Below are 56,623 nucleotides of genomic sequence, written 5' to 3' on the forward strand. Positions count from 1 at the left end.
CCCCCGGATACACAACAGGGGAGATCGTCGGCGGCGTCGGATGTGTATAGGAGACAGGTACCGCCCCAGGGCGGACGGGCCATCCGGAGATGATGACCCGATGAGGATCGTATTCGCAGGCACCCCGCAGTTCGCGGTGCCTTCCCTGCGCGTCGCCGCTCAACGCGGCGAGGTGGTGGCCGTCTATACCCAGCCGGACCGGCCCGCCGGGCGCGGCCGCGGGCTGCAGGCCTCGCCGGTCAAGCTGGAGGCGGTCGGCCGCGGCATCCCGGTGTTCCAGCCGGAAAGCCTGCGCGACCCTGCCGCCCAGGAACAGCTGCGCGCGCTGCAGCCGGACCTCATGGTGGTGGTGGCCTACGGCCTGATCCTGCCCAAGGCCGTGCTCGCCATCCCCACCCACGGCTGCTGGAACGTGCATGCCTCCCTGCTGCCGCGCTGGCGCGGCGCGGCGCCGATCCAGCGCGCGATCCAGGCCGGCGACGCCGAGACCGGCGTGTGCCTGATGCAGATGGAGGCGGGCCTGGACACCGGCCCGGTGCTGCTGGAGCAGCGCACGCCGATCGGCGAGGCCGAGACCGGCGGCCAGCTGCACGACCGCCTGGCCGAGCTGGGCGCGCAGGTGCTGGCCGACGGCCTGGGCCTGCTGCGCGCCGGCATCCGCCCGGTGCCGCGTCCGCAGCCGGCCGAGGGCGTGACCTACGCGCACAAGCTGGACAAGGCCGAGGCGCGGCTGGACTGGAACCGTCCGGCTGCCGAACTGGCCCGCACCGTGCGCGCCTTCAATCCGTGGCCGGTGGCCGAGGCCCGGGTCGCAGGCGAGCGCCTGCGCATCCATGGCGCCATCGCCGTGGACCAGGCCCATGGCGCCGTCCCCGGCACCCTGCTGGGCGCCAGCCGCGACGGCATCGACATCGCCTGCGGCGAGGGCGTGCTGCGCCTGCGTACCGTGCAGCGCGAGGGCGGTCGGGCGATCACCGCCGCGTCCCGTCCTGCCCGCCCCATGGCCCCGGGCGTCGAGGTGCGGGTGCACGCCGCGCGCGTGCTCGACGCGGTGGTGCACCGCGGCCGCTCGCTGAAATCCGAACTCGCGCCGGTGCTGCCGCGCCTGCCCGATCCGCGCGATCGCGCCCTGCTGGAGGCAGTGGTGTTCGCCGCCCTGCGCGGCCGCCACCGCTACGAGGCTGCGCTGCGCGGCTGGCTGGCCAGGCCGCCGGGTCCGGCCGACGGCCCCCTGGTCGCGCTGCTGCTGGCCGGCTGCGCCCAGCTGGACGCGCTGCAGCTGCCGGCGCACGCCGCCCTGGATGCCACGGTCGAGGCCGCGCGTGCGCTGGGCCGGCCGCACCAGGCCGGGCTGGTCAACGCATTGCTGCGCCGGGCCCAGCGCGAGGGGTTCCCGGTGGCCGATCCGGCGGACGCCTGGCCGCAGTGGCTGCGGCGCAAGGTCGAGGCCGCCTGGCCGGAGCACGCGGCCGCCCTGTTCGAGGCCAGTGCCCATCCCGCGCCCTTGTGGCTGCGGGTCAATCGGCGCCTGGTCGGCGGCGACGATTACCGCGCGCGACTGGAGGAGGCGGGCATCGCGGCCGCGGTCGATCCGCGCCTGGCCGATGGCCTGCGCGTGGACGCGCCGGTGCCGGTGGCGGCGCTGCCCGGTTTCGAGGAAGGCCTGGTGGCGGTGCAGGACGGTTCGGCGCAGCAGGCGGCCGATGCCCTGGCGCCGGAACCGGGCGCGCGCGTGCTCGATGCCTGCGCCGCCCCGGGCGGCAAGGCCGCGCACCTGCTGGAGCGCGATCCGACCCTGGAACTGCTGGCGCTGGACGTGGACCCGCGCCGGCTGGCGCGGGTCGAGGACACCCTGCGCCGTGGCGGCCTGCTCGGCGAGCGCGTGCAGCTGCGCCCGGTCGACGCCACTACCCCCGCGCTGTGGTGGGACGGCTTCACCTTCGACGCGATCCTGCTGGACGCGCCGTGCTCGGCCACCGGCGTGGTCCGGCGCCAGCCGGACATCCTGCTGCACCGCCGGCCCGAGGACATCGAGTCCCTGGTCGCCGCGCAGGCACGCCTGCTCGACGCGGCCTGGCCCATGCTGCGCCCGGGCGGCGTGCTGCTGTACGCCACCTGCTCGATCCTGCCGGAGGAGAACGCCGGCCAGGTCGAGGCCTTCCTCGCGCGCACCCCCGACGCGGCCGCGGTGCCGCTGCCGGAGTCCTTCGGCCATGCCTCCGGTCCCGGCCGGCAGCGGCTGACCGGCGAGGACGGCATGGACGGTTTCTTCTACGCGCGCCTGCGGAAATCCGAGTGACCTGATCCACGAGCCCAGCCATGGCGATACGGGACCTGCGCAAGCACGACTACTGGTTGTTCTGGACCCTGGCCGTGCTGGTGCTGGGCGCCGGGCTGGGCCTGCGCGATCCGTGGCCGGCGGACGAGCCGCGCTTCGCCCTGGTGGCCAGGCAGATGGTGGAGAGCGGCAACTGGCTGTTCCCGCACCGCGGCACCGAGCTGTATTCGGACAAGCCGCCGATGCTGATGTGGCTGCAGGCGGCGTTCTTCACGGTGACCGCCAACTGGCGCATCGCATTCCTGCTGCCGTCCTTCCTGGCCGCGCTGGGCACGCTGTGGTGCGTGCAGGACCTGGCCGGCCGGCTGTGGACGCGACGCGTGGGCCTGTATGCCTCCTGGGCGCTGCTGTTCGCGTTCCAGTTCACCTGGCAGTCGAAGAAGGCGCAGATCGATCCGCTGGTGACCTTCTTCATCACCCTGGCCAACTACGGCCTGCTGCGCCACCTGCTGCTGGGGCCGTCCTGGCGCTGGTGGACGCTGGGCTGGGCGGCCGCCGGGCTGGGTACGATCACCAAGGGCGTGGGCGCGCTGGCCCTGCTGATGGTGCTGCCGGCGGCGATCGCCTCGCTGCGTGGCTGGCCCGGCGTGCGCCTGCACGTGCGCGACTGGCGCTTCTGGCTGGGCCCGCTGGCGTTCCTGGCCGCGGTGGGGGCGTGGCTGGTGCCGGTGGTCGCCGTGGCCCTCTCCCAGGGCCTGCCGGAATACCGCGAATACCTGGACGACATCCTGTTCCGGCAGACGGCCAAGCGTTACTCGCAGTCCTGGGACCATCACCAGCCACCCTGGTACCACCTCGGCGTGATGGCGACGATGTGGATCCCGCCGGTGCTGGCGCTGCCATGGGCGATCCCGGCCTGGCGCCGGCGGCTGCGCCGGCTGGATCCGCGCTACCTGCTGCCGCTGGCCTGGTGGCTGCTGATCGTCGTGTTCTTCTCCATTCCCGACGGCAAGCGCGACGTCTACGTGATGCCGGCCCTGCCGATGATGTGCCTGGCCCTGGCGCCGCTGCTGCCGGGCCTGCTGCGCCGGCGGCTGGCGCGTCCGCTGCTGCTGGGCCTGGCCGCCGTGCTGGTGCTGGTCTTCCTTGCCGGCGGCGCCTCGCTGCTGTCCGGGGCCGGCTCGCTGGACGAACGCCTGAGTGAGCAGCGCGGGCTCGACCCGCATGCGGTCGTGGCCGGTGGCTGGATGCTGCTGGCGATCGGCGCATGGGGGCTGGCGTGCCTGCTCGTCTTCCGCCATCGCGTCGCGGCAGCGCTGTTTGGCACCCTGGCCGGCGTGTGGACCCTGTACGGCCTGGTCGGCTACCCGCTGCTGAACGACGCCAGCTCGGCCCGCGGGGTGATGCGCGAGGCGGGCCGCCGCATCGGGCCGGACGCCGAGCTTGGCCTGGTGGCCTGGAAGGAGCAGAACCTGCTGATGGCCGATCGCCCCGCGACGACCTTCGGCTTCAGGCGCCGGTGGGAGGAGCAGCTCCAGCTTGCCGTCGCCTGGCAGGGGCAGGCGACGGATCGTTGGCTCCTGGTCCAGGAAGCCGCGCTGGAACGCTGCTTGCATCCGGACCGGATAGAGCTGGCCGGTATCTCCAACCGCCGCCGCTGGTGGCTGGTGCCGCCGGGCGCGGTCGACGAGCCGTGCGAGGCGACCGAGGAAGAAAGGGCCCGCGCGGCGGCGGAGCAGGGGCGGGACCGGGATGACTAGCCCCGACCACCGCTCCCCGGCTCAGTAAGCATTCCGCGTGCAACGACGAACATGGACGACCGACAGGCATGATGCCGGGGAAGAGGCGGTGAGCGATACCGGACAAGCTGAAGGGCCACGGCTGCGCTGGGCGCGGCGATGCGCCGACTGGGCGCTGTGGTGCCTGCCCGCCCTGACCCTCACCCTGCCCAAGGGCCTGCTGCCCTTCGGCCTGCTCCTGCTGCTGTCCACGCTGCTGGTGCCGGGCGTGGTCGGCCGCGTGCGCCGGATCGCCACCCCCATGGCGCTGGTCGGCGGCGTGGCGTTGCTGGCCATCGCCGTGGCCTTCGCTTCCGACCGGCTGTCCTCGGGCGAGGGCATCGACAGCCGCGACCGGCTGCTGGTCCTGCCCTGGGTGATGGCGTGGGCCTGGGCCCTGCAGCCTTCGCTGCTGTGGCTCTGGCGCGGGGCCATGGCCGGCCTCTGCTTCGCCGTGCTCCTCGCCCTGGCGCAGGTCCTCGGTGGAGCGGGGCGCGCTTCCGGCTGGGGCAATGCCATCGTGTTCGCCGACGTGGTGCTGCTGCTGACGGTGGTGGCCGTGTTCTGCCGGCCGCCGGGAAGCTGGCACTGGGCGGTGTTCGGGGTGGTCTGCGGCACGGTCGCGATCCTGTGCAGCGGCACCCGCGGCGCCTGGCCGGGGCTGCTGGTCCTGCTAGGGGTCGTGGTGCTCGGCAGCGGTTGGCAGAGCTGGCGCTACCGGATGCTGCTGCTGGCCACCGGCCTGGCCGGGATCGTGGCCCTGGTCGGCGTGGTCCCTGGCATGAGCAGCCAGATGCGGCTGAACGAGCTGCAGCAGGACATCGAGCGCATCGACGCCGGCGACCACGACTCCTCGGTCGGCGCCCGCGTCGAGCGCCTGCAGGTGGCGATTGCGGCCTTCCGCGAACGGCCGTGGACCGGCGTGGGCATCGGCCAGTTCGACCGGGCCATGCTCGAGCACCTGCCGGACTGCCAGCCGCCGGAGGCGGTGGCGCGCTGCCACCTGGGCCACGCGCACAACGACCTGGCCGAGTGGGCGGCGACCATGGGCGTGCCGGGACTGCTATCCCTGCTGCTGCTGTACGGCGTGCCGCTGGTGCTGTTCGTGCGGATGGTGCGCTGTCCAGGCGCCTCGCGCGTGCGCGGGATCGCCGCCTGCGGCGTCATGGTGGTGACGGTGTTCGTGCTGTGCGGCTTCACCCAGTCGATGTTCGCCCACCAGACCACCACCAGCGTCTACGCCTCGCTGGTCGGCATCCTCCTGGGCCTGGGCCTGCGCGAGGAAGCCCGCAGGACGCGCATCACCGCGCCGAAGATCCGCTGACGGCCGCAGTCGGGCACTGCCCGTTGCCTGGGGCGCATCCCGGGCGCACCCCTTCCTGCACGCGTCTCCGCCGGAACGCGCCACGGGTCAGCCGGCGCCGGGGGCGTTCCGGTATCGGGACCCGGCTGCGGCATGGCTGTGGCCGCCGTCACGTGGAGCGGCCTGCCATCTTCGCCTACCCGAACGCGGCGCAGCAGTGCCCAGCCGCGCGCCGCACGCATGACCAGGCCGACCTTCCACGGGATCCGCCGGCTCGCGGGAACACCGGCGGGCCGCGCCGGGGCCAGGGCAATCCGGCATGGCCGCCTCCGGTACCTCGCGGATGGCGTTCCCCGCAGCGACGCGTCGCCCTTGCCGCGCAAAAAGAAAGCGCCGGCCACGGGGGCCGGCGCCAAGGGATGGCCGGTGCGGAAGCCGCACCGGCCGGGGCTTGCGGCGAACCGTCAGGCCGTGATGTCCACGTCCTTGGTTTCGCGCAGGAACAGCGTGCCGATCACCAGGGTCATGACCGCGACGATGATCGGATACCACAGGCCGTAGTACAGGTTGCCCGAGGCCGCCACCAGCGCGAAGGAGATCGCCGGCAGGAAGCCGCCGAACCAGCCGTTGCCGATGTGGTACGGCAGCGACATGGAGGTGTAGCGGATGCGGGTCGGGAACAGTTCCACCAGGTAGGCGGCGATCGGGCCGTAGACCATCGTCACGTAGATGACCAGGATCCACAGCAGCAGGATGGTCATCGGGATGTTGATCTCATCGGTCGCGGCCTTGTCCGGATAACCGGCTTCGGTCAGGCTCGCCTTGAGCGCGCCGGCGAACTCGCCCTGCTTGGCCTTCAGCGCGTCGCCGGAGAACTCGGTGGCGTCGTAGGAGGTGATCGGCGCCAGGTCGCCGACGTGCACTTCAGCCACCGAGCCCGGCGCTGCCGGCTGGATGGTGTAAGGCACGCCGGCGCGGGCCAGGGCGGCGGTGGCCATGTCGCAGGAGCTGGTGAACTTGCGCGCGCCGCCGACCGGGTCGAACTGGAACGAGCAGGTGTCCGGATCGGCGACGACCAGCACCGGCGACTGCGCCGCCGCCCGCTCCACGGCCGGGTTGGCGAAGTGGGTCAGGCCCTTGAAGATCGGGAAGTAGGTCACCGCGGCCAGCAGGCAGCCGGCCATGATGATCTTCTTGCGGCCGATCTTGTCCGACAGCCAGCCGAAGAACAGGAAGAACGGGGTGGCCAGGGCCAGCGCCGCCGCGATCAGCAGGTAGGCGACGGTGGAATCGACCTTGAGCATGCTCTGCAGGTAGAACAGCGCATAGAACTGGCCGCAGTACCAGACCACCGCCTGGCCGGCGGTGGCGCCGAACAGGACCAGCAGCATCAGCTTCAGGTTGCCGCTCTTGACCGAATCGCGGAACGGCTTCTTGGAGCCCTTGCCCTCGGCCTTCATCTGCTGGAACAGCGGGGACTCGCTCAGCTGCAGGCGGATCCACACCGAAATGCCCAGCAGCACGATCGAAGCCAGGAACGGGATGCGCCAGCCCCAGGCCTCGAACGCCTCGGTGCCCAGGCCCAGGCGGCAACCCAGGATCACCAGCAGCGACAGGAACAGGCCCAGGGTCGCGGTGGTCTGGATGAAGCTGGTGTACAGGCCACGCTTGCCGACCGGGGCGTGCTCGGCCACGTAGGTGGCCGCGCCGCCGTACTCGCCGCCCATGGCCAGGCCCTGGGCCAGGCGCAGGATGATCAGGATGACCGGGGCGGCCATGCCGATCGAGGCGTAGTTGGGCAGCACGCCGACCAGGAAGGTCGAGAAGCCCATGATCAGGATGGTGACGAGGAAGGTGTACTTGCGGCCGATGCGGTCGCCGAGGCTGCCGAAGAAGGCCGCGCCGAACGGCCGCACGAAGAAGCCGGCGGCGAAGGCCAGCAGCGCGAAGATCATGCCCGTGGTCGGGTTGACGCCGCTGAAGAACTGCTTGGCGATGATGGCCGCGAGCGACCCGTAGAGGTAGAAGTCGTACCACTCGAAGACGGTGCCCAGGCTCGAGGCGAAGATGACCTTCTTGTGGCCTGCGGTGAGCTCGCCCTTGGGCGAGCCATGTGCTGCTGCAGTGCTCATATGTTTGTGTCCCTTCCTCAGAAGCTGTACTTGATGGAGGTATGCAGACGCTTGAGGTCGCCCTCGCGGTCATCCTCGAGAGAACGCTGGCCGTAGCTGATTTCCGCACCCACATCCAGCTTCGGGAACGGCGAATAGATCAGGTTCGCGTGGAAGGACTGGGTACGTTCGGTGACGCCGAAGCCGGTGATGCCGGTGTCGTTGTCGAAGTGCGACGCGGCGTACATCAGGTTGGTGCGGACCTTCGGGCTGAACGCGTGGCGCCAGGCCACGAAGCCGCCGTAGCCGTCCAGCGCCTGCAGGCCGCCGTTGGCGTCGACCACCACGTCGCTGCCGATGCCGAAGGCCAGGTAGCGGCCGATGCCGCTGCCGCCGTTGACCGCCCAGCGGATGTCGTCGTTGGCGCCGAGGTTGAACTTGCCCGACAGGCTCAGCGCGCCGCCGGTCTCGGTCTCCTCCAGCCACTTGAACTGGCGCAGCAGGGCGGCGACGGTGAAGTGGCCCCAGTCGCCCTTGGTCAGCCAGCGCGCGGTGATGTCCGGGGCGACGTTGTCCCCGCTGTTGAAGCGGGCGCCCGAGCCGAGGTACGGGGTGACCGTGGTCTGCGGGTTCTCGATCGAGACCGACCACGGACCGTTGGTGTAGCGCACCTGGGCCTGGCGCACGAACACGGTGCCGTCGGTCGGGCCGACGAAGTCCACCGCGTCGGGCAGCGCCGCCACGTCCATGAAGTTGGACCAGGTCTGGCCGGCCAGCCAGTTGTTCCAGCTGACGTAGGCATGGCGCAGGGTCACGGCATAGGTGTTGGTGGCCGTCTCGTTGCCGGCCAGCGCGTTGCTGCCGCCGCCGAAGAAGTCCGCCTCCACGTAGCCCTTGAGCTTGTCGCCGTTGGCGGTGACGTGGTCGACGCCCAGGCCGAAGCGCGAGAACTGGGCGTGGAAGTCGGCGTACGGGTCGCCGCCGTCGGCGCCGGCGCCGCCCACCGGGATGGTGCTGGGCACGTAGAACAGGCGGCCCGAGGAACCGTCGGCGATGCGGCCGTCGCTGGTCTCGGTGACCATCGCGTCCATCTTGATGAAGCCGGTGTACGAGAACGTGGTACCCGGGGTGGCGTTGGGCGTGATGGTGGTCGCCTGCACCGGCTGCTTGCCGGCCGGCACCGCCGGCTGCGCGGACTGGGCCTGGACGGTGGTGATCTGCTGCTGTTGCTGCTGCGTGGTGGTCAGCAACGCCTGTACCTGGCGTTCGAGTTCGGCCACCCTCGCCTCGAGTGCCTTCTCGCGGTCGCTCTGCGCCAGCGCGGCGCCCGGCACGGCAAGCGCGAGCAGCATTGCGGCTGCCAGCGGCCTGCGCACCAGTCTTGCGGGATGCATGCTCATTGCCCCTCTCTCCCTATATTGCTGCGAATGAGTGCTCGGAAATGGCGGCCTTCCGCCCCTCGCGGCCGGTCGCGAGGTCACACTTCGCACGGGGGCGTGCGAGCGCCTATTCGCCATTAGTCGAAAAACCGGGGTCCAGGGGCCCCGCGCCGCGCCGTTGCTCGGTCCGCCCGTCGGGACGGGCTCCGGCGGCGTCGGCCTTTCGACCAATGTAGTAGCCATAGTGCTGCATTGCGTCACGAACCTTGCGTCAAACTGGGGCCGTTGTCGTGCCTCTTTGCGCGACGTCCAGTCACTGGCATCTGGAGGAGGGAAGCCATGTCCGACCTGTACCCCGTCAAGCCCGAGTTCGCCGCCAAGGCCCGGATCGGCAAGGACGAGTACCAGCGCCTCTACCGCGAATCGGTCGAGGATCCCGAGGGCTTCTGGGCCAGGGCGGCCGAGCGCCTGGACTGGTACCGCAAGCCGACCGTCATCAAGGACGTCAGCTACGACCTGGAGGATTTCCGCATCCGCTGGTTCGCCGACGGCGAGCTCAACGTCTCGGTCAACTGCCTGGACCGCCAGCTGGCCAAGCGCGGCGACAAGGTCGCGATCCTGTTCGAGCCCGACAGCCCGGACGCGCCGGTGCAGAAGGTCACCTACCGGCAGCTGTACGAGCGCGTGTGCAAGCTGGGCAACGCCCTGCGCAACCTGGGCGTGGGCAAGGGCGACCGCGTCACCATCTACCTGCCGATGATCCCCGACGCGGTGGTGGCGATGCTGGCCTGCGCGCGCATCGGCGCGATCCACTCGGTGGTGTTCGGCGGCTTCGCGCCCAACTCCATCGCCGACCGCGTCGCCGACTGCGGCAGCAAGCTGATCATCACCGCCGACGAGGGCCTGCGCGGCGCCAAGAAGATCCCGCTGAAGGCCAACGTCGACGCCGCGCTGAAGCTGCCGGGCACCAACACCGTCGAGACCGTGCTGGTGGTGCGCCATACCGGCGGCGCGGTCGACATGCAGGCCCCGCGCGACCGCTGGTTCCACGACGTGGTCGACGGCCAGCCGGCGCAGTGCGAGCCGGAACGCATGAACGCCGAGGATCCGCTGTTCATCCTCTACACCTCCGGTTCGACCGGAAAGCCGAAGGGCGTGCTGCACACCACCGGCGGCTACCTGCTGTACGCGTCCTACACCCACGAGGCGATCTTCGACCTGCGCGAGGACGACATCTACTGGTGCACCGCGGACGTGGGCTGGGTCACCGGCCACAGCTACATCGTCTACGGCCCGCTGACCAACGGCGCCACCTCGCTGGTGTTCGAGGGCGTGCCCAACTACCCCAGCGTGTCGCGCTTCTGGGAAGTGATCGACAAGCACCAGGTCACCGTCTTCTACACCGCGCCGACCGCGATCCGCGCGCTGATGCGCGAGGGCGAGGCGCCGGTGAAGAAGACCAGCCGCTCCAGCCTGCGCCTGCTCGGCAGCGTCGGCGAGCCGATCAATCCCGAGGCCTGGCGCTGGTACTCCGACGTGGTCGGCGACGGCCGCTGCCCGATCGTGGACACCTGGGGGCAGACCGAGACCGGCGGCATCCTGATCTCGCCGCTGCCGGGCGCGATGGACCTCAAGCCGGGCTCGGCCAGCCTGCCGTTCTTCGGCGTGCGCCCGGCCCTGGTGGACGCCGATGGCAAGGTCCTGGAGGGCGCGGCCGAGGGCAATCTGGTGATGCTGGATTCCTGGCCGGGGCAGATGCGCACGGTCTACGGCGACCACCAGCGCTTCATCGACACCTACTTCCGCACCTACCCGGGCACCTACTTCACCGGCGACGGCTGCCGCCGCGACGAGGACGGCTACTACTGGATCACCGGCCGCGTCGACGACGTGATCAACGTCTCCGGCCACCGCATCGGCACCGCCGAGGTGGAGAGCGCGCTGGTGGCGCACCCGAAGGTGGCCGAGGCCGCGGTGGTCGGCTTCCCGCACGACATCAAGGGCCAGGGCATCTACGCCTACGTGACCCTCAAGGCCGGCGAGTCGCCCAGCGACGAACTGCAGAAGGAGCTGGTGGCCTGGGTGCGCAAGGAGATCGGCCCGATTGCCACGCCGGACCACCTGCAGTGGGCCGCCGGCCTGCCCAAGACCCGCTCGGGCAAGATCATGCGCCGCATCCTGCGCAAGATCGCCGAGAACGCCCCGGACCAGCTCGGCGACACCTCGACCCTGGCCGACCCGTCGGTGGTCGAGTCGCTGGTCTCCGAGCGCAAGGTGAAGTAGGAGCCGGGATTACCAGACATTCGTCTGTGTCAGCGGGATTCGTGATTGGTGATTCGTAGGAGCAAAGCCTTGCTCCGTTCGGTCACACTGGGGGGCAGCGACACATGCTCCCCCGCTTTTGCGAATCCCGAATCACCAATCCCCAATCACGGCCTTTGAATGTCCATGATCCTGATCGCCGACGACCATCCGCTGTTCCGCGAGGCCCTGCGCGGGGCGGTGCAGCGGATCCTGCCGGGCACCGAGCTGCACGAGGCCGACAGCGTGGACGCGCTGTACGCGCTGGTGGAGGCACATCCGGACGCGGACCTGCTGCTGATGGACCTCAACATGCCCGGGGCGCATGGCTTCAGCGCCCTGGTGCACCTGCGGGCCCAGCATCCGCAGCTGCCGGTGGTGGTGGTCTCCGCGCGCGAGGAGCCCGGGGTGATGCGCCGCGCGCTGGACCATGGCGCACTGGGTTTCATCCCCAAGTCGGCCGACTCGGAGACCATCGGCACCGCGATCAGCACCGTGCTCGACGGCGAGCGCTGGGCCCCGGCCGCGGCCGCGGCGGCGCCGGCGATCGGGCGCGACGAGCACGAGGTCGCCCAGCGCCTGCGCGAGCTGACCCCGCAGCAGTTCCGGGTCCTGCAGATGCTGGGCGAGGGTCGCCTGAACAAGCAGATCGCCTACGACCTGGGCGTTTCGGAGGCCACGATCAAGGCCCATGTGACCGCGGTCCTGCGCAAGCTGGGGGTGGGCAACCGCACCCAGGCGGTGCTGATGGCCGGGCGCCTGGCGGTGGATCCGGACGGCCTGGTGGTGCCGCCGGAGGGCGAGGACTGACGCGGCCGGAGCAGGCCAGGAGCCTCTTCGCAAGCCAAACACCGGGCTGAACGGCCGGGCCGGGCAGGGGTGCCAGCCGCCTTGGTGCGGCGCACAATAGCCTGGACGCATCGAACTGTTCCCATACAGTCTCTGGTTGCGACCCAGGGAGAGACCCCCCGTGTTCCCAGTCACCGAGTCGATCGGCACCGCCGTTCCGAGTCGCCCCGCGCCGGCGCCGCCGCGCGCGCTGGCCGCCGAGGCCTGGCTGCCGCCGGCCGCCCCGTTGCCCATGCCGCAGCAGTCGCTGCGCGAAGGCAGGCTTGCGCCCGGACGTCCGGCCACCTCGCCGGCCCGCATCGGCTGGCGCCGCGCCGCCATCGTCGGTTCCACCGCCCTGCTGACCGCCGGGGCCAGCTTCGGCATGACCCAGGTGCTGCGTGTCGAGGGCCTGAGCCTGCTGGACCTGTGCCTGCTGGCGCTGTTCGTGCCGCTGTTCGCGTGGATCGCGCTGTCCAGCGTCACCGCCTTCGCCGGCTTCTGCGTGCTGCTGGCGCGCCGCGGGAATCCGCTCGGGCTGTCGGCAAGCAGCCCGCTGCCACGCCTGGGATCGCGCACCGCGCTGCTGGTGCCCACCTACCACGAGGATCCGGCAAGGGTGCTGGCCGGCCTGCAGGCGGTGTACGAATCGGTGGCCGAAACCGGGCAGCTCGAGGCGTTCGACTTCTTCGTGCTCAGCGACAGCCGCCGGCCCGAGGTGGTGGCCGCCGAGGTCGAGCAGTTCCGTGCCCTGCGCGAGCGCCTGGGCGCCGAGGGTCGCCTGTTCTACCGCTGCCGCTCCGACAACCGCGGGCGCAAGGCCGGCAACATCGGCGACTGGGTGCAGCGCTTCGGCGCGGCCTACCCGCAGTTCCTGATCCTGGATGCCGACAGCGTGATGAGCGGCCAGACCCTGGTCCGGTTGGCCGGCGCCATGGAGGCGCATCCGGGCGTGGGCGTGCTGCAGACGCTGCCGCGGGTGGTCAACGGCAACACCCTGTTCGCGCGCATGCAGCAGTTCGGCGGTTGCGTATACGGCCCGGTGATCGGCCATGGCGTGGCGTGGTGGCATGGCTCGGAGAGCAACTACTGGGGCCACAACGCCATGATCCGCACCGAGGCGTTCGCGGCCCACGCCGGCCTGCCCGAGCTGTCCGGCAGCGGCCCGTTCGGCGGCCACGTGCTGAGCCATGACTTCGTCGAGGCCGCGCTGATCCGCCGCGCCGGCTGGGCCGTGCACCTGGTGCCGGAGCTGGACGGCAGCTACGAGGAAGGCCCGCCCTCGCTGAGCGACATGATGGTGCGCGACCGCCGCTGGTGCCAGGGCAACCTGCAGCACATGAAGGTGGTCGGCGCCGCCGGCCTGCACTGGGTCAGCCGCAGCCACATGGCGGTGGGCATCGGCCATTACTTCACCGCGCCGATGTGGGCCATGCTGATGCTGGTCGGCCTGGCGATCCCGCTGTACCACACCGAACTGGCCTGGGACGGCTTCCAGCTGGCCGGCTTCTCGCCTGTGGAGTACTGGACCCGCCACGACGCCGAGCGCGTGGCCTGGTTGTTCGGCGCGACCATGCTGATGCTGTTCCTGCCCAAGATCCTGGGCTACGTGGCGCTGCTGGCCGATCCGGCCGAGCGCCGTGGCTGCGGTGGTGCCGCGCGCGTCCTGGCGGGCGTGCTGATCGAGAGCGTGCTGGCCGCGCTGATGGCGCCGATCGTGATGTTCCGGCAGTCGCGCGGCGTGGCCGAGGTGCTGGCCGGCCGCGATTCGGGCTGGGAAGCGCAGCAGCGCGACGATGGCAGCGTGCCGCTGTCGGCCCTGTTGGGCAGCTACGGCGGCATCACCCTGTTCGGCGTCTTCATGGGGCTGCTGGCCTGGGCGGTCTCGCCGGGCCTGGCGCTGTGGATGCTGCCGGTGGTGGCGGGCATGGTGCTGTCGATCCCGACCGTCTGGCTGACCTCATCGCGCTCGGCCGGGCAGTGGCTGCGCCGGCACCGCATCCTGTGCATCCCCGAGGAGCTGCAGCCGCCGCCGGTCCTGCGCCGCGCCGCCGAGCTGCGCGCCCGCGGCTGATCCGGCCGCCGCGGCCGGGCATACTGTGGCGCTTCGTTTTCCGGGAAATCCCATGCTGCTGCAGACCGTCGAACAGGAAACCGGCGCCAACCCGCAATGGACCGTGCTGTGGCTGCACGGGCTGGGCGCCGACGGCCACGACTTCGCCCCGATCGTCCCGGAGCTGGTGCGTCCGCACTGGCCGGCGCTGCGCTTCGTGTTCCCGCACGCACCGGTGCGTCCGGTGACCATCAACGGCGGCGTGCCGATGCGCGCCTGGTACGACATCGTCGGCATGGACTTCGCCACCCGCGCCGATGCGGCGGGCGTGGAGGAATCGATCGCCCAGGTCGAGGCGCTGATCGCGCGCGAAGCCGAGCGCGGCATCCCGGCCTCGCGCCTGCTGCTGGCCGGTTTCTCGCAGGGCGGCGCCATCACCCTGGCCACCGGCCTGCGCCGGCGCGAGCCGCTGGCCGGGCTCATCGCCCTGTCGACCTACCTGCCCGGCGGCGCCGCGGCGGCGGCCGCGCGCGCGGTCGATGCGGTGGCCCAGCCGGTGTTCTACGCCCATGGCGACAGCGATCCGGTGATCGCCATCCAGCACGGCCTGGCCAGTGCGCGGGCGCTGGAGCAGGCGGGTCTGGAGGTGGAATGGCACCACTACCCGATGGCCCACCAGGTCTGCGCCCAGGAGATCGCCGATCTCGGCGACTGGATGGAGCGGCGGTTCCGCTGAACCGTTACCCGTGGGGGCGGGATCCCGCCCCTGGCACGGGTGGATGACGGGGCCCCTCCGGCGCGGCTACCATGGCCGTGGGGAAAATCCGACATCTGTCATGCACAGCCTTAAGCTGGTGATCGCCGACGACGAGCCGCTGGCGCGCGAGCGCCTGCGCACGCTTCTTTCAGGGGATGAGGGAGTTGAAGTAGTAGCCGAGGCCGGGAACGGCAGCCAGGTGCTGGACGCCTGTGCCGTGCACCAGCCGCATGCGGTGCTGCTGGACATCGCCATGCCCGGCATGGACGGGCTGGAAGTGGCCCGCCGCCTGGCCGGCAGCGATCCGGCCACCGCGGTGGTGTTCTGCACCGCCTACGACGAACACGCGCTGTCGGCGTTCGAGGCCGCGGCGATCGACTACCTGGTCAAGCCGGTGCGGCCGGAGCGCCTGGCCACCGCGCTGGACCGGGTGCGCGCGTTCCTCGCCGGACGCAGCGCCGCGCCGCAGCGCCGCACCCAGCTGTGCGCGCGCCTGCGCGGCAGCCTGCGGGTGATCCCGCTGCAGGAAGTGCGCTACCTGCAGGCCGAGGAGAAGTACGTGGTCGTGCACCACAGTCGCGGCGAGGACCTGATCGAGGAATCGCTGCGTTCGCTGGAGGAGGAGTTCGGCGACCTGTTCGTGCGCATCCACCGCAACTGCCTGGTGGCGCGGCGCGAGCTGGCGGAGCTGCGCCGCAGCCCGGATGGCCACGTGCAGGCGCTGCTGCGCAGTGGCGGCGCCCCGCTGGAAGTCAGCCGGCGCTGCGTGCCGCAGCTGCGGCAGGCCCTGCAGCAGCCCTGAACGGGCGCCGCGGGCGGGCCGGTACAGGGACTGGCCGCCCGCGCAAGCGCCCCGCGCAAGGCGCCGGCCGCGTCCATCGCCGATAATGCGCGCATGGACACCCTGCGCATCGCCACCCGAAAGAGCCCGCTCGCCCTGTGGCAGAGCGAACACGTCGCCGCCCGCCTGCGCGCGGCCCATCCCGGGCTGGAGGTGGTGCTGGTGCCGCTGAGCACCCGCGGCGACGAGGTGCTGGACCGCTCGCTGGCGGCGATCGGCGGCAAGGGCCTGTTCCTCAAGGAGCTGGAGCTGGCGATGGAGCGCGGCGAGGCCGACTGCGCCGTGCACTCGCTCAAGGACGTGCCGATGGAGCTGGAGCCGGGCTTCGTGCTGCCGGCCGTGCTCGAGCGCGCCGATCCGGCCGACGCCTTCGTCAGCAACGCCTATCCGGACCTGGACGCGCTTCCGCAGGGCGCGGTGGTCGGCACTTCTTCCCTGCGCCGCCAGGCGCAGCTGCGCGCGCGCCGCCCGGACCTGCAGCTGCGTGACCTGCGCGGCAACGTCAACACCCGCCTGGCCAAGCTCGACGCAGGCGATTACGACGCCATCATCCTGGCCTGCGCCGGCCTGCAGCGCCTCGGGCTGGATGCACGCATCCGCGCGCGCCTGCTGCCGCCGCAGTGGCTGCCGGCGCCGGCGCAGGCGGTGGTCGCCTGCGAGTGCCGCGCCGGCGACGAGCGCACCATCGGCCTGCTTTCGGTGCTGGAGCACGCGCCCAGCCGCACCGTGATCGAGGCCGAGCGCGCGCTCAACCCCAGCCTGCATGGCAGCCGCCACGTGCCGGTGGCCGCGTTCGCCGAGCTGCGCGGGGACGCGCTGCACCTGCAGGCGCTGGTGGGTTCGGCCGCCGACGGCCGCGCGGTACGGGCCGAAGGCGAGGGCGCGGCGGCCGATCCGGGATCCCTGGGCCGGCGCCTGGCCGCCGAGCTGCTGGAACGCGGCGCCGGCGAGTTCCTGTAAGCGTCCGGCGGAGCGGCCGCCGGGGCCGGCGGACGACGCGGTCCCGGGGTGTCCGCCAAGCCCGTCGCAGGGGCGCCTGCAACCAAGCATAATCGGCGGCATGGACCGCTACGAACGCATCAACGCGCTGCACCGCATCCTCAAGGCGGCGCGCTACCCGGTGACCGTGCCGCGGCTGCAGGAGGAGCTCGGCTGCTCCCGTGCCACGGTCTATCGCGACCTGGCTTTCCTGCGCGACGCGCTGATGGCGCCGGTCGAAGGCGATGGCGAGGCGGGCTTCCGCTATGCCGCCGCCGAGAGCGAGCGGTTCGAGCTGCCGGGGCTGTGGCTCAGCTCCGAGGAGCTGTACGCCCTGCTGGCCTCGCAGCAGCTGCTGCGGCGCACCGGCGCCGGCGTGCTGTCCAGCGTGCTGGCGCCCCTGCAGCAGCGCATCGAGGGTTTGCTGGCCGCCCAGGCCGGCACCAGCCGCTGGCCGGTCGAGCGGGTGCGGGTGATCCCGCACCGCGGCCGCCGCCTGGACGAGACCAGCTTCCGCGCCGTCGCCTCGGCGGTGCTGGAGCGGCGCCGGCTGGCGTTCGAATACCGCGCCCGTTCCACCGACGAGACCACCCGCCGCAAGGTCTCGCCCCAGCGCATCACCCACTACCGCGACAACTGGTACCTGGATGCCTGGGACCACGAGCGCGAGGCGCTGCGCAGCTTCGCCGTGGACCGGATCATGCAGGCGCGGCTGCTGGAGGATCCGGCGCAGGACGTGGAGGACGCGGTGCTGGACCAGCACTTCGCCTCCAGCTACGGCATCTTCTCCGGCGAGCCCAAGGGCTGGGCCACGATCGTGTTCAGCCCCAAGGTCGCGCGCTGGGTGGCCGACGAGCACTGGCATTCGAAGCAGCAGGGCCGCTTCCTGCCCGACGGCCGCTACGAGCTGAAGGTGCCCTACAGCGTGCCACGCGAACTGCTGATGGACGTGCTGCACTACGGCGCCGACGCCGAGATCGTCGAACCGGCGGTGCTGCGCGAACAGGCCAAGAGCCTGCTGTCGCTGGCGCTGTCGCAGTACGACCGCTGAGGGCGGGGGCCATGCGCCCTCTCCCTCCGGGACAGGGCCGATAGCCCAACGGAGTGTTCGCCCGCAGGAACTGGAACTCCTGGCTCTCCGGGCGGGAGCACGGGACTGGTTGCAACGTTCCTGCCCGGTGGAAGGCTCCTGCAGGCACGGGCGGCGCCCGACCTGGCGCCCGAACCTCCCCCCGATCCTTCCCCCGCAGGGGAGGTGCGCACCATCGCAGCCCGTGAGATGGGCCCCCGGCACCCTGCGCCTCCCAACAAGGAGCCGCCGCCATGTCGATCTGGTCCCCCAGCCCCGCCGCCTTCCCCCGCCAGCCGCAGGCCGACGATGCGCCCGAGTCGGTGCTGGAACGCGTGCTGCGTTACTGGTTCGCCGCCGGCCTGCTGGGCGTATGCCTGGTGCCCCAGCTGCGCGGTTCGTCGGAATGGATCGGCTGGCTGCCGCTCTGGCTGGTCGGCATGCCGCTGGCGGCCTGGTGGGCGCTGCACCGCTTCCGCCTGCCGGCGGCCGCGCCCGTCCTGGTCCGGCGCCTGCGCCAGCTGCGGCCGCGGCCCCAGGCGCGCCGCCGTGGCGTCCGCCGCCAGGGTGGCTTCGGTCGCCGCGCCGTCGCCTGAAGGCGGCCGGAGTGCCGGGGCCGTCCCGCGGCCGCTCCGGCACCTGGCCGCGCAAGCTCCCGGGATCCGGAGGCGCGGCCAGGCCAAGGGGGTTGGGGGCGGCTGGACCGAGGCACGCCATGTGCCGGCCGCCGGCGCGGCATCCGCCCCCTGACCATCGGCAGACGTGTGGCCGGGATGCGCTGTGCTAGCTTCGCGGGTCGTTCCAGATCCCCCGGAGTAACCGATGTCGCGTCTCGCCCAGGCCTGCCTCGTCGCCGGCCTTGTCGCCGCCGGAGCGGCCCATGCCCAGGAGTCCAACATGGCCGACGATCCCTACCAGTGGCTCGAGGACGTCACCGGTGAGCGCCAGCTCGACTGGGTCCGCGCCCAGAACGCCAGGACCGATGCCGCCCTGGCCTCGACCCCCGAGTTCAAGGCCATGGAGGCCGGCATCCGCGAGGTCCTGGACTCGGACGCCAAGATCCCGGGCGTGCAGAAGATCGGCGACTACTACTACAACTTCTGGAAGGACCGTAACCACGAGCGCGGCGTCTGGCGTCGCACCACGCTGGAGGAATACCGCAAGCCCAATCCTTCCTGGGAGGTGATCCTCGACCTCGACGCGCTGAACAAGGCCGAGGGGGAGAACTGGGTCTGGCACGGCGCCGACTGCCTGCGCCCGGCCTACGAGCGCTGCCTGATCGCGCTGTCGCGCGGCGGCGCCGACGCCGACGTCACCCGCGAGTTCGACCTGAAGAACAAGGCCTGGATCGAAGGCGGCTTCTTCCGTCCCGAGGCCAAGGGCGGCCTGGGCTGGATCGACCAGGACACCGTCTACGTCTACACCGACTTCGGCGACGGCTCGATGACCGAGTCCGGCTACCCGCGCATCGCCAAGCGCTGGAAGCGCGGCACCCCGCTGGAATCGGCGGAAGTGGTGTACGAGGGCAAGGCCGACGACATGTACATCGCCGCCTACCACGACGACACCCCGGGCTTCGAGCGCGACTTCGTCAGCCGCACCATCGCCTTCTACAACGACGAGCTGTACCTGGTCGGCAAGGACGGCAAGCTGGCCAAGGTCGACGCGCCCAACTCGGCCAACAAGGGCGTCAAGCGCGAGTGGCTCACCCTGGAGCTGCGCGAACCGTGGACCGTGGGCGGCAGGACCTATGCCGCCGGCTCGCTGCTGGCGGCCCGGTTCGACGAGTTCATGGCCGGCAAGCGCGAGTTCGAGGTGCTGTTCGAGCCGACCGAGCGCAGCTCGCTGGCCAGCTTCGCCTGGACCCGCTCGCACCTGGTGCTCAACGTGCTGGAGGACGTGAAGAACCGCCTGCACGTGCTCACCCCGGGCGCCGGCGGCTGGAAGCGCAGCGAGTTCGTGGGCGCGCCCGCGTTCGGCACCCTGGGCGTGTCGGCGGTGGACAGCGACGAGTCCGATGCGGTGTGGCTGACCGCCACCGACTACCTGACCCCGACCACGCTGTCGCTGGCCACCATCGGCCAGCCGCCGGAGCAGCTGAAGGCGATGCCGTCGTTCTTCGACAGCAGCCGCAACGTGATCGAGCAGCACTTCGCCACCTCCAGGGACGGCACCCGCGTGCCGTACTTCCTGGTGCGCCCGAAGGACCTGAAGCTGGACGGCAAGGCGCCGACCCTGCTGTACGGCTACGGTGGCTTCGAGATCTCGCTGACCCCGTCGTACTCCGGCGGCCTCGGCCGCGCGTGGCTGTCGCGCGGTGGCGTCTACGTGGTCGCCAACATCCGCGGCGGCGGCGAGTACGGCCCGCGCTGGCACCAGGCTGCGCTCAAGGCCAACCGCCACCGGGCGTACGAGGACATGGCCGCGGTGGCGCAGGACCTGGTCAAGCGCAAGATCACCTCGCCGCAGCACCTGGGCGTGCAGGGCGGCAGCAACGGCGGCCTGCTGACCGGCAACATGCTGACCCAGTACCCGGAGCTGTTCGGCGCGGTGGTGGTGCAGGTGCCGCTGCTGGACATGAAGCGCTACAACAAGCTGCTGGCCGGCGCCTCGTGGATGGCCGAGTACGGCAATCCGGACACGGCCGACTGGGAGTTCATCAGGACCTTCTCGCCGTACCACCTGTTCGATCCGGCGAAGGAATACCCGCCGGTGATCTTCCTCACCTCCACCCGCGACGACCGCGTCCACCCGGGCCATGCGCGCAAGATGGCGGCGAAGATGATCGACGCCGGCAAGGACGTGACCTACTACGAGAACATCGAGGGCGGGCACGGCGGCGCGGCCAACAACGCCCAGGCCGCGCACATGAGCGCCCTGGCCTATGCCTTCCTCTGGCAGCGGCTGAACCAGCCGGCCAAGGCGAAGAAGTAGGCAGCCCACCGCGCCCCCGGCCCGTCCGGGGGCGCTCCGCTTCCGGCGCCCGTCCCCAACGCTACCGCCCCGTCACCCGCACCGGGACCGCATCGATGAGAATGACCCTCCTGCTCGCACTGTCCGTACTGATGACCATCAATCCCGCCGCCGCCACCCCGCCCGATGCCGAACGCAAGCCGTTCACGGTGACCACGCCGTTCGGCGCGCAGCGCCAGGACGACTACTACTGGCTGCGCGACGACAGCCGCCAGGAGCCGGCGATGCTGGCCTACCTGGAGGCCGAGAACGCCTACGCCGACCAGCTGCTGGCGCCGCTGAAGCCGCTGCAGGACAAGCTGTACGGGGAGATCGTCGCGCGCATCAAGCAGGACGACAGCTCGGTGCCCTACCGCGAGCACGGCTGGTGGTATTACGCGCGCTACGAGAAGGGCAGGGACTATCCGGTCCATGCGCGCCGCCGGGACGGCGCCGGCGTGGACGCGGTCTCTATCCAGGCCGCCAACGAGGCCGGCGACTTCGCCGCCGAGCAGGTGCTGCTGGACGTCAACGAACTGGCCGCCGGCAAGGACTATTTCAGCGTCGGCGACTACGAGGTCAGCCCCGACAACACCCTGCTGGCCTGGGCCGAGGACGACGTCGGCCGCCGCCAGTACACCATCCGCTTCCGCAACCTGGCCACCGGCGAGGTCTATCCGGACACCATCAGGGGCGTCTCGCCCAACCTGGTGTGGGCCGACGACAACCGCACCCTGTTCTACGTCGAGAACGACCCGGAGACCCTGCTGACCGTGCGGGTGAAGAAGCACGTGCTGGGCACGCCGGCCGAACAGGACCCGCTGGTGTACGAGGAGAAGGACGACAGCTTCTACATGGGCATCGGCCGCACCCGCGACGAGAAGTACATCACCATCGGCCTGGACAGCACCGTGTCCTCCGAGGTGCGCTACGCTCCGGCCGCGGATCCGCGCGAGTTCCGGGTGCTCGCGCCGCGCCAGCGCGACGTCGAGTACGACGCCGACCACCACGGCGGCCGCTGGGTGATCCGCACCAACGCCGACGGCGCCACCAACTTCAAGCTGGTCCCCGCGCCCAGCGACGCCCCCTCGCGCAGGCAGTGGCAGGACTGGCTGCCGCACGACCCCGAGGTGTTCATCGAGGAGTACGAGCTGTTCGACGGCTTCACCGCCGGGGGCGAACGTTCCGGTGGCCTGGAGCGGGTGCGCATCCTGCGCGCCGACGGCGGCCAGCAGTACGTCGCCGCCGACGAGCCGGCGTACTCGATGGGCCTGTCGGTCAATGCCGAGCCGGACACCCAGTGGCTGCGCTACGGCTACACCTCGCTGACCACCCCGGCCACCACCTACGAGCTCAACGTGCTCACCGGCGAACGCCGCCTGCTCAAGCAGCAGCCGGTGCCGGGCTACGATCCCTCGCAGTACGTCACCGAGCGGCTGTGGGTGGAGGCGCGCGACGGCGTGCGCATCCCGGTCTCGCTGGTCTACCGCAAGGGCTTCAGGAAGGATGGCACCGCCGCGCTGTTCCAGTACGCCTATGGCAGCTACGGCATTTCCATGGACCCGGGCTTCAACGGCCCGGTGGTGAGCCTGCTGGACCGCGGCGTGGTCTACGCCATCGCCCACATCCGTGGCGGCCAGGAGATGGGCCGCAGGTGGTACGAGGACGGCAAGCTGCTGAAGAAGCAGAACACCTTCAACGACTTCGTCGACGTCACCCGCGCCCTGGTGGCGCAGGGTTACGCCGCGCCGGGCCGGGTCGCGGCCATGGGCGGCAGCGCCGGCGGACTGCTGATGGGCGCGGTCGCCAACCAGGCGCCGCAGGACTACAGGGTGATGGTCGCCCAGGTTCCGTTCGTGGACGTGGTCACGACCATGCTCGACCCGTCGATCCCGCTGACCACCAACGAATACGACGAGTGGGGCAATCCCGAGCGACCGCAGTACTACGAGTACATGCTCAAGTACTCCCCGTACGACAACGTCCGCGCGCAGGCCTACCCGGCCATGTTCGTCGGCACCGGCCTGTGGGACTCGCAGGTGCAGTACTGGGAGCCGGCCAAGTGGGTGGCCAAGCTGCGCGACCTCAATACCGGCAGCGCGCCGATCGTGTTCCGCACCAACATGGACGCGGGCCACGGCGGCAAGTCCGGTCGTTTCCGCCGCTTCCGCGAACAGGCCGAGTACTACGCTTTCGTGCTCGACCAGCTGGGCGTGGCGTCCACGCCCTGACCGCGTGCGTGCGCGGGCGAGCCTGCCCCTCATGCATGCCGCCCGTCCGTGCCGCGCCGGGTGCCGGCACGGACGGACCACGCCCGTCGGCCTATGATGCGGCGATGGGCACTCCCGACCGCTTCCGCTGGGCCTGGTGGCTGCTTGCCTACGCCAGCCTCGGCGTGGGCATCGTCGGCATCTTCCTGCCCGGCCTGCCGACCACCGTGTTCATCCTGGTCGCCGCCTGGGCGGCGGCACGCGGCTCCAAGCGGCTGGAACGGCGCCTGCTGGAGCATCCGCGCTTCGGCCCGGTGATCCTGGCCTGGCGCGAGCACCGCGCCGTGCCACGGCGGGCCAAGTGGGCGGCGACCTGGGCGATGCTGGCCTGCGCCGCGATCCTCCTGGGCGTGATGCTGGCCGTGCCCTCGCACCGCGGCTGGATGGTGGTGCTGCCGATTGCATGCATGGCCGTGGTCGGCACCTGGCTGTGGTGCCGGCCGGAACCTCCGCAGGGCGCCGGACCGCCGTGCTGATCGCGGCGCCCGGCGACGGGCCTGCTCCCCCGCGTCGCTATACTCGGCGCATGGATACCATTCGACGCCCCGCCTTCCTCCTGCTGCTCGCCGGCCTTCCGCTGCTGGCCTCGTGCGGCAACAAGGGTCCCCTGGTGATGCCGCAGAAGCCGGTCCCGGTGGAGTCCGGGCTGCCGACGCCGCCCGCCACCGCGCCGGTGGAGCCGGACGAGCCCGCGCCGGCCGCCGTGCCCGCCACCCCGGCCGAGCCGCTGCCCCCGCAGGAGGACGACGCGGCGGAAGAAGGCGTCGATGGCTGAGCGCCTGCGCTTCAGCAAGATGCACGGAGCCGGCAACGACTTCGTGGTGCTGGACCTGCGCGACGGCAGCCCACCGCCGGACGCGGCGCTCGCCGCGCGCCTGGCCGACCGCCACCGCGGCGTGGGCTGCGACCAGATCCTGACCATCGAGGCGCCGCGCAGCGCCGGCGCGGTGGCCGCCTACGGCATCTGGAACGCCGATGGCAGCCCGTCCGGGCAGTGCGGCAACGGCGCGCGCTGCGTCGCCGCGTGGCTGGTGCGCGACGGCGCCGCCAGGGGCGAGCACTTCGTGATCGACAGCCCAGCAGGCAGCCACCAGGTGCAGGTGCTGGGCGACGGCCGCTATGCGGTCGACATGGGCGCGCCGCGGTTCGACCCGGCCGGCGTGCCGCTGGCCGGTTTCGACGCCGGGGCGGCGGAGTACGCGCTGGAGCTCGACGGCCGGCGCGTGGCCTTCGGTGCGGTGTCGATGGGCAACCCGCACGCGGTGATCGAGGTGCAGGACGTCGACCGTGCCGACGTGGCCGGCATCGGCGCCGCGCTGCAGGCCTCGGCCGCGTTCCCGCGGTCGGTGAACGTGGGCTTCGCCCAGGTGCTGGCGCCGGACCATATCCGCCTGCGCGTGTACGAGCGCGGGGTCGGCGAGACCCTGGCCTGCGGCAGTGGCGCCTGCGCCGCGGTCGCCTCGCTGGTGCGGCGCGGCCGCATCGCGCGGGAGGCCACGGTGTCGCTGCCCGGCGGCGACCTGCGCATCGCCTGGGCCGGCGACGACGCGACAATCATCATGGCCGGACCGGCCGCATTCGTATTCGAAGGGGAGTGGCAGCAATGAGCGAGACCCAGGAAAAACTCGGCGCGCACGAGGTGGCCGCATGGCTGCGCCGGCATCCGGATTTCCTCAGGCAGTTCCCCGACCTGGCGCAGAGCCTGGTGGTGCCGCGCGAGGATGGACGCACCGCCTCGCTGGCCAGCTACCAGCTGGAAGTGCTGCGCGAGAAGAACCGCGAGCTGTCGCGGCGGCTGGCCGACCTGTCGGCCAACGCCCAGGCCAACGAGCGCCTGGCCGTGCGTACCCACCAGCTGACCCTGTCGCTGATGCGCCAGGACAGCCGCGCCGAGACCCTGCGCGCGATGGCCGCCTCGCTGGCCGAGGACTTCGCCGGCGACCTGGTGCGGATCGTGGCGTTCCAGCCGGTCGAGGGCGTGGACGATGCCGAATGGCTGCGCGTGATCCCGGAGGACTCGCCGCAGCTGGCCGCCTTCCGCGACGCGCTGGCCTCCGGCGAGCCGCTGTGCGGACGCCTGCATGGCGACAAGAACACCGTGCTGTACGGGGACGCGCGCGAGCAGGTGCAGTCCAGCGCGCTGCTGCCGCTTGCCGGCGTCGGCCTTGTCGCGGTCGGCAGCCACGATCCCAACCGCTTCTACCCGGGCATGGGTACGCTGTTCCTGCGCATGATGGGCGAGGCCCTGGCGACCGCGCTGCAGCGCTTCGAGGCCTGACCGCGGCGCGTCGCCGGCGCCGGCGTCCGTCCGCATCATCCGTGCATGCCCACGTCCTGCCCGCCGCCATGACCGGGATCGACGATTTCCTCGAGCACCTGCGCGTGGAGCGTGCCATGTCGCCGCATACGCTCGACGCCTACCGGCGTGACCTTCTCGCGCTGCAGGACTGGGCGGCCGAGCGGGGCGAGGAGGTGGCCGGCCTCGACGGCGCCCGCCTGCGCGAGTTCGTGGCCAGCGAGCATCGCCGCGGGCTGTCGCCGACCAGCCTGCAGCGGCGGCTGTCCGCCTGCCGCAGCTATTACGCCTGGCTGCTCAGGCACGGCGCGATCGCCGCCAGCCCTGCGACCGGCCTGCGCGCGCCGCGCGCGCCGCGCAGGCTGCCGCAGGTGCTGGACGTGGACGAGGCGGTGCAGCTGGTGGAGGTCGATACCGAGGCTCCGCTGGGCCTGCGCGACCGCGCGCTGCTCGAGCTGTTCTATTCCTCTGGCCTGCGCCTGAGCGAACTGTGCGCGCTGCGCTGGCGCGACCTGCACTTGGACCAGGGCCTGGTCACCGTGCTGGGCAAGGGCAGTCGCCAGCGCAGCGTGCCGGTGGGTTCGCACGCGCGCCGTGCGCTGGAGGAGTGGCGCAGTTCCACCGGTGCCGGCAGCGACGACTTCGTGTTCCCCGGACGCGGTGGGCGCCCGATCAGCCAACGCGCGGTGCAGATCCGGATCCGCCAGCTGGCCGCGCGCCAGGGTCTGTTCAAGCACGTGCACCCGCACATGCTGCGGCACAGCTTCGCCAGCCACGTGCTGGAGTCCTCCGGCGACCTGCGCGGCGTGCAGGAACTGCTCGGCCACGCCGACATCGCCACCACCCAGATCTACACCCACCTCGACTTCCAGCACCTGGCCAAGGTCTACGACGCGGCGCATCCGAGGGCGAAGCGGAAATAACGTGGAGGCGATTCTTGATCGCCCCCGGCTCAATCGCCAGAGTCAGGACTGTGCCGGCTTCTTGGGATATCTTCCTTCCGAGGGCGCGAACTTCCGTGGCAGACGAAAAAGGGGAGGAAATATGCGAATCGCTCAGTTCTTAGTTGCAACCCTTGTGTCTGTAACTCTTGTCGGCTGTGGAAATAAGGTTTCCAAGGCGACTAGCATTGGCGACGACACCTACATCATGACCTCGAAGGCTCGGCCAAGCCCATTTGGCGTTGCTAGTGCTGTCGATATGGGCAAGCTGATCAGGGAGGCATCAGCGACTTGCACTGACCGCGGTATGCGCTTCCTTCTGTTAGACCGCCAAGAAAATTCGGGAAATGTTGTGAAGCTCGGCACAGCAAGTGTTACCTACAAGTGTGAGAGGTAGGCGCGGCTTCTCCGGTTGTTCGGGCCTTCAGTAGGTTCTGGTGTGGGCCCGCTTTGCACAGCTAGAGCTGCCTCGGATAGTCGCTGCGCCGTAAAGCATCGCTCTCGCACGCGCCATGTGCTTTGCCAGGACCCGTTTCTATGGCGCGTCGCTCTAATTGCGCCGCAGCAGCAACCAGGCCGCCACGCCAAGGCCGACGCCCACCATCGCCGCCTTGGCCGGCGAGCGGCGTACGTCCTGGCAAAGCCCCTCGACCACGTTGACCCGGTCGGCGGCGATCAGCGCCAGCCAGTGCCCGATGTCGTTCTCGCTGCGACGGAAGGCAGCGCGGCGGATCGCGCCGCTGAGGCCCTTCGGCGGAAGGCGGGTTCCGAACGTGCGCGAATGTTCGGGCCGCTCGACCGACTTCAGTACTTCAACCGTCATTGGCTGCTGCGGCGGCGGGTCGCTCCACGGCACGTCCAGCCGGGGCGGCGTGCGCTCCATCGGCACCGCGGGGCGGTTCCCGCGTTCCAGGTCCGAACCCCAGCCGGGGATATGGGCGTAGCTGCTGCGATCCATGGTCTGCTCCTGTGCGCTCATGCTTCCGCCCGCGCCGACGGCGGGATCAGCACGGTCTTGATGCAGTTGTCGCGCTTGTTGACGAAGATGTCGTAGGCGTCGGCCGCGTCTTCCAGCGGGATGCGGTGGGTAATGACCTCGCGCGGGGAGATGTGGCCTGCGCGGATGTGTTCGATCAGCCGCGGCAGGTGGCGTTTCACGCTGGCCTGGTTCATGCGCAGGGTCAGGCCCTTGTTCACCGCGTTGCCGATCGGGATCATGTTGAAGGTCGGCCCGTAGACGCCGACGATCGAGATACGCCCGCCCTTGCGCGCGCTGTTGATCGCCCAGTGCAGCGCGATCGGCGAGCCGGCCTGCAGCATCAGGATCTTGCCGGTGATGCCATGGAACGCGCTGCCGGTGGCGTCGCAACCAACCGCGTCGATGCACACGTCCGGGCCCAGCCAGTCGGTCATCTTTTTCAGGTGGGTGGCGACGTCGTCGATCTCGCGGAAGTTCACCGTCTCGGCGTGGGCGAACTTCCGCGCGAACTCCAGGCGGTAGTCCTCGCAGTCGACCACGATCACCCGGCCGGCGCCGAAGAACCAGGCGCTCTTGGCCGCGAACAGGCCGACCGGACCGGCGCCGAACACGACCACGGTGTCGCCCTCGCGGATGCTGCCCATCTCCGCGGCCTGGTAGCCGGTGGGGAAGGCGTCGGTCAGCAGCACCGCGTCCTCGATGTGGATGTCGTCCGGGATCACGGTCGGGCCGACGTCGGCGAACGGCACCCGAACGTACTCGGCCTGGCCGCCGTCGTAGCCGCCGGCGGTATGGGTATAGCCGTAGAAGCCGCCCATCGCGCTGGCCTGCGAATTGACGTTGTGGCAGTTGCCGTACAGCTCCTTCTGGCAGAAGTAGCAGCTGCCGCAGAAGATGTTGAACGGCACCAGCACGCGGTCGCCAACCTTGAGGTTCTGCACCGAGGGGCCGACTTCCTCGACCACGCCGCAGAACTCGTGACCGATGATCGAGCCCACCCGGGTATCGGGCACCAGTCCGTTGTAGATATGGATGTCCGAACCGCAGATGCAGCTGCGCGTGACCCGGATGATCGCGTCGTTGGGATGCTCGATCTCCGGCTCGGCGACATGTTCGATGCGCATCGTGCGGGGGCGGCGGTAGGTGGTGGCCAGCATGGAGTTCTCCGCTCGGGGACGTGCGCCGGCGGGGCCGGCTGGGGCACCTGACCTTGCGGCCCCGGCCGTGAACAGGGCGCCTCGCCAGCGTGGGGGAGGCGTGGAGACCCGCTGCATGTCCTTGCAGGATCTGCACGCGGCCACCAACGTGGGCCGGTGGCGTCCATGCCTGCTCACGCGGCGATGCCCCGGTCACGCCGCCGGACGGGCGGGGCATGAGCCCGCGTGGCACCATGGCCCGAACTACGGGGGAGTTGCATGGGACTGGACGAACTACGCGAAACGGCACTGCGGCTGAACGCGCTCTACGAGCAGCTGGAGCGCAAGCGATGGGGCCGGGAGTGGACCACCCAGGAGCTTGCACTGGGCTTCATGGGCGACGTGGGCGACCTGGCCAAGCTGGTGCAGGCCCATGCCGGCGTACGTGACATCGACGACGTGCAGGCCAGGCTCGGCCACGAGCTGTCGGACTGCCTGTGGTCGATCCTGGTGCTCGCCGACAAGTGCGGGGTCGACCTCGAGGCCGAGTTCCGCAGGAACACGGCCGGGCTGATCCAGTACGTGTCGGGCGAACTGGAGAAGCAACAATGCACGGGCAGTCCGGCACCCCGCGCCGCTCGAAGCCTTGGGCCAGCGCGGTCGCGCTCCTGGGCGGCGTGGCAGGCCTCGTCCTCGGCAGGCTGGCGGGCAGCTGGCTGCCGGAATCGCCCGCATGGGTGGGGCCAGGCATCGTCATCGGCTCGCTTGCGCTGCTGCTTGTCGCCAGCCTCCTGCTCCCGCTGTTTCGACGGCACCGGGCTCCTCGGGGGCGTGCCGGTTAGCGGCCAAGCGAAGCGTTTCGGCCGCGGCTCGCGGCCAGGATCGTGCGGGCTGGGCCGGACTGAACAGGGCCCGGCCTCCGGGGCACTCACGCCGGGTTGAACCGGGGAGAGGCAGCCCCCACTGAGGGAGCTATCGACCCCGGAGCGCCGCATGGACCCCAGCCAGAATCCCAATGTGTTCCACGCCACCACCATCGTCTGCGTGCGTCGCGGCGACAAGGTAGCCATCGCCGGAGATGGCCAGGTCACGCTTGGCCACACGGTGATGAAGGGCAATGCGCGCAAGGTGCGGCGTTTGGGCCGCGACGGCCAGGTGCTGGCGGGCTTCGCCGGCGCCGCCGCCGATGCCTTCGCCCTGTTCGAGCTGTTCGAGGCCAAGCTGGAGAAGCATGGCCAGCTGACCCGTGCCGCGGTGGAGCTGGCCAAGGACTGGCGCACCGAGCGCCGGCTCGGCAAGCTCGAGGCCCTGCTGGCGGTGGCCGACCGGGAGACCTCGCTGGTCATCAGCGGTACCGGCGACGTGATCGAGCCGGAGGACGGCATCATCGCCATCGGTTCCGGTGGCAGCTACGCGCTGTCGGCCGCGCGCGCCCTGCTGGCGCATACGGAGCTGGACGCCCGCACCATCGCCACCGAGGCGATCGGCATCGCCGGCGACATCTGCATCTATACGAACCGCAACGTCGTGGTCGAAGAGCTGTGAGGAAGACCGGGATTCGTGATTGGTGATTGGTGATTCGTAAGAGCAAGACGCTCCTTCGACCCGCTCCCGTCGCGAACCCGCCCGGTGCTGCTTCTTCCAATCACGAATAACGAATAACGAATCACGGACCCCCAGATGACCGCGAACAATTCCTCGACCATGACCCCGCGCGAGATCGTGCAGGAGCTGGACCGCCACATCGTCGGCCAGCAGGCCGCCAAGCGCGCGGTCGCCATCGCCCTGCGCAACCGCTGGCGCCGCATGCAGCTCGATCCGGAGCTGCGCAACGAGGTGATGCCGAAGAACATCCTGATGATCGGCCCCACCGGCGTGGGCAAGACCGAGATCGCGCGGCGCCTGGCGACGCTGGCCAACGCGCCCTTCGTCAAGGTCGAGGCCACCCGCTTCACCGAGGTCGGCTACGTGGGCAAGGACGTGGAGCAGATCATCCGCGACCTGGCCGATACCGCGGTCAAGATGTACCGCGAGCAGGCCAAGGTGCGCGTGCGCCTGCAGGCCGAGGAGCGCGCCGAGGAGCGCATCCTCGACGCGCTGCTGCCACGCCGTGCGGTCCCGGGCTTCGGTGCCGGAACCGCCGAGGTACAGGTCTCGGGGCCGGAGGATTCCACCCGCGCCAAGTTCCGCCGCATGCTGCGCGACGGCGAGCTGGACGACCGCGAGATCGAGTTGGAACTGGTCGCCACCGGGCCGGGCGTGGACATCATGACCCCGCCGGGCATGGAGGAGATGGGCCAGCAGCTCAAGCAGATGTTCGCCAGCCTCGGTGGCGGCAAGACCCACAAGCGCACCCTGACCATCCGTGCCGCGCGCCCGCAGCTGATCGAGGAGGAGGCCGCGCGCCTGGTCAACGAGGACGACGTGCGTGCCGCGGCGATCGAGGCCTGCGAGCAGCACGGCATCGTGTTCATCGACGAGATCGACAAGGTCGCCAAGCGTGGCGAGAACGTGGGCGGCGGCGACGTTTCCCGCGAGGGCGTGCAGCGCGACCTGCTGCCGCTGGTGGAAGGTTCGAACGTGTCCACCAAGTACGGCACGGTCAAGACCGACCACATCCTGTTCATCGCTTCGGGCGCGTTCCACCTGGCCAAGCCTTCGGACCTCATCCCCGAATTGCAGGGCCGCTTCCCGATCCGGGTCGAGCTGACCGCGCTGAGCAAGGGGGACTTCGTCCGCATCCTCACCGAGCCCAAGGCCGCGCTGACCCGCCAGTACGTGGAACTGCTGGCCACCGAAGGGGTCGGGCTGGAATTCACCACGGATGCGGTCGAGCGACTGGCCGAAATCGCGGCCCAGGTGAACGAGCGCCAGGAGAACATCGGTGCCCGCCGCCTGCATACGGTGCTCGAGCGGTTGCTCGACACGCTCAGCTACGAGGCCCCGGATCGTGACGGCCAGTCGGTGACCATCGACCGCGCCTACGTCGACCAGCACCTGGGCGAGCTGGTGCAGGATCCGGACCTGAGCCGCTACATCCTCTGACCGGACCGGGATCTCCCGGCACGAAGAAAGGGCCGGCACCCTGGGCGGTGCCGGCCCTTCTGTTTCATCGCGTCAGCGGAAGGCAGCCTGGGCCTGGCCGCGGACCGCCACGCCGGTGCGCGATTTTGCGCGTGCCGTTTCCTTCGGCTTGCGCGCACGGGTCTTTCCGGGCGCCGCCGCGGTGGTCGCACGCCGGCCGGCACGCGAGGCGGCGGCATTATTGCCGAGCGCCAGTTCGCTCATCACGTCGGACGATTCACGGTTCATCCGCTCGAGCTGCGCCTCGTAATGCTCCAGCGCACGGCTGAACAGCTGCTCCTTGCGCAGGGTGCGGGTGATCGACGCCGAATCCTTGGAGCGTCCCTGCGAGGTCGCGGCCACGCGCTGGCGCTGGGCCAGGTCGCGCTGGCGGTCACGCAGTTCGCGCGTGCGCCGGATCAGGGTTGCCAGCTGCTTTACTTCGTACGGGCCGCGCGTCTGCAGCAGCTGCTTCTCGCGTGCATTGAGCAGGGCGGACTGGGCGGGTGTCATCCTCATCTGAGGTCCTCCGTCTTCGTCGGGCTTGTCATCGATCATGCAGATGCATACGTGCACGCCGCGCGAGCAGGCGGTGGCTGGGCGTCGTGCTGGCGCCGTGGCGCGTGTCCGGCCGTGTCCTGCGCATGACGGTCCCGGCGGATGATCCTGTGCATACTCGCCTATACCTGCATGCTCGTTGTGCTGTGGCCGGCGACGTGGATGGATCCGCGCGGCGGCATGGCCAGGAACCTGGCGGTGCTGCCGGCGTTGGCCATGTCGCGGGTGCTTTCGGAGCGGAGATGATGGAAACCTACCTGCTGGTGAAGTGGATCCACGTCCTGTCCTCGACCCTGCTGTTCGGCACCGGGCTGGGCATCGCCTTCTTCATGTGGATGGCCCACCTGCGCGGCGATGCGGCGCATATCGCCGCCACCGCGCGGACGGTGGTGATCGCCGATGCCTGCTTCACCGCGCCGGCGGTGGTGGTGCAGTTCCTGAGTGGCCTGTGGCTGGCGCGTTTCCTCGGAATGCCGCTGGACTACTCCTGGCTGCGCGTGGCGCTGTGGCTGTTCGTGCTGGTCGGCTGCTGCTGGCTGCCGGTGTTGTGGTTGCAGGTGCGTGCCCGCGACCTGGCGCGCGCCGCGGTCGCGCAGGACACGCCGTTGCCGAGCCAGTACCGCGTGGTGATGGGCTGGTGGTTCGCGCTGGGCTGGCCGGCCTTCATCGGGGTGATGGCGATCTTCTGGCTGATGGTGGCCAAGCCCGCCGGGCTTTGAGCCGCGCCTCGCTCAGCGCGACCAGGGTGGCAGGGCGAAGGCCTTGCCCTCGACGCAGGCCACCAGGCGTTCGCCTGGCTTCTGCATCGGCACCACGCCGGCGGTGAAGGCCGAGAACGCCGGCAGCACGGTGAGCCCCTCGCGCAGCCAGAACGCCGGCCAGCGCCGGCGCATGCCGGGCAGGGCGGCGAGCGGATGCAGGTGGCCGCAGAGCACATGCGCATCCGGCGCGGGCCGCGGATCGTGGCGCATCAGGAAGGGACCGTCGCGCTGCTCGATGCCGGCGTCCTCCACGCCCAGTACGGCGGCATCCAGCGCGCGATCGTGGTTGCCGCGCAGCACGCGGATGCGCAGGGCGGGATGACCCTCGCGCCAGGCCTGCCAGGCCGCCAGCCAGTGCGCGCGTGGCGCCGGCCCGTGGAGCAGGTCGCCGAGGATCCACAGTACGTCGCTGGGATACAGCGCCAGCAGCGCGTCCAGCCGCTGCAGGTCATGCGCCGTGCCGCCCCCGGGAATGGCGACGCCGGCGCGCCGGAAGGCGTCGCCCTTGCCCAGGTGCAGGTCCGCGATCAGCAGGGCACGCGCCTGTGGCCGGTACAGCGCACGTGCGCCGAGCAGGTGCACCGTCTCGCCGGCCAGTGCGGTGCGCCACTCAGCGTCCATGGCGGCGCTCCAGCTGTTCGGCGGCACGACGCACGCGGGTGCGCCAGTCCTCGGTGCTGAGCTGGCCGCGCTGGCCTTCGGCCCACAGCGGGAAGGACAGCGGCGTCAGTCCCGGCGGCGTGGCCAGCACGAGGTCGCGCGCGCCGCGGTCGCGCAGCACCTGCTCCAGCCGGTCCAGCTCCAGTTCGCCCTCCAGTACCTCGCGCTCGGCCTGGGCCAGCAGCAAGTGGCCCGGATCGTGGCGGCTGAGCACGTCGAACAGCAGTCCGGAGGAGGCCTGCAGCTGGCGCAGGCTGCGCAGCTGGCGGCCGGGCAGCGACGGCATCAGCAGCCCGGATACGCGTGCGATCTCGCGGAAGCGGCGCCGCGCCAGCTCGCCGAGGTTGAGCGCCTCGCGCAGGTCGGCTTCCAGTCCGTCCGCCGAGAACATCGCCCGCAACAGGGACCCATCCACCGGCACCGCTTGCGCGGGCGACAGCACCAGACCGTAGTCGTTGGCCGAGAAGGCGAAGCTGTTGCGCTGCATCCGGCCCCAGCGCAGTGCGAACAAGGCAGCCAGGCCCTCGTTCACCTGGCGACCGCCGAAGGGATAGACGAACAGGTGCAGGCGCCCGCGCAGCACCACATGCTCGACCAGCAGCCGCCTGGGGCCGGGCAGTGCGGAAAGCCGCTCCTGCAGCGCAAGCAGCGGCGCCAGCGCCTGCATCTCCGGCGAGCTGTCGGGCTCGCCCAGCAGAAGCTCCACCTCGTCGGCCAGTTGCGAGGACAGCGGCATGCGTCCGCCGCGCCATGTCGGCACCGCGCCCTCGCCGCCGCGCGCCAGGCGCACATAGGCGGTCATGTCCTCCAGCCGCACCAGCTCCAGCAGACGTCCGGTGAACTGGAAGCGGTCGCCGCGGCGCAGGCGGCCGACGAACTGTTCCTCCACCGCGCCGAGGCGGCCCCCGCGCAGCATGCGCACGGTGACGCTGCCATCGCTGGTGATGGTGCCGATCGACAGCCGGTGCAGGGTGGCCACGCGCCGTTCCTCGACCACGTAGCGGCCGTCGTCCCCGCGCACGACCTTGTGGAAGTCCGGATAGTGCGCGAGCGCGCGCCCGCCCTGGACGATGAAGTCGAGCACCGCCTGCCAGGTGGTGTCGTCGAGGCCGGCGAAAGCATGGGTGCCGCGTACCTCGTCCAGCAGTTGGTCCGGATCGAAACCGCCTGCCAGGGCACAGCTGACGCAGTGCTGGGCCAGCACGTCCAGCGAGCGCCGCGGCGGGAGACGCGCCTCCACCCGGCCGCTGCGGATCGCATGGCGCGCGGCGGCAAACTCCACCAGCTCCAGCGCATGCGTGGGAATGCAGGGGATCGCGCCGGACTCGCCGGGACGATGGCGTGCGCGACCGGCACGCTGCAGCAGCCGCGCCACGCCCTTTGGGCTGCCCAGCTGCAGCACCTGGTCCACCGCGGGGAAGTCCACGCCCAGGTCCAGGCTGGAGGTGGCGACCACGCAGCGCACGGTGCCTTCGCGCAGGCCCTGTTCGGCGGCGCTGCGCAGCGACGGATCCAGCGAGCCATGGTGCAGGGCCAGCGTGGCCGGATCCTCGGGCCATACCGCCGACAGCGCCTGGTGCCACAGCTCGGCCTGGGCGCGGGTATTGGTGAACAGCAGGCTGCTGCGCACCGCCAGCAGCCGCTGCAGCACGCGCGACAGCTGGCCCAGGCCCAGGTGGCCCGCCCAGGGAAAGCGCTCGCTGCCTTCGGGGCGCAGTGTCTCCACCGCCACGGTGCGCGCACGGGTCCCGCCGACCAGGGCCGCATCCGGACGATGTGGCAGCAGCACTTCGCGCGCCTGTTCGAGGTTGCCCAGCGTGGCCGACAGGCCCCATATGCGCAGGCCGGGGCGCAGCGCGCGTAGCCGGGCGAGGTTGAGCTGCAGCAGCACGCCGCGCTTGTTGCCCAGCAGCTCGTGCCATTCGTCGACCACCACCATGTCCAGCGCGCGCAGACGCTCCGGCGTGTCGGGATAGGACAGCAGCAGGGCAAGCGACTCGGGCGTGGTCACCAGCGCATCGAGCCCACCCTCCCGCGCCAGGCGGCGGTCGCGCGCGGAGGCATCGCCGGTGCGCTGGCCCACGCGCCAGTCCAGGCCGAGGGCTTCGGCCGGCTCGCGCAGGGCGCGGGTGGTGTCGGCGGCGAGCGCGCGCAGGGGCGTGATCCACAGCAGGCGCAGCGGATGCGCTTCGGCGGCGCGCAGCCGGCGCTTGGTCTTCGGCGCGGCCTCGGCGCGCGCCAGGGCTTCGACCAGCGAGGCCCCGGCCACGGCCAGGGTCTTGCCGCTGCCGGTGGGCGTGTGCAGCAGGCCGGATTCGCCGGCCAAGGTGCGGCGCCACACCTCGCGCTGGAAACGCAGTGGGGTCCACTCGCGCTGGGCGAACCAGGCGTCCAGCTGCTGGCGCGCGCGGCGCAGCGCAGCGGCTGTCAGCCGCGGGGGCGGCGCGGGCGTGGCCGGCTCCGCCTTCATCGCGCCAGCGCCTGCAGCGTGGCCAGCACGTCGGCCTCCGCGGCGGGCTTGTCGTGGCGCCAGCGCAGGATGCGCGGGAAGCGTACGGCAATGCCGGACTTGTGCCTGCTGCTGCGGTTCACCGCCTCGAAGCCCAGCTCGAACACGTGTACCGCTTCCACCGAGCGTACGGGGCCGAAGCGTTCCAGCGTATGCGCGCGGATCCAGCGGTCGAGCTTCAGGATCTCCTTGTCGTCCAGGCCCGAGTACGCCTTGGCCACCGGCACCAGCGCACCCTCGTGCCACAGGCCGAAGGTGTAGTCGGTGAACAGGGTGCTGCGGCGGCCGTGGCCGGCCTGGGCGTAGATCAGCACCGCATCGATGGCCAGCGGGTCGATCTTCCACTTCCACCAGTCGCCCCGCCGGCGTCCGGACTGGTATACCGCGTCGGCGCGCTTGAGCATCAGGCCTTCGACGCCGCGCTCGCGCGACTGCCCGCGCAGGTCGGCCGCGTGCTCCCAGCTCGTGGGCAGCACCTGCGGCGACAGCGTGATGCGCGGGTCGCCCAGCGTTGCCAGCACCCGTTCCAGCAGAACACGGCGCTCTCGCTGCGGCATCTGGCGCAGGTCGCGGCCGTCCAGTTCCAGCAGGTCGTAGGCGACCACGCGCACGGGCGTATCGGCCAGCGTCTTCGGGCCCGGCTTGCGCCGCTGGATGCGGGTCTGCAGCGCAGTGAACGGCAGTGGCGCGGCCTCGCCCCCGCGCCAGGCCAGCAGTTCGCCGTCGATTACCGTGCCTTCCGGTAGCGCGGTGGCGGCCTGTTCGATCTCCGGGAAGCGGCCATCCAGCCGCTCCTCGCCGCGCGACCACAGCGCCACTTCACCATCGCGACGCAGCAGCTGCACGCGGATGCCGTCCCACTTCCATTCCAGCAGCCAGTCCGTCACTGGGCCCAGGCTTGCCGGTTCGACCTCAAGCGGCGAGGCGAGGAAGAACGGGTACGGCTGCTGGCGGTCGCCGGGGCGTTCCTCCGGATCGAGCAGGTGCGCCATCCAGCCGGCATCCGGCGTCCACGTGCCGAGCATGCGCTGGGCGATGCGGGCGATGTCCACGCCGGACAGTTCCGCAAGCGCCTGCTGCACCAGCCGCTGCGACACGCCCACGCGCAGCGAGCCGGTCAGCAGCTTGTTGAACGCCAGGCGTTCGTCGAAGCACAGGCTGCGCCAGGCACCGGTGATCGCGGCGCGGCGTACTTCCGGCGCGGCATTGGCCAGCGGCAGCAGGCGCTGCTCGATCCACCCGGCCAGCGGCACGTCCTCGCCGGGACCATCGGGATCGTCCAGCAGCAGGGTCACGGTCTCGGCCAGGTCGCCCACCTGCGAGTAGCTGTCGTCGACCAGCCAGTCGGGCAGGCCGGAGACCTCGCCGACCCAGGCGCGCAGCTCGCCACTGGCGGCGATCTTGCGTCCGGCGCCGGAAATCTTGCCGCCGGACAGCAGGTGCAGGGCCCAGGCCGCGTCCGCCGGCGGCGCATCGCGGAAGTACGCGACCAGGGCCGCGCGCTTGTCGCCGGTGGCGGTGCTGCGATCCAGCTCGCGGTACAGGGCGGCGAAGCGCTTCATGCGCCCGGCTCCTGTGCCTCGCCGGCCGGTGCGGCGTCCTGCAGCGATTCGTCGCCATAGCCGGTGTGGAAGGACTCGGCGGCCACGCCCTGTTCGCACAGGTGGCGGACCAGGGCGTCGGTATTGCCATGGGTGGCGATGATCCGGCGCGCGCCGGTGTCGGCGATGGTCCGCAGCAGGTCCGGCCAGTCGGCGTGGTCGGAGATGACGAAGCCACGGTCCACGTTGCGCCGGCGACGGTTGCCGCGGATCCGCATCCATCCGGAGGCGAAGCCATGCTGGGCGCGACGGAAGCGGCGCAGCCAGGCGCTGCCCGCCGCCGAGGGCGGTGCGATCACCAGGCGCCCGGCGCAATCCTCGTTGCGTGGCAGGTCGGAGACGCGTTCGGTGTCCAGCATGGCGATGCCGGCCTGGCGGTAGACCTGCACGCCGGCGTCGATCGCGCCGTGCAGCAGCGCCGGCATGTCGTCGAGCCCACGCAGCTCGGCCAGCACCCGCTGCGCCTTGCCCAGGGCGTAGCAGTACAGGATCGCGACCTCGCCGCGTTCGGCGCACTGCCGGCGCCATTGCACGATGTCGGCGGCGACCTGGCGCGTATCCGGCCAGCGGTACACCGGCAGGCCGAAGGTCGCCTCGGTGATGAAGGTGTCGCAGGCCACCGGTTCGAACGGCGCGCAGGTGGGGTCGGGCTGGCGCTTGTAGTCGCCGGAGGCGACCCAGACCCGGCCATCGGCCTCGATCCGTACCTGGGCCGAGCCCAGCACATGCCCGGCCGGATGCAGCGACACCCGCGCGCGGCCCAGGGTGAATGCCTCGCCGTAATCGTGCGCATGCACCACCTGCTCGCCCAGGCGCCAGCGCAGGATCGGAATGCTGTCGCGGCTGCAGTGGTACCCGCCCATGCCGCCACGGGCGTGGTCGCCATGGCCGTGGGTGATGACCGCGCGCGGCACCGGCCGCCACGGATCGATATGGAAATCGCCGGGCGGGCAGTAAAGCCCTTCCGGGCGCAGGACGACCAGGTCGTCGGGGGACTCGGGCATGCCCCGAGTCTGTGGCGGCAGGCGTGCAGGCGGCGAGAACCGCCCGCGCGCCGGCGCCGGTTAGCCGGTCAGCCGGTCAGCCGGTCAGCCGGTCAGTGCGCGTGGTCGCACTCGCCGTCCTCGCCGATGTCCTCGTTCCAGACATGCGGGTTGGCGGCGATCCAGTCGCCGAGCATGCGGATGCATTCGTCGTCGTTGAGGTCGACGACCTTCACGCCCTGCTCGCGCAGCCAGTCGTGGCCGCCCTGGAAGTTGACCGCCTCGCCCATCACCACCGTGCCGATGCCGAACTGCCTGACCAGGCCGCTGCAGTACCAGCACGGGGACAGGGTGGTGACCATGATGGTGTCGCGGTAGGAGCGCTGGCGGCCGGCCTTGCGGAAGGCGTCGGTCTCGCCGTGCACGGAAGGATCGTTTTCCTGCACCCGGCGGTTGTGGCCGCGGCCGAGCAGGGTGCCGTCGGCGGCGAACAGGGCCGCGCCGATCGGGATGCCGCCCTCGGCCAGGCCCTGGCGGGCCTCCTCGACGGCGATGGCGAGCAGGGCGCGGTAGTCGGGGATCTGGCTCATGGGCGGTTCCTTCTGTGCGGCCGGGCGTGGGGCGTGGAAGCGTACGCCGCCAGCGTCGCGATGGGCAGCCCGCGCCCGGCCCCGACGCCTCCGTGACCCCGGCGGGGGCGGCCGGTGCCATAATTCCCGACATGAGCGAATCCCCCTACGAACGCGGCACCACCCATTTCGGCTTCCGTGATGTCCCGGCGACGGAGAAGCAGAAGCTGGTGGGCCAGGTCTTCACCTCGGTCGCGCGCAAGTACGACCTGATGAACGACCTGATGAGCCTGGGCATCCACCGGGCCTGGAAGCGCTACTTCACCGCCACCTGCCAGGTGAAGCCGGGCGACCGGGTGCTGGACCTGGCCGGCGGCACAGGCGACATCGCCGCGCTGCTCAAGCCGCGCGTGGGCGCCGCCGGGCAGATCGTGCTGGGCGACATCAACGCCGGCATGCTCTCGGTCGGCCGCGACCGCCTGACCGACCGCGGCCTGGTCTCGGGCCTGGAGTACGTGCAGTGCAACGCCGAGAAGCTGCCGTTCCCGGATGGCAGCTTCGACCTGGTGACCATGGCCTTCGGCCTGCGCAACGTCACCGACAAGGACGCGGCCCTGCGCGAGATCGCGCGCGTGCTGCGGGTCGGCGGGCAGGCGCGGGTGCTGGAGTTCTCGGAGGTGCGCGCGGAGTGGTTCCGCCCGATCTACGACTTCCACTCCTTCAGGATCCTGCCGAAGCTGGGCCAGCTTTTCGCCGGCGACGCCGACAGCTACCAGTACCTGGCCGAGAGCATCCGCAAGCATCCGCCGCAGGAACAGCTGAAGGCGATGATGGAAGAGGCCGGGCTGGCCCGCTGCAGCTACGTGAACCTCAGCGGCGGCATCGTCGCCGTGCATACCGGCTACAGGATCTGAGCCGGTGGGCCGCCGTGGCGGCCCCATGGCTTGCGGTTTCGGCGTGCAGGCCTTGGCGCAGGCCGTGGCGAAGCGCCCGTCGCCGGGGGACAGGCCCGGGGACGGCGTGCCTCTGCGGGCCTGACGCTTCCCGGCCGCGCCGGGGCGGAAGCGGGAGCGGGGCGGGAAGGCAGCGCGCGGCAGTGCCTTCTGGCAGGCCGGAGGATGCGGGACGCGGGTTACACTCGGCGTTTTCCGCCCGATCCTCCAACATGCGCTTTTCCGCACTGCTGCTTACCCTTGCCATGACCGCCGCCAGCGGCTGCTCCGGCGAACAGGCCGGCACGGCCGATCCCTCCGCGAACGCCAAGGCCAGCCCGGCCTCCGCGCGCCGCCACGACGAGAACTCCTACTCCGAGCCGGAGAAGGTCCGCATCGCCGACCTGGCGCTGGACCTGGCCCTGGACTTCGACGCGCGCCGCCTGTCCGGCACCGCCACCTACACCCTCGAGTGGACCGATCCCAAGGCCGCCCAGCTCGTGCTGGATACCCGCGACCTGGAGATCCGCAAGGTCGAGGGTGAGGCCGATGGTGCGTGGTCGGGGCTGAAGTACGCGCTGGCCGAGGCCGACCCGGTGTTCGGCAGCAAGCTGACCATCGAGGCGCCGCAGCGCAACGCGAAGATCCGCGTCACCTACGCCACCTCGCCCCAGGCCTCGGGCCTGCAGTGGCTGGAGCCGTCGATGACCGAGGGCGGGCAGCTGCCCTTCATGTTCAGCCAGTCGCAGGCGATCCACGCCCGCAGCTGGGTGCCGCTGCAGGACACCCCCGGCGTGCGCTTCACCTACAGCGCCCACGTGACCTCGCGTCCGGACGTGATGGTGCTGATGAGCGCCGACAACGACCCGGCGGCGCCGCGCGATGGCGACTACAGCTTCCGGATGCCGCAGCCGATCCCGTCCTACCTGCTGGCGATCGCCGCCGGCGACCTGGTGTTCAAGCCGATCTCCGCGCGCAGCGGCGTGTGGGCCGAGCCGACCATGGTCGACCGCGCCGTGGCCGAGTTCGAGGACACCGAGCAGATGATCGCCACCACCGAGAAGCTCTACGGGGCCTATCGCTGGGAGCGCTACGACATGCTGGTGCTGCCGCCGTCGTTCCCGTTCGGCGGCATGGAGAATCCGCGACTGAGCTTCATCACCCCGACCGTGATCGTCGGCGACAAGTCGCTGGTATCGCTGATCGCGCATGAGCTGGCGCACAGCTGGTCCGGCAACCTGGTGACCAATTCCAGCTGGAAGGACATCTGGCTCAACGAGGGCTTCACCACCTACGTCCAGGGCCGCATCGTCGAGGCGCTGTACGGCGAGGAGCTGGCGCAGATGGAGCGCCAGATCGACCAGGATGGCGTCAAGGCCGACATGGCGCGCATGGCCCCGCAGGACCAGCTGCTGGTGCTGCCGCCGCTGGCCGGCCGCGACCCGGACGAGGCGCTCAGCGAGGTGGCCTACACCAAGGGCGCCTGGTTCCTGCAGTTCCTCGAGCAGCGCGTGGGCCGGGCGAAGTTCGATCCGTTCCTGCGCGGCTGGTTCGACGACCACGCCTTCCAGAGCACCGACAGCGAGACCTTCGTCGCCTACCTGCGCAAGAACCTGCTGGAGGCCAACCCCGGCGCGGTGCGCGAGGAGGAACTCGACGCATGGCTGAACAAGCCGGGTATCCCGGCGTTCGCCCAGCCGGCGCAGTCGCGCACCTTCTCCAGCGTGGACACCGCGCGCATCGCCTGGCGCGGCAGCAGCCAACTGCCCAATCCCCAGGTCACCTCGCAGTGGGGCACCCAGGCCTGGGTGCGCTTCCTGGAAGGCATGGGCGAAAAGCTCAAGCCCGAGCAGCTGGCGCAGCTGGACAAGGCCTACAAGTTCACCGGCACGCCCAACGGCGAGATCGCCATGCGCTGGTATCCGCTGGCCCTGCGCAGCGGCTACGTCGAGGCGCGCCCGGCGGCCGGCGAGTTCATCGAGCGGGTGGGCCGGCGCAAGCTGATCCTCCCGGTCTACGAGGAACTGGTGAAGACGCCCGACGGCCTGGCCTTCGCCCGCGAGGTGTTCGAGCGTGCCCGCCCGGGCTACCACCCGATCACCACCGCCTCGGTCGAGGCGATCCTGGCCCGCGCCGAGGGCGCGACGCAGTAAACCCCGCGCGCCGGCCCGTCCGGCGCGCACCGTTCCACGAGGCGCAGCGATGAAGCCGATCCGTCCGCGACTGTCCCTGTCCCTGCTGCTGGTGGCCGCCCTGGCGGGTGCCGCCGCCTGCACCGACCGCGAGGCCCAGCGCCAGGCGCAGCTGGCTGCCGAGGCCGAGGCCCGCGCCCGCGCCGCGACGGAGCTGCAACGCCAGTACGAGTCGGCGGTGGCCGACCGCAACTGGGAGCTGGCGCGGGTGCATGGCGTGGCCCTGCTGGACCAGTATCCGGACAGCGAGGCGGCCGCGGCCATCGGCCCGGGACTGGAAGAGGTCAGGGCCCGCGCCGAGGAGGCGCGCGAGCAGCGTCGGCTGGCCGCGCTGTGGAACTACGCGCGGGTGCCGGCCGGGCAGGGTGAACAGCGCACCGCCGCCATCTTCAGCAAGGAAGCGGTGGATACCGGCGGCAGCGGCCCGGCCACGGTGCAGCTGGTGATCCGCGACCACCCGGAGTGGAAGCGCAGCGCCTACCTGGTGCTGGAGGGCGGCGACTTCGACTGCTACGGCGGCTGCAAGGTGCAAGTGAAGTTCGACGATGCCGCGGCGCGGCCGATGTCGGCCTGGCGCCCGAAGACCGACGAGGCCATCGCCATGTTCATCGAGGACTACCGTGGCCTGTGGAAGCGCATGCGCCAGGCGCGGCGGATGGAGGTCAGCTTCCCGGTGAAGGCCGGCGGCAGTCGCACCGCGGTGTTCGAGACCGGGGGCCTGGATGGCGCCCGGATGCCAGGCTGGGACTGAGCCTGGCGGCGATGCCGAACCTGGATTACCTGATCGTGGGGGTGGTCAGTGCGCTGGCCATCGCCCTGCACGTGGGCCTGTTCCTGCTGTTCCGGCGCTGGATGGACCGCGACCTGGCCCTGTCCCTGGCGGGCGACGACCCGGTGCGGCGGCAGTGGATGCTGGAACAGCTTGCCCGGGCGCGCCGCGAGGGCGTACGCCGGCGCGACCTGCAGGCCTGGCTGGAACAGGTCGCGGCGCAGGGCCCGGAAGCCGGGGCCGGCTGAGGAGGGTCCGGGGGGCGGCGGATGCCGTGGCGGCAACCCGTGGCCGCCGCGCGCCAGGATCAGTCCAGGCTGTAGCCGAACTGCTGGCGGAAGTGCTCGTTGAACTCGGCGAAATCGAAGCGCTGGTTCTGGGTGCCGGGGTGCTCGACCTTCAGCGCACCCATCAGGTTGCCCATGCGGCCGATGGTCAGCCAGTCGTAGCCCTTCTCGATGCCGAAGATCAGGCCGGCGCGGAAAGCGTCGCCGCAGCCGGTCGGGTCGACCACGCGGCGCTCGTGCGCCGGCGGGACCTCGTAGGTCTTCTCCGGGGTGTGCACCAGGGCGCCGCGCGGGCCCTGGGTGGTGATGTAGGCCTTCACCCGGGAGACGATCTCGCGGTCGCTCCAGCCGGTGCGCTCCTGCAGCAGGTTGGACTCGTAGTCGTTGACCACCACGTAGTCGGCCTGCTCGATGAACTGGCGCAGCTCCTGGCCGTTGAACAGCGGCATGGCCTGGCCCGGGTCGAAGATGAACGGCACGCCCATCTCGTTGAACTCGGCGGCATTCTGCAGCATGCCCTCGCGCCCGTCCGGGCCGACCAGGCCCAGGGTGATGCCCGGCACGTCCTTCACGTGGTTCTCGTAGGAACGCATCATCGCGCCGGGGTGGAAGGCGGTGATCTGGTTGTTGTCGTGGTCGGTGGTGATGAAGGCCTGCGGCGTGAACAGGTCCTCGATCACCTTGACCCGCGACAGGTCGATGCCCAACGTCTCGAAATGCTCACGATAAGGGCCGAAATCGCCGCCAACGGTGCCCATCGGCACGGGTTTGCCACCGAGCAGGTGGAGGTTGTAGGCGATGTTGCCGGCGCATCCGCCGAACTCCCGGCGCATGCGCGGCACCAGGAACGAGACGTTCAGGATGTGCACCTTGTCCGGCAGGATGTGGTTCTTGAACTGGTCCGGGAACACCATGATGGTGTCGTAGGCAAGGGAACCACAGATCAGGGTGGACATCGTTCTGGTACTCGGGCGCGGGCGCGCGTAACGGGGGCTGCGGCCTCGCGCCGCGGCGCAAAGGTTACCGGCTGCGTCCCGGCGGGGCCAGCCCGGCGGCTCCGGCCAGGCCGCGACCGGGCCTCCCCGACCGCGGCCAAACCCGCGGTTTACCGCGGAATTCCTTGCCCGGGGGCGGCCCCGTTGCTAGGCTAGCCGGCCTGTTTTTGCTGTCCAAAATTTCGCCACCGGCGCCGCTTCGCGCGCTGGTGGCGCCCGCGCCGGCATCCGGCCGGCCCGCGTCCCGCCCGCCTCCTCACTTCCAGCTCCGGAAACCCCAGGACCGCCACTCGATGTTCAAGAAGCTCCGCGGCATGTTCTCCAACGACCTGTCCATCGACCTGGGCACGGCCAATACCCTGATCTATGTCCGCGGACAGGGCATCGTGCTGAACGAGCCGTCGGTCGTGGCCGTGCGCCAGGACCGCGCCATCGGCGGCACCCGCTCGGTGGCGGCGGTGGGCGCGGAGGCCAAGCAGATGCTGGGCCGTACCCCGGGCAACATCACCACCATCCGGCCGATGAAGGACGGCGTGATCGCCGACTTCACCTACACCGAGGCCATGCTCAAGCACTTCATCAAGAAGGTGCACAAGGCCCGGGTGCTGCGCCCCAGCCCGCGCGTGCTGGTGTGCGTGCCGGCCGGTTCGACCCAGGTCGAGCGCCGCGCGATCAAGGAATCGGCCGAGGAGGCCGGCGCGCGCGACGTCTACCTGATCGAGGAGCCGATGGCCGCGGCGATCGGCGCCGGCATGCCGGTGTCCGAGGCGCGCGGCTCGATGGTCATCGACATCGGTGGCGGCACCACCGAGGTGGCGGTGATCTCGCTCAACGGCATCGTGTATTCGGCCTCGGTGCGCATTGGCGGCGACCGCTTCGACGAGGCGATCACCAACTACGTGCGCCGCAACCACGGCATGCTGATCGGCGAAGTGACCGCCGAGCGGATCAAGATGGAGCTGGGCTGCGCCTACCCGCAGGCCGAGGCACGCGAGATGGAGATCACCGGCCGCAACCTCGCCGAGGGCGTGCCGAAGATGATCAAGATCAACTCCAACGAGGTGCTCGAGGCCCTGCACGAGCCGCTGTCCGGCATCGTCTCGGCGGTCAAGCTGGCGCTGGAGCAGACCCCGCCGGAGCTGGGCGCGGACGTGGCAGAGCGCGGCATCGTGCTGACCGGCGGCGGTGCCCTGCTGGCCGACCTGGACAAGCTGATCTCCGAGGAGACCGGCCTGCACGTGCAGGTCGCCGACGACCCGCTGACCTGCGTGGCCCGCGGTGGTGGCCGCGCGCTGGAGCTGGTCGACATGCACGGCAACGAGTTCTTCGCGCCGGACTGACCTGCAGCATCGCGCGCGCCCTGCCGGCGCGCCCCGGGCGCGGCGTTCGCCAGCGGCGGATGCCGACGCCATACTTCCACCTCCGCCGCGCTGCCCCGACTGATCACCGTCCGTGTCGTCCTACGCCGGTTCTTCCCAAGCTGCGCGCCCCGGTGAATCCGGTCCCCTGCGGCTGCTGGCCTACCTCGCCCTGGCCGTGGCGCTGCTGGTCCTGGACCACCGTGGCGGCTGGCTGACGTGGGTCCGCGGCCAGGCCACCGTGCTGGTGCAGCCGCTGCGCAGCCTCGCCGGCCTGCCGGGCATGCTGCGCGGGGCGCTGAGCGACGGCCTGGCCTCGCATGCCAGCCTGGTGGAGGAGAACCGCCGCCTGCGCAACGAACTGCTGGTGGCCAACGCGCGCCTGACCCGGCTGCGCAACGCCGCGGTCGACAACGCCCAGCTGCGCGAGCTGCTGGGCGTGGCCGAGCGCCGTGGCCTGGACGTGCAGCTGGTGCCCATCCTGGACATCGACCTGGAGCCTTCGCGCCAGCGCCTGGTGCTGCGCGCCGGCGCCGTCCAGGGCGTGCAGCGCGGCCAGGCGGTGATCGACGCCGGCGGCCTGCTCGGCCAGGTGATCGAGACCACGCCCACCCAGTCCACCGTGCTGTTGCTGACCGATCCGGACCACGCGGTGCCGGTGATGGTCGCGCGCAACGGCGTGCGCCTGATCGTCTACGGCCGCGGCGACCGGCTCGAGCTGCGCGACATCCCGCTCAACCAGGACGTGCAGGTCGGCGACCAGCTGGTCACCTCGGGCCTGGGCGGACGCTTCCCGCCGGGCTTCCCGGTGGCGACCATCACCGCCCTGCACCCGGACGACAGCCAGGCCTTCCTGGTGGGCGAGCTGCAGCCCGCGGCCCAGCTGGACCGCGGCCGCGACGTCCTGCTGCTGCGCCCCGGCGCCGCCCCCGACCTCCCGCTCCCCCCCGTTCCCGGCGAACCCGAGGAGCCGGCCGCAACCGGCTCTTCCGAATCACCAATCCCGAATAACGAATCACAGCCTCCGCAGGAGGCGGCCCGATGAGCGCCCGCACGCGCCTGGGCGGCTGGATCCTGCCGCTGAGCCTGCTGATGGCCCTGCTGCTGGGGCTGCTGCCGCTGCACGCACAGCTGCAGCCGCTGCGTCCCTACTGGCTGGCCCTGGTGCTGGCCTACTGGGTGATCGAGACGCCGTCGCGCGCCGGGCTGGGCCTGGCCTTCGCCTGCGGCCTGGTGGCCGACCTGGCCTACGGCAGCCTGCTCGGCGAGCAGGCGCTGCGGCTGGTGATCATGGCCTTCATCCTGCAGCGCTTCCGTGCCCGGCTGCGCTTCTTCCCGCTGTCGCAGCAGGCGCTGGCGATCGGCGCGCTGCTGGTCAACGACCGCATCGTCGATGCCGCGGTGAACCTGGCCCTGGGCCAGCCGCTGCTGCCGTGGGAATACTGGTGGGCGCCGCTGCTGGGCACCGCCCTGTGGCCGCCGCTGTTCCTGATGCTGGACGCCCTGCGCCTGGGCCGACGGGACTGAGGTCCGCAGCATGGGCAGCCGCAGGCCGAGCAAGAACCCCCACGCCGAAGCCGAGCAGTTCCGGCGCCGCGCCGCGCTGGGCTTCCTGGCCGTGGCGCTGGCCCTGGGTGGGCTGGCGGCTTGGTATTTCCGCCTGCAGGTGCTGCAGCACGCCGACTACGCCACCCGCTCGGAAGCCAACCGCATCCGGCCGCGCCCGGTGGTGCCCGGGCGCGGGATGATCTACGACCGCCAGGGGCGGCTGCTGGCGGAGAACGTGCCGGCGTTCCGCCTGGACGTGGTTCCGGACAAGGCCGGCGACACCGAGAGGCTGCTGGCCGAACTGGGCCAGCTGATCCGGCTCGGCGAGGACGAGATCGAGCACTTCCGCCGCGAGCGCAAGGCCGGGCGCGGCTTCCGCCCGATCACCCTGAAGATGCGCCTGAGCGACGAGGAGATGGCCGCCTTCGCGGTCAACCGCTGGCGCTTCCCGGGCGTGGAGATGGAGCCGTACCTGACCCGGCACTATCCCTATGGCGACCTGTTCGCGCACGTGATCGGCTACGTCGGCCGGATCGACGAGAAGGACCTGGAGCAGCTGGGCGAGCGCGGCACCGCGCTGACCCACATCGGCAAGACCGGCATCGAGCGGGCCTACGAGGACCTGCTGCGCGGCCAGGTCGGCTATGAGCAGATCGAGACCAACGTGCAGGGCCGCGCGCTGCGCACGGTGGGCCGGGTGCCGGCGCGGCCGGGCTCGGACCTGCGGCTGTCGATCGACGCCGAACTGCAGCGCGCCACGGTGGCCGCGTTCGGGGAGCTGGAAGGCACGGCGGTGGCGATGGACCCGCGCACCGGCGAGATCCTGGCCCTGGTGAGCCTGCCGTCCTACGACCCGAACCTGTTCGTCAACGGCATCTCCCACGCCGACTACCGTGCGCTGATGGACAACCCCTCGCGCCCGCAGTTCAACCGCGCGGTGCTCGGCGGCGTGGCCCCCGGCTCCACGCTCAAGCCGTTCCTGGCGCTGGCCGGCCTGGACAGCGGCGTGCGCCGGCCCGAGGACCGCACCCTGTCCACCGGCATGTTCTACCTGCCCGGCAACAGCCGCGGCTGGGGCGACTCGCACCGCGGCGGCCACGGGTGGACCGACGCGCGCAAGTCGATCGCCGATTCGGTCAACACCTACTACTACCAGCTGGCGCTGGACATGGGCATCGAGCGGATCGAGCGCTTCCTGGAGCGTTACGGGTTCGGCCAGCCCTCCGGCATCGACCTGGTCGGCGAGAGCAGCGGCATCCTGCCGACCCCGGCGTGGAAGATGCGCCAGCGCAAGGAGCGCTGGTATCCGGGCGATACCGTGAACATCTCCATCGGCCAGGGCGACTGGAAGGTCACTCCGCTGCAGATGGTGCGGGCCACCTCCGCCCTGGCCGACGAAGGCCACCTGCGCGTGCCGCGCCTGGTGGAGGCGCGCCGCGACCGGTTCGACGCGCCGTGGTCGCCGCTGGAGCAGGGCCAGCCGGCGCGGATCAGCGATCGCCCGGACAACCTGCGGGTGGTGCGCGAGGGCATGGAGATGACGGTGCACGGCCCCGGCGGCACCGCCCGCGCGATGGGGGTCGGCGCACCCTACCGGATCGCCGGCAAGACCGGCACCGCCCAGGTGGTCAGCCGCCGCGGTACCGGCGCGGTCGATCCGCGCAGCCTGCCCATGCACCTGCGGCACCGCGCGCTGTTCATCGGCTTCGCCCCGGCCGAGGATCCGCAGATTGCGGTGGCCGTGGCGGGGGAGGGCGGCGGCTACGGTGGCAGTACCGCCGCGCCGATCGCACGCAAGATCTTCGACGCCTGGCTGCTGGGCAAGCTGCCGGAAGGGCTGGAGCCGCTGGATGGCGCTCCGCCCGCGTCCGGCTGTGCCGGCGGGGGCGAGGGGGCGGACGCAACCGCGGGCGAGGGCTGCGTGCCTGCGCCGGCCGACGGCGCGCGGCCCCCGTCGCAGCGCACCCCGGCCCTGGCCAGCGACCGCAATCCGGCCGGCAACAGCTTTGGCAGCTGGATCCGGCGCAATCCGCACCTGCTCCAGCCGGTCGCCCCGCAGGCACCTGGCGAAGGCGGACAGTCCAGGCCGCGGCCGCCGGCCGCGCGGCCTGCCGGTGGCGCCACGCCATCGCAGCCCACCCATGCGCCGGCCCGCGAACCCGGAGCTGGCCGATGAGGGATTTCCTGCGCTGGCTGGCTGACATGGCCGGACGCCTGGTCCGCACCCTGGACTGGCCGCTGTGCCTGGCCCTGGCCGGGCTGATGGCCTTCGGCCTGGCCGTGCTCTACAGCGCCGGCGGCCCCACCGGTGGCGCCGCCCTGGTCAAGGCCCAGGGCGCGCGCTTCGCGGTCGGCCTGCTGGCGATGTGGGCGTTGTCGCGGGTGTCGGTGATCCGCCTGCGGGTGTGGTCGCCGACCGTGTACGCGCTGTCGCTGCTGCCGCTGCTGGCGGTGCTGCTGGTCGGCACCGGCAAGCATGGCCGGCACTGGCTCAACCTCGGCGTGTTCTACCTGCAGCCCTCGGAGCTGCTGAAGATCGCGCTGCCGATGATGGTCGCCTGGTACCTGCACTCGCGCCCGCTGCCGCCGCGCATCCCCACCGTGCTGGCCACGGGCGTGCTGATCGCCGTGCCCACCGGGCTGATCCTGCTGCAGCCGGATTTCGGCACCGCGATGCTGATCGCCAGCAGCGGCGTGTTCGCCCTGCTGCTGGCGGGCCTGCCGTGGTGGTGGGTGGGCATCGGCGTGGGCGGCGTGGCCGCGATCGCCCCGGTGGCCTGGCTGTGGCTGCTGCGGCCGTACCAGAAGGACCGCATCCTCACCTTCCTCGACCCGGAGCGCGATCCGCTGGGCACCGGCTGGAACATCATCCAGTCCAAGATCGCGATCGGCTCCGGCGGCCTCACCGGCAAGGGCTGGGGCGAGGGCAGCCAGTCGCACCTGAACTACATCCCCGAGCAGACCACCGACTTCGCCTTCGCCGTGCTGAGCGAGGAGTTCGGCTGGCTCGGCGTGGCCACGATGCTGGCGCTGTACCTGTTCGTGATCGGGCGCTGCCTGTGGATCGCGATGGAGGCGCGCGACGGCTATTCGCGGCTGCTTGCCGGCTCGCTGGGAATGGCCTTCTTCGTCTACGTGCTGGTCAACGGCGGCATGGTCTCCGGCCTGCTGCCGGTGGTCGGCGTGCCCATGCCGCTGGTGAGCTACGGCGGCACCTCGGCGGTATCGCTGCTGGCCGGCCTGGGCCTGGTCATGGCGGTCCGCACCCACCGCCCCGTGCATGCCTTCCACTGACCTGCCAAAGTCCCCGCTGAAGCCCGAAAATCCCAATGGCTGCATGGGCTTGCGCACGCATGCTAACCTGCCTTCGATGACCAAGAAGCCCGCAACGCGCGGCCGTCTGCTGGCCGGCCTCCTCCTCGCCGGATTGCTGGGGTGCACGCCCCGCGCCGGAGTCGTATCCGATTCGCCGGTGGCGGTGCCGCCCGTGGCCGGCACCCCGGCCGAGGCCAGGCCCGAGGCCGCCCCGGCGCCGCCGGTGGACCTGACGCCGGTGCCGTTCGAGGTCGCGCGTGAGCGCTTCATCGCCGACACCAGCGGGCGCTACGGCATCCCCGCCGCCGAGATCGAGGCGACGCTGGCCCGCGCCACCCTCCTGGACAGCGTGGTCGCGGCGATGTCGCGCCCGGCCGAGCGGGTCAAGCCCTGGCACGAATCCCGGCCGATGTTCATCAGCCAGGCCCGCATCGACGGCGGCCGCCGCTTCCTCGAGCAGAACCGGGCGAAGCTGGCGAAGGTGGAGGCCGACACCGGCGTGCCGGCCGAGGTGATCGTGGCGATCATCGGCGTGGAGACCAGCTACGGCGCCAACCCCGGCCGCTACTCGGTGCTCGATGCGCTCTACACCCTGGCCTTCCGCTACCCGCGCAGCGGCGATCCGGCCAAGCTCGAGCGCGAGGTGCGCCGCGAACTGTTCTTCCGCGACGAGCTGGCGCAGCTGTTCGCGCTGGGCCGCGAGGAGAACCTCGACATCGCCGCGCTGAAGGGCAGCTACGCCGGCGCGATGGGCATGGGCCAGTTCATGCCTTCCAGCTACCGCCAGTTCGCGGTCGATGGCGACGGCGACGGTCGCCGCGACCTGTTCGGCAGCCTCGACGACGTGTTCGCCTCGATCGCCAACTACTTCGTGGAGAAGGGCGGCTGGGTGCGCGGCGGCCTGGTCGCGGTGCCGGCCACCCTGGAGCCGGGGCGCGAGCCGTTCGAACCGGCCGAGTGGGCGCCGACCCACACCCTGGCCGAGCTGGCGGCGCGCGGTTACGCGCCGCAGGCGCCGGTGCCGGACGGCGCCACCGCCACCCCGGTCAGCCTGGCCGGCAGCAGCGGCCCGCAGTACTGGCTGGGCTTCCAGAACTACTACGCGATCACCCGCTACAACATCTCCAAGATGTACGCGATGGCGGTGTTCCAGCTGTCGGAGGCGATCGCCGGGCGGGAGATCCCGCCGGCATGACCGGGCGCCGGCCGTGGACAGCTGGGCTGCGTGCCGGCACGGCGCTGGCCGTGCTCGTGCTGCTGGCGGCCTGCGGCAGCGCGCCGAAGAAGCCTTCGGCCCCGGCCGGGTCGGCGGCCAAGGGCGGTGCGTCCGCCCCGGTGGCGGACGGGCGCTGCAACGGCGCCTCGCCCTATGCGCCGGCGAAGGAGGATCCCTCCACCCGCGGCCACTACACCGCCGGCGGCCTGTACAAGCCGGGCGTGCCGGACCGCACCCCCGACTACGTGCCCGACGTGGACTGCATCCCCGAGCCGGTGGTGGTCGCCGAGCCGCGATCGCAGGTCGGCAACCGCTCGCCGTACACGGTGCTGGGCAAGCAGTACAAGGTGATGGACCGTCCGCACGGTTACGTCGAGCAGGGCATCGCCTCGTACTACGGCAGCAAGTTCCACGGCCGCCGCACCTCGAACATGGAGGTGTACGACATGTACGCCTTCACCGCCGCGCACAAGACCCTGCCGCTGCCGAGCTTCGCCCGCGTCACCAACCTGGAGAACGGCAAGTCGGTGGTGGTGCGGGTCAACGACCGCGGTCCGTTCCACGACGGCCGGGTGATCGACCTCAGCTACGCGGCGGCGGTGAAGCTGGGCATCGTCGCCCGCGGCACCGGCCGGGTCGAGGTGCGTGCTCTGGTCCCGGGCGAAGACGACGGCAGGCGCTACGCGTCCACCGCCGGCTCCCCCGCGGCCACGCCGGCTCCCGTGCAGACCGCGCCGGCGACCCCGGCCACCGCGCTGGACCAGCTGGTCCAGGCCCTGCCGCCGGAGGTGCCGGCGGCGGTCGCATCCGCGTCCGGTGCCGTGGCCGCCGCGCCGGCATCGCTGCCGCCGCCGGTCCAGTCCGCGGGGGCTTCGGCGGCGTCCCGGGCCCCGGCCGCTTCCACGCCGCTGCGGCAGGTCGCCAGCTTCTCCAGCGCCGACAACGCCCGCCGCGCGCTGGAACGGTTGCTGGCCGCCGGCATCAGCGACGCCCGCCTGGAGGACACGGTCAGCGGCGGGCGCACGCTCTGGCGCCTGCGCGTGCCGGCCGCCGGCGATCCGGCGGAACTTGCGCTGCGCATCGCCGGTCTGGGTTTCGGTACCCCGCAGCCGGTCCGCGACTGAGCCCGGGCTTACAATCGGTCCCTTCATCCTTCCCTTCCGCCCGGCCGCCGTGCCGGTTGCCGCAGGAGTTCCCGTTTCCATGAAGTTCCGTCCCACCGGTCCGCTCGCCGTCGTTGCCGCGGCGGCCACCTTCGCGTTCGGCCTGGCCTTCGCCCAGGCTCCCGCGCCCGTCGCAGGCCACCGCCTGGCTGGTGATGGACTACGCCACCGGCCAGGTGCTGGCGGGCGAGAACGTCGACGAGCGGGTCGAGCCGGCCAGCATCACCAAGGTGATGACTTCCTACGTGATCGCCGCCGAGATGGCCGCCGGCCGGATCAAGCCGGACGACCGGGTGCTGATGAGCGAACGCGCCTGGCGCGAGGGCGGCGCCCGCACTGACGGCAGCTTCAGCGGCTTCCCGGTCAACGAGTACGCGCCGCTGTCGGAGATGGAGAAGGGCATGGCGGTGCAGTCGGGCAACGACGCCGCGATCGCCCTGGCCGAGCACGTGGCCGGCACCCAGGAGGCCTTTGCCGACCTGATGAACAGCTATGCGGCGAAGATCGGCATGAAGAACAGCCACTTCGTCAACGCCCACGGCCTGTCCGCGCCGGAGCACTACAGCACCGCGCGCGACCTGGCCCTGCTGGGCCGCGCCTTCGTGCGCGACTACCCCGAGCAGTACGCCTACAACAAGATCAAGGAGCTGACGGTCAACGGCATCACCCAGCCGAACCGCAACCTGCTGCTGTGGCGCGATTCCAGCGTCGACGGCATCAAGACCGGCCACCATTCGAAGGCCGGGTACTGCCTGATGAGCTCGGCCCAGCGCGGCGACCAGCGCCTGATCGCGGTGCTGATGGGCGGCGCCTCCGAGCGCCAGCGCGCCGACGACAGCCTCGCGCTGCTCAACTGGGGCTTCCGCTCCCACGAAACCCACCGCCTGTACGAGCCGGGCAAGCCGGTCGCTTCGCTGAAGGTGTGGAAGGGCAAGGCCGACCAGGTCCAGCTGGGCGTGTCGCGGCCGCTGCTGGTCAGCATGGCCCGTGGACGCTACGGCGACCTCAAGCCGGCGATGGAAGTGCCGCGCTCGCTGGTCGCCCCGATCGCCGCCGGCCAGCAGATCGGCACGGTCAAGGTCTCGCTGGATGGCCAGGTCGTCGCCGAGGCGCCGCTGGTGGCGGCGGCGGCGGTCGAGGAGGCCGGCTTCTTCAAGCGCCTGTGGGACGCTTTCTGGATGTGGTGGGAATCCTGATCGATCCGCCACGCAACGCCCCGAAAACAGCCGGCTCCGCGCCGGCTGTTTTCGTTCTGGGCGGCGCCTCCCGACGGGAGGCGTCCGCTCGGGTTTTCCCATCGTTTATCCTCGGCCGGCGCGTTGCCTGCCGAGGTCGCGCGTGGCGGGCGGGAGTGCCCGCGCTTTGTGCAAATCTCCAACGGGGAAAAACATGGGCAATAGGAAGGCAGTACGCGCGGCGCTCGGCGCCGCGTTGACGGTGGCGCTTGTGTCCGCTCCGGCCATGGCGCAACGGCAGAGCGCGCAGGACCTGCGCCAGCAGCAGGCGGCGGAGATCCCGGTGTGCAAGAAGCCGCTGGGCACGATCTCGGTCCTGGAACCGGAGCACGGGGTGAACTGGTGGAGCGGCCACCAGCTCCCCGAGCCCTCGCGCCTGATCAAGGTGTTCGTCTCGCGTTCGCGCTGCTTCACCCTGGTCGACCGCGGCGCCGGCATGGCCGCCGCGCAGAACGAGCGCGCGCTGGCGGCGGACGGCAACCTGCGCCGGGGCTCCAACGTCGGCAAGGGCCAGGTCAAGGCGGCCGACTACGTGCTCGTGCCGGACCTGATCTCGCAGAACAGCAACGCCGGCGGCAATGCGGTCGGCGGCCTGCTCAGCGGCCTGGTCGGCGGCCGCGCCGGGCAGGTGCTCGGCGGCCTGAACTTCAAGAAGAAGACGGCCGACGTAGTGTTGACGGTCACCGACGTGCGCTCCTCCGAGCAGGTGGCGCTGGCCGAGGGCAGCGCGAAGAAGACCGACATCGGCTTCAACGCGCGCGGCAACCTGTTCTCGGGCAGCGGCCTGGGCGCGGCCGGCGTCGGCGGTTACGCCAATACCGAGATCGGCCAGGTCATCACCCTGGCCTACCTGCAGGCCTATACCAACCTGATCGCCCAGCTCGGCGGCCTGCCGGAGGACGCCTCAGCGGCCAACCCGATGCAGGCGCTGCGGGTGACCCGCGCGGCGCGCATGCTGGCCAACGCCAAGGGCACCGGCAAGGCGGTGCGCGACCTGGAGCCGGGCATGCTGCTTTACCCGACCGGGCAGAAGGAAGGGGCGATGTGGGAGGTCGAGGACGAACTCGGCAACCGCGGCTGGGTCAACTCGACCAGCACCGAACTGGCCCGCTGAGCGGCCAGCCCCGGGAAAGGCCGGCGCTTTGCCGGCCTTTCCTTTTTGCGGGACCAGGCTCCTGTATTTGCTCATTTGCGCGAAGGCTTCCGGACCCGGCTTTCTGGCGCCGCCATCCAGCTGCCCGGCCGGGCCAAGGGGCCATGATTCATTTGCCTCATCCGACGCGGGCCCTGGTGCTGGGCAGGCTCCCCGCCACGGTGGCCCGGGCGCCGGAGCCGCCCGCTGCCCTGTTCGGCAGCACCTGCAGCGAGCCGACCGGCCTCATGCGCATCTGGCCGGACGACGGCGACTGCGCACCGGCATGCTGCGGTTCCCGAGTGGCAAGCAGGGCGACCTGCTCGAGGTGGAGAACGCGGTCGGCCAGTGCGGCTGGATGCCCCCGGTCGCGAGCACCGTCACCCAGTAAGCGTTCCTCCGGCGCGCGCCGCCGCGCGACGGCGCCGGCTTTCCCGGGCAGGGCCTACAGCATCCGGCTGATGGTGAAGCTGCCGAACACCGGGCGCTCTTCCTGTCCCTCGAACTCGCGGGCGCCGTGGTAGCGCGCCAAGGCGAACTTCCAGCGCCCGCGGGTGACGGCCAGGCCGTAGCCGACTTCGCCGACGACCGGCTTGCGGTCCACGCTGTGGCTGTCGCGGAAGGTGTTGCCGTCGAGGGTGATGTCGCGCGCCACGACGCGCACGTCGCTGGTGGCGAAAAGGTGCCACGACCATCCCGCCAGGCGCGCGCCCGAGGGCGCGGTGTTCTCGCCGGCCGGGCGCAGCGGCGTGCTGCCGAAGTCGTCCGGCAGGCGCCAGCCCCAGCGCACTTCCATGCCGGTGTTGGCGTAGGTGGCGCGGTTGCCGAGGGCGCCGCCCCAGTGCGCGATCGCATCCCAGCCCCAGCCGCCGGCATTGCCTTCGCTGTCGCCCCAGCGGCGCATGCGCTCATGCACGACGCCCACCAGCGGTTCGTTCTCCAGCTGGTTGTCCCAGCCGCGGAAGTCCTCGCCGTCGAACACATGGTGCACCGCGTTCTGCACCTGCTTGCCCAGCGCCAGCGGGCCGACCACGCCCAGCTGCAGCTGGGTGGTGCGCAGGCTGTCGCCGTTGCGTGCGTTGTAGCCGAAGCTGACCATCAGGATCGCCGCATACGGACGGTCGTCCGGGATCAGGTCGGCGCGGCTGTAGTCGGTGGGGGTGTAGAGCTTCTGGCTGAGGCTGAACACCATGTTCTGCTGCTCGAAGCCACCGGGCTGCAGCCGTTCCAGGTAGCGGTTGATCCAGCGCGCCGGGCGCGGCAGGCAGGGGTCGTCGGTGTAGTCGGCCAGGTTGGGCGAGACCAGGGTGATCACCGCGCCGTTGGTGTAGCCCTGGTCCTGGTTCTCCCCGCCGAGCAGGTCGTTGTCCACGCGGAAGTTCACCGCTGGCGGGGTCTCGCTGAGGCGGCTGCTGCTGCATTGCGGGGCGGCGATGGCCGCGGCGGGAAACAGCAGGAACAACAGCAGCGTGGCGGTCGGGGCGCGCGGGGGTCGCGTCCGTGCGGGAGTGGGCATGGGCGGGATCC

Annotated in this window: 46 protein-coding genes and 2 pseudogenes; 36 read left to right on the forward strand and 12 right to left on the reverse strand. The window is 71.2% G+C overall.

Going from position 1 to position 56,623, the window contains the following annotated elements; all coding sequences use genetic code 11:
* Positions 1–100: 100 nt before the first annotated feature.
* From fmt to CSC68_RS12590, 4 genes and pseudogenes are all read left to right on the forward strand, one after another.
* Positions 101–982: pseudogene (gene fmt, locus CSC68_RS12575) on the forward strand (methionyl-tRNA formyltransferase); the annotation flags it as partial.
* Positions 983–1,000: 18 nt separating this feature from the next.
* Entirely contained in the window at positions 1,001–2,299 is a 1,299-nt protein-coding gene (gene rsmB / locus CSC68_RS12580; RefSeq protein WP_162203929.1) for a 16S rRNA (cytosine(967)-C(5))-methyltransferase RsmB, read from the forward strand.
* Between the two features lie 20 nt (positions 2,300–2,319).
* The gene (locus CSC68_RS12585) at positions 2,320–4,038 is read left to right on the forward strand and encodes an ArnT family glycosyltransferase (RefSeq protein WP_162203893.1); all 1,719 of its coding nucleotides are present in this window, start codon (positions 2,320–2,322) and stop codon (positions 4,036–4,038) included.
* A gap of 88 nt (positions 4,039–4,126) precedes the next feature.
* Positions 4,127–5,380 carry an O-antigen ligase family protein gene (locus CSC68_RS12590; RefSeq protein WP_162203894.1) on the forward strand — a complete coding sequence of 418 codons (1,254 nt, stop codon included), beginning with the start codon at positions 4,127–4,129 and terminating at the stop codon, positions 5,378–5,380.
* A gap of 443 nt (positions 5,381–5,823) precedes the next feature.
* On the opposite strand, the gene CSC68_RS12595 is transcribed toward CSC68_RS12590, so the two are convergent.
* Both CSC68_RS12595 and CSC68_RS12600 read right to left on the reverse strand, forming a co-directional pair.
* Positions 5,824–7,491 (reverse strand): MFS transporter, encoded by a 1,668-nt coding sequence (locus tag CSC68_RS12595; RefSeq protein ID WP_162203895.1) that lies wholly within the window; start codon positions 7,489–7,491, stop codon positions 5,824–5,826.
* A 17-nt stretch (positions 7,492–7,508) separates the two neighbouring features.
* Positions 7,509–8,870 carry a DcaP family trimeric outer membrane transporter gene (locus CSC68_RS12600; RefSeq protein WP_162203896.1) on the reverse strand — a complete coding sequence of 454 codons (1,362 nt, stop codon included), beginning with the start codon at positions 8,868–8,870 and terminating at the stop codon, positions 7,509–7,511.
* A gap of 318 nt (positions 8,871–9,188) precedes the next feature.
* Between CSC68_RS12600 and acs the strand changes: the two genes are divergently transcribed.
* The 15 genes from acs to xerC all read left to right on the forward strand — a co-directional run bounded on the left by acs (position 9,189) and on the right by xerC (position 26,117).
* Complete coding sequence (acs, locus tag CSC68_RS12605; RefSeq protein WP_162203897.1) at positions 9,189–11,132, forward strand: acetate--CoA ligase; 1,944 nt, start codon at positions 9,189–9,191, stop codon at positions 11,130–11,132.
* Between the two features lie 159 nt (positions 11,133–11,291).
* A complete protein-coding gene (locus CSC68_RS12610) occupies positions 11,292–11,960 on the forward strand; it encodes a response regulator transcription factor (protein ID WP_162203898.1) in 669 nt (222 codons plus the stop codon).
* A gap of 160 nt (positions 11,961–12,120) precedes the next feature.
* The gene (gene mdoH / locus CSC68_RS12615) at positions 12,121–14,052 is read left to right on the forward strand and encodes a glucans biosynthesis glucosyltransferase MdoH (RefSeq protein WP_425501251.1); all 1,932 of its coding nucleotides are present in this window, start codon (positions 12,121–12,123) and stop codon (positions 14,050–14,052) included.
* Positions 14,053–14,107: 55 nt separating this feature from the next.
* On the forward strand, positions 14,108–14,767 hold the full coding sequence (locus CSC68_RS12620; protein ID WP_211365754.1) for an alpha/beta hydrolase: 660 nt from the start codon (positions 14,108–14,110) through the stop codon (positions 14,765–14,767).
* Positions 14,768–14,867: 100 nt separating this feature from the next.
* A complete protein-coding gene (locus CSC68_RS12625; protein ID WP_162203900.1) occupies positions 14,868–15,590 on the forward strand; it encodes a LytR/AlgR family response regulator transcription factor in 723 nt (240 codons plus the stop codon).
* Positions 15,591–15,683: 93 nt separating this feature from the next.
* The gene (gene hemC / locus CSC68_RS12630; protein WP_162203901.1) at positions 15,684–16,589 is read left to right on the forward strand and encodes a hydroxymethylbilane synthase; all 906 of its coding nucleotides are present in this window, start codon (positions 15,684–15,686) and stop codon (positions 16,587–16,589) included.
* Between the two features lie 100 nt (positions 16,590–16,689).
* Positions 16,690–17,658: a helix-turn-helix transcriptional regulator gene (locus CSC68_RS12635; protein WP_162203902.1), complete on the forward strand. Its 969-nt coding sequence runs from the start codon at positions 16,690–16,692 to the stop codon at positions 17,656–17,658.
* Between the two features lie 272 nt (positions 17,659–17,930).
* Positions 17,931–18,272 carry a hypothetical protein gene (locus tag CSC68_RS12640; protein WP_246193564.1) on the forward strand — a complete coding sequence of 114 codons (342 nt, stop codon included), beginning with the start codon at positions 17,931–17,933 and terminating at the stop codon, positions 18,270–18,272.
* A gap of 226 nt (positions 18,273–18,498) precedes the next feature.
* On the forward strand, positions 18,499–20,610 hold the full coding sequence (locus tag CSC68_RS12645; protein ID WP_162203903.1) for a prolyl oligopeptidase family serine peptidase: 2,112 nt from the start codon (positions 18,499–18,501) through the stop codon (positions 20,608–20,610).
* Positions 20,611–20,705: 95 nt separating this feature from the next.
* Positions 20,706–22,859 (forward strand): S9 family peptidase, encoded by a 2,154-nt coding sequence (locus CSC68_RS12650; protein ID WP_162203904.1) that lies wholly within the window; start codon positions 20,706–20,708, stop codon positions 22,857–22,859.
* Positions 22,860–22,963: 104 nt separating this feature from the next.
* A complete protein-coding gene (locus tag CSC68_RS12655; protein WP_162203905.1) occupies positions 22,964–23,374 on the forward strand; it encodes a YbaN family protein in 411 nt (136 codons plus the stop codon).
* Positions 23,375–23,424: 50 nt separating this feature from the next.
* Positions 23,425–23,673, forward strand: coding sequence for an LPS translocon maturation chaperone LptM (gene lptM, locus CSC68_RS12660; RefSeq protein WP_162203906.1), 249 nt, complete (start codon positions 23,425–23,427; stop codon positions 23,671–23,673).
* Positions 23,666–24,505, forward strand: coding sequence for a diaminopimelate epimerase (gene dapF, locus CSC68_RS12665; RefSeq protein WP_162203907.1), 840 nt, complete (start codon positions 23,666–23,668; stop codon positions 24,503–24,505). The genes lptM and dapF overlap by 8 nt, the downstream gene beginning before the upstream one ends.
* Positions 24,502–25,176 (forward strand): DUF484 family protein, encoded by a 675-nt coding sequence (locus tag CSC68_RS12670; RefSeq protein ID WP_162203908.1) that lies wholly within the window; start codon positions 24,502–24,504, stop codon positions 25,174–25,176. The genes dapF and CSC68_RS12670 overlap by 4 nt, the downstream gene beginning before the upstream one ends.
* A gap of 68 nt (positions 25,177–25,244) precedes the next feature.
* On the forward strand, positions 25,245–26,117 hold the full coding sequence (xerC, locus tag CSC68_RS12675) for a tyrosine recombinase XerC (protein ID WP_162203932.1): 873 nt from the start codon (positions 25,245–25,247) through the stop codon (positions 26,115–26,117).
* A gap of 568 nt (positions 26,118–26,685) precedes the next feature.
* Here the strand turns inward: xerC and CSC68_RS12680 are convergent.
* Together CSC68_RS12680 and CSC68_RS12685 are read right to left on the reverse strand one after the other, a co-directional pair.
* Positions 26,686–27,093 carry a hypothetical protein gene (locus tag CSC68_RS12680; protein WP_162203909.1) on the reverse strand — a complete coding sequence of 136 codons (408 nt, stop codon included), beginning with the start codon at positions 27,091–27,093 and terminating at the stop codon, positions 26,686–26,688.
* Positions 27,094–27,110: 17 nt separating this feature from the next.
* Complete coding sequence (locus CSC68_RS12685; protein WP_162203910.1) at positions 27,111–28,271, reverse strand: zinc-dependent alcohol dehydrogenase; 1,161 nt, start codon at positions 28,269–28,271, stop codon at positions 27,111–27,113.
* Between the two features lie 258 nt (positions 28,272–28,529).
* On the opposite strand from CSC68_RS12685, the gene CSC68_RS15955 reads away from it, so the two are divergent.
* The 3 genes from CSC68_RS15955 to hslU all read left to right on the forward strand — a co-directional run bounded on the left by CSC68_RS15955 (position 28,530) and on the right by hslU (position 31,295).
* Complete coding sequence (locus CSC68_RS15955; protein ID WP_246193565.1) at positions 28,530–29,192, forward strand: nucleoside triphosphate pyrophosphohydrolase family protein; 663 nt, start codon at positions 28,530–28,532, stop codon at positions 29,190–29,192.
* Between the two features lie 51 nt (positions 29,193–29,243).
* A complete protein-coding gene (gene hslV, locus CSC68_RS12695; protein WP_162203911.1) occupies positions 29,244–29,795 on the forward strand; it encodes an ATP-dependent protease subunit HslV in 552 nt (183 codons plus the stop codon).
* 135 nt (positions 29,796–29,930) lie between these two features.
* Positions 29,931–31,295, forward strand: coding sequence for an ATP-dependent protease ATPase subunit HslU (gene hslU, locus CSC68_RS12700; RefSeq protein ID WP_162203912.1), 1,365 nt, complete (start codon positions 29,931–29,933; stop codon positions 31,293–31,295).
* A 72-nt stretch (positions 31,296–31,367) separates the two neighbouring features.
* Here the strand turns inward: hslU and CSC68_RS12705 are convergent, their stop codons facing one another.
* The gene (locus CSC68_RS12705) at positions 31,368–31,832 is read right to left on the reverse strand and encodes a hypothetical protein (RefSeq protein ID WP_013533952.1); all 465 of its coding nucleotides are present in this window, start codon (positions 31,830–31,832) and stop codon (positions 31,368–31,370) included.
* A 284-nt stretch (positions 31,833–32,116) separates the two neighbouring features.
* Between CSC68_RS12705 and CSC68_RS12710 the strand changes: the two genes are divergently transcribed.
* Positions 32,117–32,590, forward strand: a complete 474-nt coding sequence (locus CSC68_RS12710; RefSeq protein ID WP_343039894.1) for a DUF2269 family protein — start codon at positions 32,117–32,119, stop codon at positions 32,588–32,590.
* Between the two features lie 12 nt (positions 32,591–32,602).
* Here the strand turns inward: CSC68_RS12710 and pdeM are convergent, their stop codons facing one another.
* The 5 genes from pdeM to CSC68_RS12735 all read right to left on the reverse strand — a co-directional run bounded on the left by pdeM (position 32,603) and on the right by CSC68_RS12735 (position 38,975).
* Complete coding sequence (gene pdeM, locus CSC68_RS12715; protein ID WP_162203914.1) at positions 32,603–33,253, reverse strand: ligase-associated DNA damage response endonuclease PdeM; 651 nt, start codon at positions 33,251–33,253, stop codon at positions 32,603–32,605.
* On the reverse strand, positions 33,243–35,762 hold the full coding sequence (locus CSC68_RS12720) for a ligase-associated DNA damage response DEXH box helicase (protein WP_246193566.1): 2,520 nt from the start codon (positions 35,760–35,762) through the stop codon (positions 33,243–33,245). The genes pdeM and CSC68_RS12720 overlap by 11 nt, the downstream gene beginning before the upstream one ends.
* A complete protein-coding gene (locus CSC68_RS12725; protein WP_162203915.1) occupies positions 35,759–37,363 on the reverse strand; it encodes an ATP-dependent DNA ligase in 1,605 nt (534 codons plus the stop codon). The genes CSC68_RS12720 and CSC68_RS12725 overlap by 4 nt, the downstream gene beginning before the upstream one ends.
* The gene (locus CSC68_RS12730) at positions 37,360–38,406 is read right to left on the reverse strand and encodes a ligase-associated DNA damage response exonuclease (RefSeq protein WP_162203916.1); all 1,047 of its coding nucleotides are present in this window, start codon (positions 38,404–38,406) and stop codon (positions 37,360–37,362) included. Before CSC68_RS12730 ends, CSC68_RS12725 begins: the two co-directional genes overlap by 4 nt.
* 92 nt (positions 38,407–38,498) lie before the next feature.
* Complete coding sequence (locus CSC68_RS12735; protein WP_162203917.1) at positions 38,499–38,975, reverse strand: nucleoside deaminase; 477 nt, start codon at positions 38,973–38,975, stop codon at positions 38,499–38,501.
* 131 nt (positions 38,976–39,106) lie between these two features.
* On the opposite strand from CSC68_RS12735, the gene ubiE reads away from it, so the two are divergent.
* The 4 genes from ubiE (at position 39,107) to CSC68_RS12755 (ending at position 43,095) form a co-directional block, all read left to right on the forward strand.
* Positions 39,107–39,868 carry a bifunctional demethylmenaquinone methyltransferase/2-methoxy-6-polyprenyl-1,4-benzoquinol methylase UbiE gene (gene ubiE, locus CSC68_RS12740; RefSeq protein WP_162203918.1) on the forward strand — a complete coding sequence of 254 codons (762 nt, stop codon included), beginning with the start codon at positions 39,107–39,109 and terminating at the stop codon, positions 39,866–39,868.
* Positions 39,869–40,119: 251 nt separating this feature from the next.
* Entirely contained in the window at positions 40,120–42,039 is a 1,920-nt protein-coding gene (locus tag CSC68_RS12745; protein WP_162203919.1) for a M1 family metallopeptidase, read from the forward strand.
* A gap of 76 nt (positions 42,040–42,115) precedes the next feature.
* On the forward strand, positions 42,116–42,829 hold the full coding sequence (locus tag CSC68_RS12750; RefSeq protein WP_425501254.1) for a hypothetical protein: 714 nt from the start codon (positions 42,116–42,118) through the stop codon (positions 42,827–42,829).
* A gap of 11 nt (positions 42,830–42,840) precedes the next feature.
* Positions 42,841–43,095 carry a hypothetical protein gene (locus CSC68_RS12755; protein WP_211365752.1) on the forward strand — a complete coding sequence of 85 codons (255 nt, stop codon included), beginning with the start codon at positions 42,841–42,843 and terminating at the stop codon, positions 43,093–43,095.
* A 59-nt stretch (positions 43,096–43,154) separates the two neighbouring features.
* On the opposite strand, the gene CSC68_RS12760 is transcribed toward CSC68_RS12755, so the two are convergent.
* Entirely contained in the window at positions 43,155–44,090 is a 936-nt protein-coding gene (locus CSC68_RS12760; RefSeq protein ID WP_162203920.1) for a carbohydrate kinase family protein, read from the reverse strand.
* A 332-nt stretch (positions 44,091–44,422) separates the two neighbouring features.
* Here CSC68_RS12760 and CSC68_RS12765 point away from each other — a divergent pair, with 332 nt between their 5' ends.
* The 9 genes and pseudogenes from CSC68_RS12765 (at position 44,423) to CSC68_RS12805 (ending at position 55,078) form a co-directional block, all read left to right on the forward strand.
* The gene (locus CSC68_RS12765) at positions 44,423–45,469 is read left to right on the forward strand and encodes a rod shape-determining protein (protein WP_162203921.1); all 1,047 of its coding nucleotides are present in this window, start codon (positions 44,423–44,425) and stop codon (positions 45,467–45,469) included.
* A 112-nt stretch (positions 45,470–45,581) separates the two neighbouring features.
* Positions 45,582–46,532: a rod shape-determining protein MreC gene (mreC, locus tag CSC68_RS12770; protein ID WP_162203922.1), complete on the forward strand. Its 951-nt coding sequence runs from the start codon at positions 45,582–45,584 to the stop codon at positions 46,530–46,532.
* The gene (mreD, locus tag CSC68_RS12775) at positions 46,529–47,014 is read left to right on the forward strand and encodes a rod shape-determining protein MreD (RefSeq protein WP_162203923.1); all 486 of its coding nucleotides are present in this window, start codon (positions 46,529–46,531) and stop codon (positions 47,012–47,014) included. The genes mreC and mreD overlap by 4 nt, the downstream gene beginning before the upstream one ends.
* 10 nt (positions 47,015–47,024) lie before the next feature.
* Positions 47,025–49,211 (forward strand): penicillin-binding protein 2, encoded by a 2,187-nt coding sequence (gene mrdA / locus CSC68_RS12780; RefSeq protein WP_246193568.1) that lies wholly within the window; start codon positions 47,025–47,027, stop codon positions 49,209–49,211.
* Positions 49,208–50,329 (forward strand): rod shape-determining protein RodA, encoded by a 1,122-nt coding sequence (rodA, locus tag CSC68_RS12785; RefSeq protein WP_162203924.1) that lies wholly within the window; start codon positions 49,208–49,210, stop codon positions 50,327–50,329. The genes mrdA and rodA overlap by 4 nt, the downstream gene beginning before the upstream one ends.
* A gap of 76 nt (positions 50,330–50,405) precedes the next feature.
* Positions 50,406–51,545, forward strand: coding sequence for a lytic murein transglycosylase B (mltB, locus tag CSC68_RS12790; protein ID WP_162203925.1), 1,140 nt, complete (start codon positions 50,406–50,408; stop codon positions 51,543–51,545).
* Positions 51,542–52,690 (forward strand): septal ring lytic transglycosylase RlpA family protein, encoded by a 1,149-nt coding sequence (locus CSC68_RS12795; protein WP_162203926.1) that lies wholly within the window; start codon positions 51,542–51,544, stop codon positions 52,688–52,690. The genes mltB and CSC68_RS12795 overlap by 4 nt, the downstream gene beginning before the upstream one ends.
* 79 nt (positions 52,691–52,769) lie before the next feature.
* A pseudogene (locus tag CSC68_RS12800) lies at positions 52,770–53,925 on the forward strand (D-alanyl-D-alanine carboxypeptidase family protein).
* A 193-nt stretch (positions 53,926–54,118) separates the two neighbouring features.
* Positions 54,119–55,078 carry a CsgG/HfaB family protein gene (locus tag CSC68_RS12805; protein WP_162203927.1) on the forward strand — a complete coding sequence of 320 codons (960 nt, stop codon included), beginning with the start codon at positions 54,119–54,121 and terminating at the stop codon, positions 55,076–55,078.
* 463 nt (positions 55,079–55,541) lie between these two features.
* On the opposite strand, the gene CSC68_RS12810 is transcribed toward CSC68_RS12805, so the two are convergent.
* Positions 55,542–56,612, reverse strand: a complete 1,071-nt coding sequence (locus tag CSC68_RS12810; RefSeq protein ID WP_162203928.1) for a lipid A deacylase LpxR family protein — start codon at positions 56,610–56,612, stop codon at positions 55,542–55,544.
* Positions 56,613–56,623 lie beyond the last annotated feature (11 nt).

The sequence above is a fragment of the Pseudoxanthomonas suwonensis genome, assembly GCF_010093235.1.
Classification (GTDB): Bacteria; Pseudomonadota; Gammaproteobacteria; order Xanthomonadales; family Xanthomonadaceae; genus Pseudoxanthomonas; species Pseudoxanthomonas suwonensis.

Coding starts and splice junctions, on each gene's coding strand:
- CSC68_RS12735 (WP_162203917.1), bottom strand. CDS start 38,975: ATGAGCCAGATCCCCGACTACCGCGCCCTGCTCGCCATCGCCGTCGAG.
- CSC68_RS15955 (WP_246193565.1), top strand. CDS start 28,530: ATGGGACTGGACGAACTACGCGAAACGGCACTGCGGCTGAACGCGCTC.
- rodA (WP_162203924.1), top strand. CDS start 49,208: ATGAGGGATTTCCTGCGCTGGCTGGCTGACATGGCCGGACGCCTGGTC.
- mltB (WP_162203925.1), top strand. CDS start 50,406: ATGACCAAGAAGCCCGCAACGCGCGGCCGTCTGCTGGCCGGCCTCCTC.
- CSC68_RS12655 (WP_162203905.1), top strand. CDS start 22,964: ATGGGCACTCCCGACCGCTTCCGCTGGGCCTGGTGGCTGCTTGCCTAC.
- CSC68_RS12600 (WP_162203896.1), bottom strand. CDS start 8,870: ATGAGCATGCATCCCGCAAGACTGGTGCGCAGGCCGCTGGCAGCCGCA.
- mreD (WP_162203923.1), top strand. CDS start 46,529: ATGAGCGCCCGCACGCGCCTGGGCGGCTGGATCCTGCCGCTGAGCCTG.
- CSC68_RS12635 (WP_162203902.1), top strand. CDS start 16,690: ATGGACCGCTACGAACGCATCAACGCGCTGCACCGCATCCTCAAGGCG.
- CSC68_RS12610 (WP_162203898.1), top strand. CDS start 11,292: ATGTCCATGATCCTGATCGCCGACGACCATCCGCTGTTCCGCGAGGCC.
- CSC68_RS12670 (WP_162203908.1), top strand. CDS start 24,502: ATGAGCGAGACCCAGGAAAAACTCGGCGCGCACGAGGTGGCCGCATGG.
- CSC68_RS12625 (WP_162203900.1), top strand. CDS start 14,868: ATGCACAGCCTTAAGCTGGTGATCGCCGACGACGAGCCGCTGGCGCGC.
- CSC68_RS12585 (WP_162203893.1), top strand. CDS start 2,320: ATGGCGATACGGGACCTGCGCAAGCACGACTACTGGTTGTTCTGGACC.
- CSC68_RS12810 (WP_162203928.1), bottom strand. CDS start 56,612: ATGCCCACTCCCGCACGGACGCGACCCCCGCGCGCCCCGACCGCCACG.
- CSC68_RS12765 (WP_162203921.1), top strand. CDS start 44,423: ATGTTCAAGAAGCTCCGCGGCATGTTCTCCAACGACCTGTCCATCGAC.
- CSC68_RS12645 (WP_162203903.1), top strand. CDS start 18,499: ATGTCGCGTCTCGCCCAGGCCTGCCTCGTCGCCGGCCTTGTCGCCGCC.
- hslV (WP_162203911.1), top strand. CDS start 29,244: ATGGACCCCAGCCAGAATCCCAATGTGTTCCACGCCACCACCATCGTC.
- CSC68_RS12640 (WP_246193564.1), top strand. CDS start 17,931: ATGTCGATCTGGTCCCCCAGCCCCGCCGCCTTCCCCCGCCAGCCGCAG.
- CSC68_RS12795 (WP_162203926.1), top strand. CDS start 51,542: ATGACCGGGCGCCGGCCGTGGACAGCTGGGCTGCGTGCCGGCACGGCG.
- pdeM (WP_162203914.1), bottom strand. CDS start 33,253: ATGGACGCTGAGTGGCGCACCGCACTGGCCGGCGAGACGGTGCACCTG.
- dapF (WP_162203907.1), top strand. CDS start 23,666: ATGGCTGAGCGCCTGCGCTTCAGCAAGATGCACGGAGCCGGCAACGAC.
- CSC68_RS12680 (WP_162203909.1), bottom strand. CDS start 27,093: ATGGATCGCAGCAGCTACGCCCATATCCCCGGCTGGGGTTCGGACCTG.
- acs (WP_162203897.1), top strand. CDS start 9,189: ATGTCCGACCTGTACCCCGTCAAGCCCGAGTTCGCCGCCAAGGCCCGG.
- CSC68_RS12745 (WP_162203919.1), top strand. CDS start 40,120: ATGCGCTTTTCCGCACTGCTGCTTACCCTTGCCATGACCGCCGCCAGC.
- mrdA (WP_246193568.1), top strand. CDS start 47,025: ATGGGCAGCCGCAGGCCGAGCAAGAACCCCCACGCCGAAGCCGAGCAG.
- CSC68_RS12710 (WP_343039894.1), top strand. CDS start 32,117: ATGGAAACCTACCTGCTGGTGAAGTGGATCCACGTCCTGTCCTCGACC.
- CSC68_RS12730 (WP_162203916.1), bottom strand. CDS start 38,406: ATGCCCGAGTCCCCCGACGACCTGGTCGTCCTGCGCCCGGAAGGGCTT.
- rsmB (WP_162203929.1), top strand. CDS start 1,001: ATGGCCCCGGGCGTCGAGGTGCGGGTGCACGCCGCGCGCGTGCTCGAC.
- CSC68_RS12595 (WP_162203895.1), bottom strand. CDS start 7,491: ATGAGCACTGCAGCAGCACATGGCTCGCCCAAGGGCGAGCTCACCGCA.
- CSC68_RS12650 (WP_162203904.1), top strand. CDS start 20,706: ATGAGAATGACCCTCCTGCTCGCACTGTCCGTACTGATGACCATCAAT.
- hemC (WP_162203901.1), top strand. CDS start 15,684: ATGGACACCCTGCGCATCGCCACCCGAAAGAGCCCGCTCGCCCTGTGG.
- CSC68_RS12805 (WP_162203927.1), top strand. CDS start 54,119: ATGGGCAATAGGAAGGCAGTACGCGCGGCGCTCGGCGCCGCGTTGACG.
- CSC68_RS12760 (WP_162203920.1), bottom strand. CDS start 44,090: ATGTCCACCCTGATCTGTGGTTCCCTTGCCTACGACACCATCATGGTG.
- ubiE (WP_162203918.1), top strand. CDS start 39,107: ATGAGCGAATCCCCCTACGAACGCGGCACCACCCATTTCGGCTTCCGT.
- lptM (WP_162203906.1), top strand. CDS start 23,425: ATGGATACCATTCGACGCCCCGCCTTCCTCCTGCTGCTCGCCGGCCTT.
- xerC (WP_162203932.1), top strand. CDS start 25,245: ATGACCGGGATCGACGATTTCCTCGAGCACCTGCGCGTGGAGCGTGCC.
- CSC68_RS12705 (WP_013533952.1), bottom strand. CDS start 31,832: ATGAGGATGACACCCGCCCAGTCCGCCCTGCTCAATGCACGCGAGAAG.
- CSC68_RS12755 (WP_211365752.1), top strand. CDS start 42,841: ATGCCGAACCTGGATTACCTGATCGTGGGGGTGGTCAGTGCGCTGGCC.
- CSC68_RS12720 (WP_246193566.1), bottom strand. CDS start 35,762: ATGAAGGCGGAGCCGGCCACGCCCGCGCCGCCCCCGCGGCTGACAGCC.
- hslU (WP_162203912.1), top strand. CDS start 29,931: ATGACCGCGAACAATTCCTCGACCATGACCCCGCGCGAGATCGTGCAG.
- CSC68_RS12685 (WP_162203910.1), bottom strand. CDS start 28,271: ATGCTGGCCACCACCTACCGCCGCCCCCGCACGATGCGCATCGAACAT.
- CSC68_RS12725 (WP_162203915.1), bottom strand. CDS start 37,363: ATGAAGCGCTTCGCCGCCCTGTACCGCGAGCTGGATCGCAGCACCGCC.